Here is a 47,104-nt window from a genome sequence, read left to right as displayed (position 1 = left end):
CTTGCGCGTGCGCTTGGTGGTGTTGCTCAGGCCCAGGCTGCTTTGCTTCATGTGCCTATTGTCTCGGCTTCAAGCATTCGTCGGCACATGACGCAGGGGATTCGTGAAGAGGGTCCCTAGATGTGATTAATACGTTACTTCAACTACTCATCCAAACGCTGCTTTCATTCGAGTCACTAGCTGTTGTGCCTCTACGGCATTTCCCCCAAGCCATGCCAGAGTCAACCGATCACGCAGTTTTTCGATTTCAATGCTCATTTCTGCGGCCAAAGCAGGAAATACCTTTTTCGCCCATTTACTCCCCTGCAGACCAAGCCCGGCGACCTTAGCGCGATCAAACGCCGCATTCAAACCATTTATTAAATTTTCTGCTGCTGCAATATTAGTGGCTGCGAGCAATAATTCTTCAGGCGCAGAGTCTCCAGGCAAGGAAAAAACATGGTTGCCGGGCGCCTCCCCTATATCCGGATCGCGAACACCTATCGCGCGGACCTGCTCATCCCTGAAAGTTTGGACCAACTGATACACATCATGAGTATTTCCCACAGGAACAATGCACGCGTTTCTGAGAAGTGGCTTGTCATATCGTTCCAATATGTCCGTAAGAAAGGCTTTGGCCACAAAATCCTCAACCAGAATCAAATCCTTATTAGTCTTTGCGACGCTAGACAATTCGCGAGCGGCCGCTATATACGGGGCACAAGGAATAACATCAACCCCTATCTTATGTCGAACTATCAAGGCCCGCGCGGCTACAGGAAGTGCTTCAAATAAGTCAGCCGAGTGTGTGGTCAATATTATCTGATGACCCTTGCGACGTGCCAGATTCATTAAATACCAAGCAAGACCTCTCTGAGCATCTGGATGGAGAGTTATTTCAGGCTCCTCAAGTAGGATTAATGAATTTTTGGGCATTGCCTCCAAAGCACGCATTAGACGTATTACTTTTTGCTCTCCAGCCCCCATATGCGGCTCTGCATATCCGTACCTCCCTCGCTTCACCAGCGGCAAATCGTCGCTCCAATTGCCTTTCGCCAAACCAACAGTGTGCATCGTGCCAGAGTCATAAGGAACACTAAGGACCTTTGACATAGAGCTGATTAAATTATTGTCAAAAGGCGCGCTGTTTTTAACCTCAATCTGAGAACGAAAGACATGCAATCGATCCTTTCTTTCGATTCTTGGAGCAAATGTAGATATTCCAAAAAATTGAACCACTCTTTCAGGATTATTTCGACGAGGATAATCCCAACGCGTACGTTCTTTTTTATATGGTATCTGAAAACCCGGAGCATCGTTCCAGAAGCTAAATGCAACTGACGATTGATCACCAAATGCCGGGGATTCATCCTTAAGAGCATTTCGCACCCATTCCCCGATCTTATAATTTCGTCCACCTCCGGGTTTGATATAGGCTGCAGAGCAAAGCTGCAATATTGTGGTTTTACCACTACCATTGGTACCCGCAATCGCTGTAACCGGCCAAGTAAACTCCAAATTCGAAGTCATACCCCGTACGTCACTAATCTGTATCGATTTCAAGAGGTTTCCAAACAATCCATTTCTAGCTGCGGGATTGGCCCACACCTTGGAGATGTCTTCGATCTCTTTAGCAATATCTAAATCCGCAGCCATCCGTCGCCTCCAGTTGTTTTGCTTTCTATTCTTTGCCCCCAAAGATTAGCAGGCATATATGAAAATTGAAACAAATAAGTTGACCGGAGAGCGCAGGCACCTGGTTTCATTCATATTTCTCTCTCAGCCCGCCCTGGACCGCAGCACACCCGCGAGCGCGATAAGTGAAGCCCATCCTCAGTGCAAATCTCGCGGCCCCACACCCACCGTTTCGCACCAGCGGTGGTAGTCCGCCCGCCGATCAACCGTAGTGATCCGCTGCAGCACCGTGTGGTGCGGCCCCAGGTACTCCACGCTGCCCTTCACCACCACATGCACCAGCAGCTCTTCGGTACCCGTCGCCTCCCACCAGTCCACATTGCCGGCGGGCTCGTGGATGTAGTCGCCCGGCCGCACCACGCGGCCATCGTTCAGGCGGCGCTCGCCCGCCAGCGTCAGGGCGTGCACTTCACCCGTGTGGCGGTGCAGGCCCAGCCGCGTGCCGGGCGACAGGCGCATCAGCTCCACCCAACCGGCATCGTCGGGCAAGAACTGGATGGGCAGGGACCACTTGCCTTCGCCTTCGGGTATCCAGTCCACCAGGCCCGCGCGCTCCAGCGCCTGGGCCACGATCACATCGGCAAGGTGATTGTTCGTTGTCGTCATCGTCGTCATGTCGGTGCTCCTGGTTAGCTATTGGTTGATGGCTTGCTTGATTGATTGACCGCTTATTGCTCGGGGTGCTGGTGGCGGTATTCCTGCGTGCGGCCGCCAAAGCCGTACGCGGCGGCGCGCACGTCCTGCACGTAGACGTAGCTTTCGGGGTGCAACGCGCCCAGCAGGCCCTCGAAGGCCGCGAACGCCTCGGCGATGTAGCGCGCCTTTTCGGCCTTGGTGTTGGTCTCGTCCACCACCTTGACGTCGAAGTAGAAGCTCGACTGTTTCAGGTCGGCCAGTGACCGGCCGGCGACGTACCAGTCGGCCGGGTCCACAAAGGTGATGACCACGGCGGTCAGGTCGCGCCGCTTGCCGAGCACGCGGGTGGTCAGGTCCAGCAGGGTTTCTGCAATGCGGGCAGACAGCTCGGGCGTGCGTTGGGCAGACACTTTGACGTTGAGGATGGGCATGGTGGGCTCCTGTTGAATGCATTGGGTTGAACGAGCCTTCACTGTAGAAATTGCGCCCCGCCACGGAAACCGCCCGTGGCGATAATGGCTTTTGCTCCGCACGCAAAGGCGCGCACGATGAAAAAAGAACCTCACTCCTTCCTCCCCGATCCGGCCGACCTGCGGTGGCTGGTGCGGTCGCTCGACCTGCGCTCGTTTTCTGCAGCGGCGCGCGAGATGGATGTGGCGGTGTCGGTGGTGGCGCGCGGTGTGGACCGGCTGGAGGCCGGCTACGGCGTGCGCTTGCTGCGCCGGTCCACACACGGCCTGTCGGCCACGCCCGAGGGCGCAGAACTGGCGCAGGAAGCGCTTGCCTTGCTGGCGCAGCTGGAAGACATCGGGGCATCGCTGTCGGACCAGCGCATTCGCGTGGCGGGCACCCTGCGCCTGGCCTCCAGCCAGGAGATCTGCGAGGCGCTGGTGTTGCCCCACCTGGCGGACCTGCAGGCGCGCTACCCCGCGCTGCGGGTGGAGCTGCTGGCCGATGACCGAGTGGCCGACCTGGTGACGGAGGGCATCGACGTGGCGCTGCGCACCACCGTGGGCCACAGCGATCTGGTGGTGGCGCGCGCGCTGGGCCGGTTTGAGCGGCGCCTGTACGCGGCCCCTGCGTACTTGGAACAGCACGGCACGCCTGCCGAGCCTAGCGAGCTGCAGCAGCACCACACCGTCACGCACACCGCGCAGGGGCCTGCCGTGACCTGGGCCTTCCGCAACCCACAAGGCAAGCCGCTGGAGGTGACCGTGCGCTCGCGCCTGGCCGCCAGCAGTTCGGCCCTGGTGCACAACGCACTGGTGGGCGGCGCGGGCATCGGCATGCTGTCTAGCCCGCTCGCGGCGGCGGATGTGGCGCAGGGCCGGTTGGTGGAGGTGCTGGCGCCTTTTGCGTCCCGCACCGTGCACACGCTGTACGCGGTGTCGTCACCGGGCCGGCGCAATGCGGCCAGGGTGAAGGCGGTGATTGATTTCCTGGTGAAGGCGTCGAAGGACCGGTGGGCGCTGGCGCCTGTGCGTTGAGGATTTGCACGACCGCCCTGGCACGGTCTTTGTGAGCTATCGGGCTCCCCGCTGCCCGGTAGCGCCACCCCGCTCTTTTGCCACGTGCAGAGCAAGCCCATCAATCAAGCGAGCCAGTCCAAATTCAAAGCTGCGCGCTGGGTCGGTGGGGCCGCCATACGCCGCCCCCGCCGCCGAGCCCACCCGCACGGCGAGCGGGAACTGTTCGGGCACCAGCAAACGCTCCAGATGCGTCGCATGCGCGGCCCACCACTGGGCGTCGGACTGGCCGGTTTGCGATGCCGCGCTGGTCGCTTCGGTGGCGCTGTGCGCGCTGCCGCGCACGTAGTCGGACACCACGGCGACCATAAGGTCCATGTCAAGGTCGGTAAGACCCGCGCCCTCGATCGCCCGCAGTTCGCGTTCGTATTTGCGGATGGCATGGGGGCCGAGGGACGGGCGCTGCAAGGCGATCTGCAGTATCCAGGGGTGGCGGCGGTAGTGGTTCCAGGCATCGGTCGCCACGGTACGCAGGCAGGTTTGCCAATCTGCGCCGGGGGGCAGGTCGTCCGGCAGTTGCGCGTAGGCGGCCTCCAGCACCAGCTCCAGCAGCACATCTTTGTTAGGCACGTAGCGGTACAGCGCCATCGGCGCCACCCCCAGCCGCGCGCCAAGGGCCCGCATTGAGAGCGCGGCCAGGCCGCCTTCGTCTGCCAACTCCAGCGCGGCGGTGCCGATCACGGTGGCGGATAGGCTGCGTTTGGGGCCGCGCCGGGCGGCCTCGGCGGCGGGGGGGCTTCCCCACAAGAGGTTGAGGGTGGTTTCCGGATCGGCCTGGCCGGGAAACGAGACGGAGGACAACACGGGGGACGGGGTGCGGACTTCTTTGCGCATTTGTTGACAGTGTACGCTGTTTTTGCAATGATATGCGTACACCGTACACACAAAGGAACTTTCTTGCGGACCTTGACACAGCCTTACATTGACGCCAGCTCCATCGAACGGCTGGGCGAAACCTCGGCCCTGTGGCTTGCAGGAGCCTGGCAAACCACCCGCCACGCCCACGAAGCCCGGCTGCAGCAAGCCTTTACGCGGGCTGGCGAGCGAGCGTATGGCCTGTACCTGCGTCTGTTGTTCAGCCCCTTGTCGCGGGCGATGCGCGCCGCCGGGCTGGCCGTGTACCCGCCCTTGCCGGGCGATCTGGCCGATTCGCGCGAGTGGGGCAGGGACGACGGTAGCGAGCGGCAGCGCTGGTTCTGGAGCTGTGTCATGCGAGAGGATGACGAGGCCGCACTGGGCACGCTGGTGACAGTGCTGCACCATGACCACACGCGCTTTCGGTTGCCGCAACCCGTGCAGTTGTTTACATTGCCCGTCGCACGTGCGGAAGCGGTCGAGAAAGAGTTGGGGCGCATAAACGAGGCCTTCGCCGCAGCGGCGCCGCTGCGGCTTCACCCCATGCTCAGCGCACAGGTGCAGCCATGACCACCGCACTGTCCGCACAAATCAACCGGCTGGTGGCGTTGGGCATTCACGAAAAACTGGAGATACCTGGGGAAGACTTTCGCCAAGCGCTGGGGCAACTAAAAGTCCACCTGCCCCGGTCGCCCAATGCGCCGGATGCGGAAGAACTTGGCGATGCCGACATTGACGCAGGCACGGCCCAGGCGGTGATCGTGATCAACACCCCTGCCCTGCCCGCCCGGCAACTGCTGCCCCTGGTCAACCGCAACGGAAGGGTGCCCATGGAGCGCCTACACCCCCGCCAGCCCGAGGACTTTCACCCAACGAGCGATATCGCATTGCCCGTGGGCGAGGCCTATTTGCTGCTGGGAGTGGACCGTGGCAACGCCACGTTGAACGCCGTGCCCAGCGATGCGCAAAAGCGCTTGGAGGCGCAGCAGCGCTCGCCGTTGACGGTGGAGGAAGGCATTTGCCTGCTGCTGCAGTGGCCGCAGTTTTTGCAGCCCAACCGTTGCTTCATGATGCTGGGCTCGCGCTGTGGTGACCGACGCGTTCCTGCGCTGTGGCTGAGCAACCAGCACCCGCGCCTGGGCTGGTGCTGGGAAGGCAATCCGCACACGTGGCTCGGCTTTGCATCCTGTCAGGGCCGCAGTCCGGGGGTGGCGCTGCGACCTGTTGCCCCTGCATAGCCGGGCGCTAGGTGAGACTGCTGAACGCCCGAGCAGGGAAGCGTTCATGCGTGCGCCACCCAGCCCGCGAAGGCAAATCCCATGTAGAACAACTGCACTTCGCTGAATCCGGCCTCGCGAAGGATCGCTTCGTCCTCCTGCGGCGTCAGCACTGCCAGCTCCACAGCTACCTTGTCCCGCGCCCTGGCCGCATGCTCCGGCGGCACGCCGGACGCGATCTGAAACGCGGCATAACGCGACAGCCACAAGTCGCGCTCCGCTGCCCCGCCTTCGCCGCCAGCGCCCTTCCCATCCGCCACGCTCAGATGTGCCACCACCAACGGCGCCCCGGGCTTGAGCCGCCGCCGAATCTCTGCCGCCATGGGCACGCGCTCCTCGCGCGGCACAAAGTGAAAAGTCAGCAGGCACGTCGCGCCGTCGAACGGCCCGGCCGGTGCGCTCTGCACGTAGCCGTGGTGCAGCGCCACGTGGTCGCCCGCCACGCCCGCGCTCTGCAACCGCTGCGCCGCCAGGTCCAGCATGGGCTGGCTGGGGTCCACGCCGTCGAACCGCCAGCTAGGTTGCGCAAACGCCATGTCTTCCAGTTCCAGCCCGCCGCCTGCACCCACCACCAGCACGCGACCATCGGCGGGCACGCGCTCGGCCAGCAGGATGCGGGACATGCGCAGCAAGCTGTCGTAGCCGGGCACGTTGCGGCGGGGGCCTTCTGCGTAGCGGGCGACGGCGGCGGGGTCGGTAAAGGGGGACGTGGTGGGTTGGGTCATGGTGTGTTGCGTGTGGTGGATACGCGCTTTTGCGTTGAGCTTGTCCAACGGCATTGCCAGGTCAGCGCAGGGTTTCGGCAGGCTCAGCCCCGAACGGTTGGGGTGGGCAACGTATCAAAGAAATCAAGCCAAATTGGCCTCTACCGCTTATCCCTAAAGCGCTAGCAGCTATCAATTCAGTAGTTGTCTGTTCGTGCGCCAGCACTGTTTCTGGTTGCATGCTAGCATCACGCAACTTTTAATGTTGCATGAAACGAGATAGCCGACTTTCCAATGTCCTCCACGCGCTTCTGCACATGGCAGAGATGGAGGGGCCCGCTACATCTGAGGCCATGGCGCAGGCCATGCAGACCAACCCCGTGGTGGTGCGCCGCCTGATGGCGGGGCTGCGGTATGCGGGGTTTGTGTCGTCGGCCAAGGGGCATGGTGGCGGGTGGGTGCTGTCGTGCCCGCTCACCGACATCACGCTGCGCGACATCTACGAGGCGCTGGGCGCGCCCACGCTGCTGGCGGTGGGCAACCGCGTGGAGAGCCCCGGCTGCATCGTGGAGCAGGCGGTGAATCGCGCGCTGACCGATGCCTACCAGGCGGCCGAAGAGGCGCTGCTGGCGCGGCTGGGCGCAGTGACGCTGGCGCAGCTTTCGGCCGAGTTTCATGAACGCATGGTGGCCGGGTGCCACGGTCACAAGGAGATGGAGCATGGCGACAGCGGCAATGACAACAACCCAGACGTATGAGGTGATCGTGATAGGCGGCAGCTTTGCCGGCCTATCGGCCGCAATGCAGCTGGCGCGGGCCCGGCGGCGGGTCTGCGTGGTGGACGCAGGCCAGCCGCGCAACCGGTTTGCGGCAGCGTCGCACGGCTTCTTCGGGCAAGACGGCGAGCCGCCGCTGGCAATGATCGAGCAGGCGCGGCGCAAGCTGGCGGCCTACCCCACGGTGGGTTTTGTGCAGGGCACGGTGGTGTCGGCCACGGCGCAGCAACGCGCCGGGTCACCAGAGAACGGATTTGAAGTGGTGCTGGACGATGGCACGCACATGGAGGCGCACAAGCTGGTGCTGGCGTTTGGCGTGCAGGATGGCTTGCCTGAGATTGCAGGCCTGCGCGAGCGCTGGGGCGCATCGGTTTTGCACTGCCCGTATTGCCATGGCTATGAATTTGCAGGCCAGCGGCTGGGCGTGCTGTACCACTCGGCAGGCTCGGCCATGCACGCGCAGCTGATTGCCGACTGGGGGCCGACCACCCTCTTCCTGAACGGCGATACCACGCTGGAGAGCGCCGAGCGCGAGCGGCTGCTGGCGCTGGGCATCACTGTCGAGCCCGCACCCATCGCCGCGCTGGAAGGCCCGGGCCAGGCGCTGCAGGGTGTGCGCCTGCAGCCCACAGGCGGCGGCGATGCGCGCGTGGTGCCACTGGATGCGCTCTATGTGGCCGCCACCACCCGCCCCGCCAGCCCGCTGGCCGAGCAACTGGGCTGCGCGTTTGACGATGGGCCCATGGGCCCTTACCTCCGCACCGATGCGAACAAGATGACCACCGTGCCCGGCGTGTATGCCGCTGGCGACCTGACGCTGATGCGGCACAACGCCACGCTGGCCTCGGCCGAAGGCGTGCTGGCGGGCGTGGGGGCGCACCAGGCGCTGGTGTTTGGGCAATAAGAGCAGCTAACCAAACTCCTCTGGCGTTGTTGCCGCGTCTTGTCGTACTGCTCGTACTGCCTGCGACGCAGCGCCTAGCCAGAACCGCTTCGCTGATTTTTGTCAGCCGCTCCAAGTAGCGCAGCACTGCCGCGGCACCAGGCCACAAATTAGCAAGATCGGCTAAGTACCGGCGCGCAAGCTGCGGCACACTCTGCGGCCATGAGCCTGGACCAGAGCGCCGATCAGCACTACCGCGATCGCGTGGCCCGCGTGGTCGCCCACATCGTGGCGCACCCGCTGGCAGCGCATCGGCTGGAGGACCTGGCCGCCATTGCCCATTTTTCCCCTTTCCACTTCCACCGCGTCTACAGCAGCATTGCGGGCGAAACCGTGGCCGCCACGGTGCGCCGCGTGCGCTTGGCGTTAGCCACGCGGCTGCTGGAGCAAGGCGGGCAGAGCATCACGCAGGTGGCGCTGGAGGTGGGCTACGACAGCCCGCAGGCCTTCACCCGTGCGTTCAGCCAGTTCACCGGGCAGTCGCCACGGGCGTTCCAGCGGGACATGCACCGCCTCATCCTTGATCCCGGCGCCGCAAACGCGCACGCAAACGTGCATACAAAGGCCGAGCAAACGCTGGCCGTGCAGATCGTCGAGCGCCCGGCGCAGCGCCTGCATGCATTGCGCCACCAGGGGCCGCCATCCACCATTCCCCACACGCAACGGCAGCTGTACCTGCAGTGCGGGCAGCGCGCTGCCCACCGGCTGGGCGCATCGTGCGGAGACCCGCAAGACCTGGGCGGCAGCTTTCGCTACTACGCGGCCGTGGTGCTCCCCGAAGCGCCCTCAGCGGCAGACAACGGGCTGGAACGGCTGGACATCCCGGCAGGCCTGTATGCACGCCACACACTCACCGGCCCCTATACGCGCATCAACGCGGCACTGGCGGCCATCCACACACGCTGGCTCCCGGCCAGCGGCTATGAGCCGGACGACCGCCCCACGCTGGAGCACTACCTCAACTCCCCGCGCAACGCCGCGCAGGCGGACCTGCGCACCGACCTGCTGATTCCCATCCGCCCCACCACCTCCCTATGACCCGTTTTCGCTGGCTCTTTCGTTCCCTTTTGCCCGCAGCGCTGTGCTGCGCCGCCACCCTGGCCCACGCTGCAGGCTTTGCCTTCATCGAGGTGCCTGCAGACAAGGACGGGCCCGCGCTGCGCGGCGCCGTGTGGTCGCCCTGCAGCACGCCGCCGGGCCGCATTGACCTGGCGCCGCTGGTGCTGCAAGGCACGCGTGACTGCCCCGTAGCTGGCCAGGGCCTGCCGCTGGTGGTGGTGTCGCACGGCGCGGGCGGATCGGCCCTGGGGCACCACGACACGGCGGCCACGCTGGCCGATGCGGGCTATGTGGTGGCCGCCATCAGCCACCCGGGTGACAACTTTCAGGATCTGAGCCGCCAGGGCTATCTGTCGGCCTTTGCCTCGCGGCCGGTGGACATGAAGCGGCTGACGAATTACATGCTGGGCGCTTGGCCCCAGCGCGCGCAGCTGGACGCGGGCAAGGTCGGTTTCTTTGGCTTTTCACGCGGCGGCTACACGGGCCTGGTGGCCATCGGCGCCGTGCCGGACTGGACGTCACGGCAAGACCTGTGCTCGCCGCTATCCACCCGGCCCTTGTGCGGCGAGATCCGGCGCAAAGAAATCCCCGCCACGCCCGCGCCGGACCCGCGCATTCGGGCGGCAGTCATCCTCGACCCCTTGAGCGTCTTCGATGCCAAGGGCCTGGGGCACGTCAAAACCCCCGTCCAGCTATGGGCCTCGGCCCTGGGTGGTGATGGCGTCACGCTGCACAGCGTGGAGACGGTGCGCCAGGGCCTGCCCAGCGCACCCGACTGGCATCTGGCGGCCAATGCCGGGCACTTCGCCTTTCTGGCGCCCTGCTCGCCAGCGCTGGCCGAGGCAGCGCCGGACATTTGCCGCGATGCACCGGGGTTTGACCGGGTGGCTTTTCACCAGAAGTTCAACGCGCAGGTGGTGACCTTTTTTCAGCGGCACATCGCGGCAGCCAAAGCGCCTTGAGCGCTGTTCGGAAATCGCCACACCGCGGCACCCTTGGGTTGACGCAGCCCGCAGCGGGCACCTACACTGCCTCATCGCGTCTGATCCCTTGGGTCGGAGCGAACCACAAAGCCCTCCACCACCGTCGAGGGCTTTTTTTCGCCCTTCGTTTGAAAGCTCTCCCTGCTTGCAGAGAGGGCTTTTTGCATTTCTGGAGCCGTTTCTCATGCCCACGTCCTTCACGCAACCCGCCGCTGCAAGCGTTGCCAGCGCCACCCCGCCCCGCATTCACCTGGTCATTGGCCCGGTCGGCGCGGGTAAATCAACCTTTGTGCGTCAACTGGTGCAGCAGCACGGCGCTGTGCCATTGAACCTGGACGACTGGATGGCCACGCTGTTTTCGCCGGACCGGCCCAGCAGCCCAGACACGGCGGACGTGATGGCCTGGTACGTGCCGCGCACGCTGCGCTGCCTTGCGCAGATCTGGAAAACTGCCGAGGCCGTGCTGAATGCGGGTGGCGATGTGGTGCTGGAGGTGGGCCTGATTCAGCAGGCGCAACGCGACGCCTTTTATGAACGCATGGGACCATGGACGGATGCCGTGGTGGTGTACGTGCTGGACGCCCCGCGCGAGCTGCGGCGCGAGCGTGTGTTGCGGCGAAATACTCAGCAGGGCGCAACGTTTTCGATGGTGGTGCCACCGCACATCTTTGAGCTGGCCAGCGACCTGTGGCAGCCGCCTGGCGAGGCGGAATGTGCGCAGCGCAATGTGGTGTGGGTTCCCGTGGCGGAACGCGCACTTTGAATGCATGAGGGCCACCTCCACCGGAAGCGGCACACGCGGCCACGAAGGATGTGGCGCGCACAATGCCGCGTCCCAGCTTGTAGTCCGTAGCCATGCCCACCCGTTCGACGGTTTCCCGCTTCATCTCTGCCCGCGCCCAATGGCTGGCCTGGCTGTGCGCCCTGGGCGCACTGACAGCCCCGGTGTCCCGCATGCTGCCCATCGACCAGATGCCGATGTTGCAATGGCTGGCGGAGCTGGCCGCACATTGGCAATGGCTGTATGCCGCCGTGGGTGTGATGGCCCTGGGTGTGCTGCTGGCGCTGCAGCGCGCGTGGTGGCAGGTGTTGCCAGCGCTGGTGCTGACGACGTGCTTCTTGTGGCAGCCGGCCATCTTGACCCAGGCATCCGCCCGGCGTGCCGATGCGCCTGTGCTGACCCTGGGAACGGCCAACCTGAATCTGGCCACCAGCGATTTCACGCCGCTGGCGCAGTGGCTGGAATCGGCTGACGCGCCCGACGTGCTGGTGCTGGTGGAGTACACCCAGCTGGCCCACGCCGCACTGGCGCACAACCCCGCCATCGCCGCGCGCTACCCGCACCGCCTGACGGCGCCGCAGCCCGACCCGTTTGGGCTGGCAATTGTGTCGCGCTACCCTTTGAATGACGCGCAGGTGCTGCATCCCCGCACCGAACACGACACCCTGCGCCTGCGCGCCACGCTGACATGGAACGACCGGCAAGTGCACTTGAGTGCCTTGCACCCCATGCCCCCGCTAAGCAGCGCTTTCAGCCGCGCGCGCGACCAGGCGCTGCAGGACGAAGCCCGGCACCTCGCCCAGGCCGGCGGACTGGGCCTGATGGCGGGGGACCTGAACACCACGCCCTGGGCACGCGGCCTGTGGGGGGCGGAGCAAGCGCAGATGCGCCGCGCAGGGCCCATATTGCCCACCTGGCCCAACGCTTGGGGCTGGCTGTCCGTACTGCCGCTGGACCATGTGTTGGCCTCGCCGGGGTGGCTAAGGGTGGATGCGAGCACCGGACCGAACCTGGGCTCGGATCACCTGCCGGTGGTGGTGCGGCTGATGGCACAGTAGCCGCCAGTCAGCTGGCGAGCCTGGGCCGACGGATCGTCCACAGCGCCCCTGCCATCAGCCCCACACCGGCCAGCTGCACGGGGCTCAGCGTGCGCCCATACACCGCCCAGTCCACCAGCACCGCCGTGAGCGGGTACACAAACTGCAGCACCGCAATGCGCCCCAGCCCCAGCCGCGCCATGCCGGCAAACAAAACCACATAGGCCAGCCCCGTGTGCAGAACGCCCAGGCCCAGCAACCAGCCCCAGGCTGTACCCAGCGGCGGCCAGCCCAGCACCCAGGGTGCCCACGCCAACGCCACCGTGCCCACCAGGCATTGCCACATGGCCATCGCGTAGGGGCTGATGGTTTTTTGCGTGTTGGCCAGCAGCGTGACGCCCGCGTAGCAGAGCGAGCCGCCCAGGCACAGCAGCACACCGGCAAGGTAGCTGCCACTGCTGGCCTGCGTGCTTGCCCCGGTGGCAGCGGCGCCGTCCAGCAGCCCGGTGGTGAGCACCAAGCCCCCCAACGCGGCCAGCGTGGCGAGCCACTGCGTGCGCGAGACGGCCTCGCGCAAAAAGAGCGCGCCGATCACGATGACCCAGATGGGCTGGATGTGAAACACCACCGTGGCCACGCCAATGGATGTGCGCGGGATGGCGGCAAAGAACATGGCCCAGTTCATCACCATGAGCACGCCCGTGGCGCAAGCCACCCAACGCGCCTTGCCGCTGAGCAACAGCTCGCGCCCCCGCCCTGTAGCCAGGCACCACGCCAGCAGTGCCAGCGCGCCAAAGGCGCAGCGGAACCACACGGTGACCAGCGGGTGCTGGCCCGCCTCTTCCACAAACACGCCGATGGTGCCCAGCAGCACGCCGCCGGCAATGAGCAGCCACTGGCCGTCACGCTCGCGCTGGTGGGTTGGCAGTGGGGTGGCAGCAAGGGATGGCGATGCTGCAGTGCCGGATGGGGAGTGGTTCATGCCGCCAATGCTCCCGTTTTCTGGTCACGCTGTAAAACGGATAAATCGAACAGATATCATTCGATAAACGAATTCAAAGCAAACCGCCCATGAACTACCCTGACTTTCAGATCGACTGGCTGCGCGCCTTCGTGGCCGTGGTGGATGCGGGCTCGCTCTCGGGCGCGGCGCCGCTGGTGCACCGCTCGCAGTCGGCCGTGAGCATGCAGATCAAGAAGCTGGAGACCGCACTGGGCCGCCCTGTGCTGCTGCGCGGGCCGCGCCACCTGGAGGTGACGCCGGCGGGCGCGGAGCTGCTGTCCTACGCGCGCCGCGTGCTGGACCTGCAGGCCGAGGCGCACGCTGCGCTGTTCGGCCCCAAGCTGGCGGGCCGGGTCCGGCTGGGAGTGCCGGACGACTATGCGTCGGCTTACCTCACGCCGGTGCTGCGCAGCTTTGCGCACCGCTACCAGGGGGTGGAGATTGAGCTGACCTGCGAGCAGTCCACCTCGCTGATTCCGCGCATCACGCGCGGCGAACTTGACCTGGCCCTGGTCTCGCAGGACAAGCCGCAGCGTGGACGCTTTCTGTTTGACGAGCCACTGGTGTGGGTGGGCTCGCCGCAGTTCGAGGTGTGGCGTCGCGACCCGCTCCCAATCGCGGTGTACGAGTCAACCAGCATGGCGCGGCAGGCCACCCTGGCCGCGCTGGGCACACGGCGGCGGGCCTACCGCCTCGTGTACCACAGCTCCAGCCTGGCGGGTCAGCTGGCCGCCGTGGAAAGCGGCCTGGCGGTGGCCGTTCTCACGCGCTGCAGCGTTCCGACCCATCTGCAGATCCTGCAGAACCTGCCTGCGGAGTACGACCTGCCGCCGCTCGATGCCATGCACGTGGCCGTGCTGCGCAGCAAGGTGTCGCAGCGCTCGCAGGCCGTGGACGCGATGTACGAGCAGATCGTGCGGACGCTGGGCGGGTGAACGCCCTGCTGCCCGGCGCGCTGCTACGCTTCACTATTGATAGCTACCGGCGCTTTCTGGATAAGCGCTGGAGGCCGATTTACTACTCAGGCGCAATGCCTGCGGCCTTGATGACCCGGCCCCACTTCTGTGTTTCGGCAGCCTGGAATTTGGCGAGTTCATCGGGCGTGGTGGTCCAGGCTTCGGAGCCCGCGTTGTCAAAGAAGCTCTTGGCGGCTGCGCTCTTGGTGGCGGCCGCCAGCAGTTCGTTGAGACGCGCCACCACCGGCGTGGGCGTGCCTGCGGGCACGTAGGCCGCAAACCAGTAGCCCATGTCATAGCCCTTCACGCCCGCTTCGTCCAGCGTGGGCACATCGGGCAATTGCGCGCTGCGCTTTTGCGTGGAGTAGCCCAGCGCACGCAGCTTGCCCGCCTTGACCTGCGGCACGCCGGTGGAGGTGTCGGTGATCATCAAGTCGATCTGCCCGCCCAGCAGGTCGGTGATGGCCAGCGGGTTGCTCTTGTAGGGCACGTGCAGGATGTCCACGCCCGCGAGCTGCTTGAGCATTTCGCCCGCCATGCGGCTGGAGGAGCTGCCGCTGCCAAAGCTGAGCTTGCCGGGGTTCTGCTTGGCAAACGCCAGCAGTTCGCCCACGTTCTTGTACGGAGCATTGGCGTTGACCACCATTACCTGCCCGCCCTTGCCCAGGCCGGTGACGGGTGCGAAGTCCTTCACCGGGTCGTACGAGAGCTTCTTGTACAGATGCTCGTTGGCGGCGTGTGTGGTGTTGGTGGTGATGAGCACGCTGTAGCCATCGGCCGCCGACTTGGCCACGGCCGACGCGGCGATCATGCCGCTGGCGCCTGCCTTGTTGTCGATGACCACGGGCTGCTTGGTGTCGTTGGTGATGGACTGGCCCAGCGCGCGCGCCAACTGGTCGGTGGCGCTGCCTGCGGCAAAGGGCACGACAAAGGTAATGGCCTTGGCCGGGTAGGCACCGGCCGCCTGGGCCAAGGCTGCTGGGGCGTGCAATGCGCCCAGCGCCAGTGCGGCAACAGTGGCGAGCAGAGCGCGGCGGGGGGATGAAGGGGTCATGTTGTCTCCTGGTGTTGGTATGGATGGAAAAACGAAATCAAAGGTCTAGGCCGTGGGGCCGCCAAAGTGCGGCGCCAGGTGGGCAGGCACCGTGACAGGCATGTCCAGCAACAGATAGCTCAGTGCCTTGCCGTGGCTGTCGAGGTTGAGCGCGTCGTTCACGCCGCCGTCGAGCACGTCGTCCAGCACGAGGTTCATGGCCTGCAGCTGGGGCAGCAGGTAGCGCGTGACCTGGCGCGGGCGGCGCTGCGCAAACTGCTGCGCCACGGCGGCCTCGGTGACTTGTTCGACCAGCACATCCCACAGCGCCGGGTGCCAAGCGATGACGCTGATGTTGGAGCGGTTGCCTTTGTCGCCGGTGCGGCTGTGGGCCAAGCGATACAAAGGAACAGTCACAGTATGGTGTGTTGTGGTCATAGTTTGAGTCCTCAATCCACCATCTCAAAACGCACGGCCACGGCCTCGCGCGGCACCAGACACGACACGGTGCCCAGGCGCGGGCGCATGGCGGTGCGCACGCCGCCGCCGCCTGCAGGGCCGCAGGTGTAGAGCGCGGTCACCTCGCGCACCAGGCGCTGGGCGATGGCATGGTCGCGGTGCTGCAGGGCCACGCGCAGGCGCACATCGCGGGGGGCATCGCGGGCTTCATCGTTGCTGCAGGCGGGTGCATCCAGCCAGCGGCTGGTGTCATCGCCAAAGATGCTGGTCACGCCGATCAGGTCGATGCGCAGCGGGCCCAGGCCCTGCAGGCGCTCGCGCAGCACCTCGCCCGCCAGCCGGGCACGGGCTTCGGCGCGCGGGCCGGCGTAGGAGATTTCGCCCTCGGCAAACCAGCCCGATTCAAAACACACGTTGACCTTGAGCGTGGCAGGCCGCGCGTGGCCCTGCACGCCCTTCAGCCGTACCGCGTCGGCACCCACCGTGGTCACGCGGGCGGTGGTGATGTCGGCCACCACATCGGGTGTGAGGTACGCCGCCGGGTCGTGCAGCTCGTACAGCAGCTGTTCCGTTACCGTGCGTTCGGTGATGCAGCCGCCCGTGCCGGGGGGCTTGGTGATGGTGCAGTGGCCGTCGGCGTCGATCTCGGCGATGGGGTAGCCCAGGCGGGCGAGGCCCGGCACGTCCTTGTAGCCAGGGTCGGCAAAGTAGCCGCCTGTGACCTGTGCGCCGCATTCCAGCAGATGCCCGGCCATGGTGGCGCGGGCCAGCCGATCCCAGTCGTCGAATGCCCACGCGTAGTGCGCCAGCGCGGGGCCCAGCACCAGCGAAGGGTCGGCCACACGGCCACAGACCACGATGTCGGCGCCCGCGCGCAGCGCGTCGGCAATGGCCTGCGCGCCAATGTAGGCGTTGGCACTGACGATGGGCTCGGTGGGCATCGCAGCGCCCAGCGCGCCTTGCAGCAGCGCGCGGTGTTCTAGGCCGCTCAGGTCGTCGCCCTGCAGCACGGCGATGCGCGGGCGGGCCAGGCCCAGCTCAGCCGCCAGCGCATGGATGCGGCGCGCGGCGCCGTGGGGGTTGGCCGCGCCAAAGTTGCTGACGATGCGCACGCCGTGCGCAAGACACTGCGCCAGCACGGGGCGCAGCAGGTCCACCAGCAGCGGCTCATATCCAGCATCGGAGTCGGTGCGGCGCGCCAGCTGGGCCAGCGCCAGCGTGCGCTCGGCCAAGGTCTCGAAGATGAGCACCGCAGGCTGGCCGCTGGCGATGAGCGCCTGCACTACGGGCAGGGCCGCGTCGGTGCGGTCGCCCGAGAAGCCGGCGGCGCAGCCCACCAGCAGGTTGTTTTTTTGGTCGTTCGGCATGAATCCGTTGTCTCCTGCAGCCGACTGTAGAAACATCCCTGTATTCTGTGAAATCGATTGTTCTTATGAATCCATCTGAACTACAGATGAATCAAACTCCCTCCGCATGAGCGCCCCCCACCTCTCCAGCCGCCAGCTCGACGCCTTCCTCGCGCTGGCCGAGCAGCGCAGCTTCACACGCGCCGCCACGCTGTGCCATCTGTCGCAGCCCGCGTTCAGCGCCCTCATCCGCGCGCTGGAGGACGACCTGGGGCTGCGCCTGTTCGACCGCAGCACGCGGCATGTGGACCTGACGCCCGAGGGGCAGAACTTCCTGGAGTCGGCCCGCCGCATCCGCGCCGAAATCACCAGCGCCCTGGCCGCAGTGCGTGACACGGCCACATTGCAGCGCGGGCGTGTGGCCGTGGCGCTGCTGCCGTCACTGGCGGCGGGCTGGCTGCCAGGCGTGCTGGCGCAGTACCGCACCGCACACCCAGGCATCGAGATCGACATTGCCGATGTGTTGTCCGAGCCCTGCATCGACCGCGTGGCCAGCGGCCATGCCGACTTTGCGCTGGCCGCCATCCGCGCCGACACGCCCGCGCTGCAGGCCGAGCCGTTTTGCAGCGACGACTTCTACCTGGTGTGCCCGGCCGACCACCCGCTGGCGAGCAAGCGCAAAGCCATCACCGCGCAGGACCTGGCCGCCTGGCCCTTCATCCACCTCGCGCGCACCAGCAGCGTGCGCCAGTACCTGGAGGCCGCTCTGCACCCACAGGCCATGCACACGCTGATGGAGGTGGAGCAGCTCGCCACCGTGATGGGCATGGTGCGCGCCGGGCTGGGCATCAGCGTGGTGCCCGCGCTCACGCTGTTCCACTTTGACCAGCCGGGGCTGGTCACGCGGCCGCTGTCGCTGCCGGGGCTCACGCGGCAGATCTACCTGGTGCGGCGGCGGGACGAGAGCCTGTCGGTTGCGGCGCAGGCGCTGTATGCGCTGGTCATGCAACAGCGGCCGGACTAGTCGAACCAAGGGAATTGCGGACCTACGGCACTGCGATTCAGCCCCACACAGCGGCGCCCGCCTACAAGCACGCGCGCAAGGCCCTCCTATCATGGCCCCGGCCACTGCACCCCCGGGTGACCCAGCCGCATCCCTCAACCCCGTCAACCGTTACAGGCCGCACATGCCCATAGGCTCCCCTTCGAACGAAGCCTTGATTCTTTCCACCGGGGGCGAAATGGCTGAGCTGATTGCCCGGTTCGACTGGGCCAGCACCGACCTGGGGCCGCTGGAGCAATGGCCGCACCACCTGGCCAGCGCTCTGGCCAACATGCTGCGCTGTCCCATGCCAATAGCCACGCTGTGGGGCGAATCGGGCGTGCTGATCTACAACGACCCGTATGCAGATTTTTCAGGCGCACGCCACCCGGGCCTGCTGGGCATGGAGGTTCGCGAGGCCTGGCCCGAGGCAGCCGACCTGAACGACAGGGTGCTCAAGGTCTGCCTGGCCGGCGGCACGTTGCACTACAAGAACCAGGAGCTGACCCTGAACCGCGACGGGGCGTACCGGCCGCTGTGGGTGGACCTTTACTACTCGGCCTTGGTGGATGACCATGGCACGCCCGTGGGGGTGCAGGCGCTTGTGGTGGAGACCACCGACAAGGTGCTGGCCGACCGGCGCCTGCTGATGGAGCGCGAGCGCTTTGCCCAGCTGTTCGAGCAGTCGCCCAGCTTCATGGTGCTACTGCAGGGGCCGCAGCACCGCATCGAGCTGGCCAATCCCAAATACATGGAACTGGTAGGCGACCGCACGATGTTGGGCCGCACCGTGGCCGAAGCGCTTCCCGAAGCCGCCGAGCAAGGTTATGTCGCCATGCTGGACGGCGTGTATACCAGTGGCAGTGCGGCCACCGCGTTCGGGGCGCGGTTCGACATCCGCCAGCAGCCCGACGCGCCGCCGAGCGAGCGCTACCTGGACTTCGTCTACCAGCCCATCCGCGATGCCGTGGGCGCCGTGACCGGGATCTTTGTCGAAGGGTTGGACGTGACTGAGCGCGTGGTGGCGCAGGCGCGGCGCGATGCGCTCATCGAGTTCACCCACCAGCTGCGCGTACTGGACAGCGTGCACGCCATCAGCCAGGCGGCGGCGCGGATCCTGGGCGAAACCCTGAAAGCCTGCCGCGCGGGGTATGGCGCCATCGACCACGATGCGGAAACGCTGACGGTGGAATGCGACTGGACGCACCCTGGCGTGCCCTCGCTGCACGGGCTGCTGCCGCTGCGCAAGTACGGAAGCTTTGTGAGCGACCACAAGCGCGACGAATTCGTGGCCATCGACGATGTGCGTGCCGACCCGCGCACCGCCGCACACGCCCAGCGGCTGGAACTACTGCGCGCCCGCGCGCTGATGAGCGCACCGGTGGTGGAACAGGGTCGCCTGGTGGCCATGCTGTTTGTGGCCAGCGGCGAGGTGCGGCAATGGGCGCAGGAGGAGATCGAGTTCATGCGCGAGATTGCCGGCCGCACCCGCACCGCCACCGAGCGTGTGCGCAGCGAGCTGGCCTTGCGCGAGAACGAGGCGAAGTTGCGCGAGATGAACGAGTCGTTGGAGCGCAAAGTGGACGAACGCACGCGCGAGCTGATGGAGGTGGAGGCCAAGTTCCGCCAGTCGCAGAAGATGGAGGCCATAGGCCAGCTGACCGGCGGCATTGCGCACGACTTCAACAACCTGCTGGCGGGCATGGGTGCGAGCCTGCAGGTGCTGGAAAAGCGCCTGAAGGCGCAGAAGTTTGACAACACCGAGCGCTATATCGGCATGGCCCAGGGTGCGGTGCGGCGCGCTGCATCGCTCACCCAGCGTCTGCTGGCCTTCTCGCGCCGACAGACGCTGGACCCGCGCCCGACCGACGTGAACCGCCTGGTGGGCGGCATCGAAGAGATGGTGCGGCGCACCGTGGGGCCCTCGGTCGAGGTCGAGGTGGTGGGCGCCGGCGGGCTGTGGCTGACGCGGGTGGACCCGTCGCAGCTGGAAAACGCAGTGCTCAACCTGTGCATCAACGCCCGCGATGCGATGGCACCCAACGGCGGCCGCCTGACCATAGAAACCGCCAACAAGTGGCTGGACGACCGCGCCGCCGCCGAGCGCGACCTGCCCGCTGGCCAGTACATATCGCTGTGCGTGACCGACACCGGCGTGGGCATGACGCCCGAGATTATCGCCCGCGCGTTCGACCCCTTCTTCACCACCAAACCCATGGGCCAGGGTACTGGCCTGGGCCTGTCGATGGTGTACGGCTTTGTGCGCCAGTCGGGCGGGCAGGTGCGCATTTATTCGGTGCCCGGCGAAGGCACCACCATGTGCCTGTACCTTCCCCGCTACATGGGCGAGGCAGACCAGACCGAGGCCAACGCCCCGCCCACGTTTGACCACCGGGCCGACGGCGAGGTGGTGCTGCTGATCGAGGACGAGGCCACCATCCGCGGCCTGATTGCGGAGGAGCTGGAAGACCTGGGCTACAACGTGATCTCTGTCGGCGACGGCCCTGCGGGCCTGCACGTGCTGCAGTCCAGCCGCCGCATCGACCTGCTGCTGACCGACGTGGGCCTGCCCGGCGGCCTCAACGGCCGCCAGGTGGCCGACGCGGGCCGCGTGACGCGGCCCGACCTGAAAGTGCTGTTCATCACCGGCTATGCCGAAAACGCTGCCGTGGGCAACGGCCTGCTGGCCTTTGGAATGGAAGTGATCACCAAGCCCTTCGACGTGGCCGCGCTGGCGGCCAAGGTGCAGGAGATGATCGAGCGCTGAGGTGTGGCGCGTGGTGCGGGGACCGTGGTGCGGGTTCACCGCGTTTACTATGCAATTGATAGCTTCCAGCGCTTTCTGGATAAGCGCTGGAGCGACATTTTGCTCAAATTCTTGATCTAGCCCAGCAGCGGAAACTGCCCGCGGTGCACAAAGCTGCCATCCACCACCTGCCCCACCCACAACGCCGTCACGCGACCCGGCACCGACACGCCCTCCCGGTTGCGGTCGCTGCACCACTGGCGCGCGTGCGCGGCCAAATCAAACGTGCCCACCGTGATGTGCGGCGTGTATGGCAGATCAAGGCGCAACTGGTCATGCAGCGGGCCGGTGTACAACGCATCGTGCAGCAGGGACAGCGCGGCATGGCCTTCGTCAGGAACCAGATAGGCATGGGCGCGCGGGCTGTGAGCGTCTGCGCCCAGCATGGCGTAGCGGCAGTGAAACGGAATGGCCGCTGAGCGCGCCGCCACCGCTGCCACATGCGCCAGGTACGTGCCTTCGTCCACGGCGTTGCAAGCAAACACCAGGGTGAAATGCGGGCGCACCAGCGCGTGGCCGGCGGAGTCGTGGGCGGCACGCCAGGCATCGATGGTGCGCAGGTCCGCGTGCGCGCAGTCGGGGTAGGCGATGGTGTACAGGGTCGCGTTCATGGCGGCTGTTAGAGCGGTGTGGCGCGGGGCGTTTGTCTTGCGGGCTGGATGGGGAGTTGGGTCTATTCAGCCGCAAGCCTACCCTCCCTCGGGAGGGTTGCATACGCCATACGACCCGGTCTAGGCTGCGCGGTTGTCCCTGCCTCCGCCCGGATTCGTGTCGACGCGCCGCCCTCCACCTGCCCGCCCTCCACCTGCCCGCCCTCCACCTGCCCGCCCTCCACCTGCCTGCCCTCCATCTGCCTGCCCTCCATCTGTTTGTCATCCATGTCCTCTGTTGCTACCGTCAACACCATGCGGGCCTGGGCCTGCACTGCCTATGGCAGCCCAGCGGTGCTGCAGCTGCGCACCCTGCCCCGCCCCACACCCGGCCCGAACGACGTTTTGATCCGCATGCATGCAGCCAGCGTGTCATCGGCCGACATGCGCGTACGTGCGCAAAAGCTCCCGCGCGGGTTCGGCCTGCTGGGGCGGCTGGCGTTTGGCATCACACGGCCGCGCCAGCCTGTTCTGGGCACGGACGTGGCGGGCGTGGTGGAGGCCGTAGGCCGCGGTGTGACGCGCTTTGCGCCCGGCGATGCGGTGGTGGGCGTAGCGGGCGTGACCATGGGCTGCCATGCGGACTATTGCCTGCTGCCTGCCACACGGCCGCTGGTGCACAAACCCGCACGCCTGTCATTTGCCGACGCGGCCAGCCTGCCTTTTGGTGGCCTGGCGGCGCTGCATTTCTTGAACAAGGCCGAGGTGCTAGTGGGCGAATCGGTGCTGGTGATAGGCGCATCGGGCGCGGTGGGCAACGCACTGGTGCAACTGGCGGTGCACCGCGGCGCGCAGGTGACGGCCGTGTGCAGCGGCGCCAACGCCGCCTGGGTGAAGGCCTTGGGCGCGCATGAAGTGATCGACTACACCCAGCGCGACTTCATCGAGTCATCGCAGCGCTGGGACGTAATTGCCGACACCGTGGGCGCCAGCAGTTTTGCGGCCTGCCTGCCCCGCCTGCACGAGCATGGGCGCTACCTGTGCATCGCAGGCAGCCTGGCGCAAGTGCTGGCCCGCCCACGCGGCACGCGCCGCAGCATTGGCGGCCCCGCCGCCGAACGGCCGCAAGACCTGCAGACGCTGATGGACCTGGCGGAAAGCGGCGCGCTGCGGCCGGTGCTGGACTGCGCCTACGCGTTTGCCGACCTGCCGGCAGCACATGCCTATGTGGAGACCGGGCGCAAGCGCGGTGCGGTCGTGGTGCTGGGGTCACCGGTGTGAAATTCAAAATTCATAGCTGTCAGCGCTTATCCAGAAAGCGCTAGCGCCCAATTTGATTCAAAAATTGATGGGCCACGAGCCGAATGCGTTGGTCCCGAAACGGCGTTCGCCGCTGTTCGATTCGGCACTTTGAATGCCAGAGAAATCCCCGGCACCGAGTTCACCCCGCGTTCGCCTTCTTCTTGCTCTTCTGCAAACGCGCCACCGTCGCGTGGTACGCGTCGGCCACGTCGGGCCGCAACTCGGCAGACACATCAAACCGGCCAGCCAGCAGCGCTGCGTCCGCAGCGCTCCCCAACTGGCCGATGGCCTTGAAGATCTTCTTCATGAAGGCCGCGTCGCCGCCCAGGATGTGCTTTTCAAACCGCAGCAGGTCGATGAGCGGCTCCACCAGCGCGGGCGACTGCGTCTTGCCCACCACGTCGAGCAGCCATTTGTACAGCTCCAGGTGCAGTTGCGAAAAGCTCTCGCGTTGCGCGAAGAAGGCAAGAAACAGGTCGGCAAAGGCAGGGCTGGCCACCTGCTGCAGGATGCGCGCCAGCGTGAAGTGCTCTTGCTTGAACTTGCCCGCATAGAACGCCGGATCGTGCACGTAGCCTTGGGCCAGAAGATCCTCAAACGCCCGGGCCAGCGGTGGTACCAGCCGCTCGCCGTAGGCGCTCAACACCTCCACCAGCTGCTCGCGCACCGAGACGTAGTGCGGCCGCAGGCCCTTTGCCACCATGGCTTCGAACGCGCCGGGTGCCGGATGCGCCAGGGCACCACGCATCATGTCGGCATTGGCATGCCCGTGGACGAGGTTGGAAAAGGCCCTGCCCAGCAGCGCCGGTGAAGTGATGGCGTACAGCTGCGGCCAGTCCTGGGCTTCCATCAGCTGCGCCACGCGCCAGGCCTCGGCGCTCTCGGCGTCCTGCTCGTAGATGGGCTCGGGCAGCTCCAGCTGCAGCGCGGCGCGCTCGGCCGACAAGGCGTTGTCCACATGCAGGCGCTCAAAGCGGCGGCCCGCCAGCGGCGCCAGCGTGGTCAGGGGGTTGTCATCCACCCACAGTCGCGTGAGCGCGGTGCAGGCCGTCAGCGGAGCAAGGTCGGCCACCTGGTTGCCGTTGATGTGCAGTTGGGTCAGCGTGGGGTAGCTCGCAACAAACTCCACGTCGGCAATGCGGTTGTGCGACAGGTACAGGCTGTCCAGCCGGGGCAGGTTCAGCCCGGGCGGGAAGGCCTTGATCTTGTTGTTCCACAGGAACAGCGTTTCGATCTGCAAGCCGTTCAGCGCCTCGAAGTCCTGGAAGTCGCAGTGCGCAATTTGCAGCGACTGCAGATGCGGCAGTGCCCGCAGCGCCTGCAGGTTGGTGAACTTCACGCGCTCCAGGCTCAACCGCCGCAGCGCGGTGATGTGCACCAGGCGCACCAGGTCCACCGGCCGCGCGGTGCGGTTGCTGCGCAGGTCGATCTCCAGTACGTCGTCACAGCCTGCGATCTGGTCCAGGTCGGCATCGGTGAATTTTTCAAGATGCAAGCCATCGGCGTGGTTCAGCACGCGGATGGGGCCGTAAATGCGGTTGGTCCATTTGGGTTTGGCGGCGGTCATCGGGTGAGGCAGCGGCGTGGTGGATGCAGGCATGGGTCGGGGTGGGTGTGGCGGTGCGGAGGAACTCGGGCAGTCATGCCTTGGCGGAAAAGTAGCGCGCGCACAGCTGGCCGATGGCATCGCACAGTCGATCGGTGGCGGGCGGCACGCCGGGCTCCATGGGGAAGTCGATCTCCTCGCGGCGCACCCAGTCGTCACCGTCCAGCTGGGCGAAGCGCACGGTCATCTTTTTCCAGTCAGCAACCTGTGCTTCCAGTTCCACAGCACCGCTACGGCTCAGGTACGACTTGGTGCGCGAAAGGCGCAGGCTGCGGAAGTGCCCGTCGTACTCCAGGTACAGCAGGCCTGGCGGCACGCGCGGGTCCGCGCCGCAAGCCAGTTGCTCGACCACCGCCTTCAGGCAGTCGCGCAGCCACTGCGGGTACTGGCGGGGCTGCCAATCGGTGGGGCCGTCGATCAGGCCCGTGGCGCGTGCCCAAGTGGCGCGCTGGGCGGCGCCGTCGCTCGCAGGCTTTGGTTTGCCGGCTTTTTGGGATGGTGCGCTGGAGCCCAGTGCCGCCACCGCATCGTGCTGGGGCGTGCCGCGAAACAAGCGCACATCCGCCGCCAGCAGCTGACCTCGTGCCGCAAGTGCTTCGGCCAGCACCACCGCAACGTCCAGGTTGCCCGCGCTCACCGCCAGGCGCAGCGGCGTGCGGCCACGCGCATTGGCGGCGGCGGGGTCCAGGCCCCACTCCAGCAGTTGGCGCGTGGCGGCCACCGGATCGCCCTCGCGCCGCCATGCCACCGAGATGCCCGCGCGGCTCTGGTCCAGCCCCTCCACGTCGCCCGCGCAATGCATCAGCGCATTAGTGCCCGCGGGTGTGGTGAACTGCACGTTGGCGCCGCGGTCCTTCAAGAAGCGCAGCAGCGGCACACTGCCCATGGAGGCGGCCATGAGCACCGGGTTGAACATCTCGCGGTGGTCCATGGCCTCGATGTCGGCACCGGCCTGGAGCAGCAGGTCGATGGCCTGAAGGACTGTCTCGGCATGCCCGGCCGGGGCGTCGTCCCGAAAGGGCATGCTGAAGATCTCGCCGCGCATGGCACCCAGCCCCAGGGCGATACACAACGCCGGGTCTTTGGTCTTGCGCGGGTCGCCACCGGCGGCCAGCACCAGCGCCAGTCGCTCCAGTGCGCGGTGTTCCGCGTGGCTCGGAAACTCCGCGCAGCAGACGGCCAGTGGGGTCGAATTGCGGTTCTTGCGCCGGTTGGGGTCGCCACCCTTCTGCAGCAGCAGGCGCAGCAGCGCGAATTGAGCATCCACCCGCCGGGGCACGCTGGTGTCGTCCGGGCGGTCGTAATAGGCCCAGTGCGCGGAGCACGCCCACTGCATCGCGGCATCTTGGGACACGCTGATGCGGTCTGGCTGCACGCCGGAACGGACCAGGCGCTCTATCTCGGCGATGAGCTTGTCGAACCCGATGTCGTATTCAAGGGTGACAGAGGACGATGCAGTGACCATAAAGAATCATTCAATTGAAAGATGACGCAGCGGAGCCGGATCAGGCCTTGGCCGCCACGGCCAGCTCCTGGTGCAGCAGCAGCTCCACCTCGCTGGGCTCGAACTGGTCTTGCAGCAGCGGGATGGCAAAGCGGTATTCGCCGCCCTCGTGCTTGCGCAGCACATAGGCCAGCTGCAGGCGCGCCAGCGACTGGCGCAGCGCCTGCGCATCGCCTTCGATGCCGTGGCTTTGCAGTAGCTGCGCCAGGGTGACGAGGCTGGCCTGCCCGGCCTGGGCCGTGTGGTAGACCACGATGCGGTCGAGCCGGCAGGCGGCTTCGTCGTGGCTGAGGCGCCCCCAGCCGGCCAGGGCGTCCTGCACGGCCTGCGAGGCAAGAGCCTGGTCCAGGTGTCGCTTCTCGATCACGCGCTCGTTGGGCTGAAGCGCCTCCAGGCATTCCTGGCACAGGATGGCGACCAGGTTGGCGCGCTGGCCGCTGGCGTCCACCAGGCGGCCCACCAGTTTTTCGTTGTCAAAGCCCAGGCGCAATTTGCGCAGCGGCTCGGTGGCCAGTTCGCGGCAGGCATCGCGCTCCAGGCCGCCGATGGCCAGCACCTCGCCAAAGTTGCGCAGTGGGCTTTGGTAGTCCAGCACGGCCGTGGCATACAAATCCCAGAAGCCCGCCAGCATAAACCAGCAACGGCCCTCTTCGCTGAGCGCGCGCAGGGTGGACAGCTGCACGTAGCCACTGCCCGACTCGGCGCGGAAGAACAGGTCGGCCTCATCGATGAGCAGCACCAGGCGCTTGCCTTGGTACTGTGCCTGCAGATGGTCCACGATGGCTTCGAGCGGCGTGTCGGCCGCCAGGCCAAACTGCAGCGCCATGCGCGGCGCCAGCCGGTGGTCGCGCAGCGAGACATAGTGGCACACGGTGTGCGGGTGGCCCGCCATGCGGCGCTGCACGGCCTTGAGCAGGCTGCTCTTGCCCAGCTGGCGCCCACCCACCACCAGGTAGTTGGCGGGCTCACGGTTGATGACGCGGGCCAGCAGCTGCGCCCGGCCAAAAAAGGCGCCTTCGCGCGTGACGCCGCCGCGTGTCTGGTAGGGCGAGATGCGGGTGATGCGCAGCTGCGCGGCCAGCAGGCGCAGCAGCACCTGCAGGGCGTCGCCGCCGATCAACCATTCGGTCTGGCTGGCGCTGTCGGCGATCACATGCAGATTGGCGCGGTCTTGCGCGTGGGCCTGCAGCAAGGGCCAGGGCGTGTCCACGCTGTGCTGGCCCAGGATCAGCAGGACGTCGCTGCCGGTCTGCAGGGCACGCAGCTGGCGCAGCACGGTGGCCTCGTCAATGCCCGGCGTGGGCACAAAGACCAGGCAGCGGTCCAGCGATACCGGCAGGTCGGGCGGGAACTGCCATTCAAACACCTCGCCGGGCAGCGCCCAGTCGGTGCTGGGCTGGCAGCGTGCCGACACGCGTTCGGCCAGCGCACGAGCGAGGGCCGGGGCGCGCTCGCTGCCGGTGGCCTGGGCGCACGCCACCGCGCGGCGCCAGTCCACCATGCGGATGTCGGCGGCCAGCAGCGTGGGCTCCAGCCGGCGCAGCCAGCGCAGCAGCCGGTCGATCTGCGGCAGGCGCGCCAACGGCGTGCGGCGCAGGCGCTGCGGGCGCAGCTGGCCCGCGCCGATGAGCGGGTGGCGCACCACCCACACCACGGCGCCCACGGCAAAGATCACGGCACACCACGCGATCAGCGAGCGCATCCAGCCAAAAGGGTCGGCGTCTGGCGCAGGTTGTGCGGGCTCAAAGTCGTCGGTGCTGCCGGCCTGGCAGTTGATGGGCAGGTAGCCCACGGGGATGGGCGGGTTGCCAGGGCGGCACGACCATTGGTTCGTGCCGGGCTGCAGCTCCACCACCACCTGGGTGCCCGACAGCTTGCCCAGCTCGGGGTTATGGGCAATGTCGGCCTGCAGCACGTTGGGGCGCGGCGAGGTGACGCGCAGCTGCGGGTTGGCAATGGCGGGCGCGTACTTGTGGATGTCTGTGGGCCAGGCGTCCAGCTCGTTGCGCGCCTGGATCATGGCCACGCGCCACTGCACCAGCTCGCCCCACACCGGGCCCACGTTCATGGCCGCCAAAAACCGGCCGCGTGTGGCCGGGTTGAGCTGGGGCGTGAACAGGGCGCTGGCCACAAACAGCGTAACCAGCGCAATGACCACGCCGCGCACCACGGGCTTGGACAGCAGCGGGCTCAGTCGGCCGAGCATGATTCCAGCACCATCAAGCCGGCATCGCGCACGGTGGGGCAGCGCCAGTGCAGGCGCGCGGCATCGCCCGTGCCACGCACATGGACGAGGTTGCCCCAGAACAGGCTGCGCAGTTCGTCGTCTTGCAGATAGGGCCGTGCGCGGCCCAGGTCGTCGGCGTGCAGCAGTTGCTGCAGGCGCGCGCGCGTGGCGGGAGCCTGCGCCAGCGGCAGGAACGTTTGCCACAGGCGGGCGCTGCTGGCAAGGTGGGTGCGCAGCGCGCTCCAGGCGGCTTGTCCTTCGTTCAGGCAGGTGTCGGCACCAGGGTGGTCCACCAGCCATTGCAAGCCTTCTTCAAACAGCGCGGGGTGGCCGCCGCTGAGCGCCCGCAAGGCGGCCACCACGGGCTCGGTCCAGGGCTGGTCGGGCCAGCGGTGGCGGGCCAGCTGCATCAAGTCGCCCAATGTGGGATCAGGCCAATGGTGGACCTGCGCGATGTTGAGCAGCGACAGGTCGCCACTGCGGTACTTGAGGTCGGCCAGCGCCTCGCCGCCACACAGCAGCAGATGCAGGCGGCCGCTGTGCATCTCGCTCAGGCTGCGCAGGATGCCCGCCAGGGTTTCGCGCAGCGCGGGCGTGCCCTGCTCGAAGCGGCTGACGAGGCAAAAGATGCGCTCGCCCGCCAGCAGGCGGCGCTCCAGAGCGGATTCGAATTCGTAGTCCGACGCCACTTCGCCCAGACCGCACTGGCGGCCGATGGCGGCGAAGTATTCGGCCGGCACCGTGCTCACGCTGTAGGGCGGCTGGATGTGCAGCACCGAGCCTTCGCCGTACTGCGCGCGGGCGCGCTGCAGCAGCTCGTGCCGAAATGGCGGCTGCCCCCAATGCGCGGGCGAAAGCAGCAGCGAGATGGGGTACGGCACGGCCTGCGCAAGCTGGGCAAACACCTTGTCCTGAAATACGGCAAAGGGCTGCGCGCCGGTGGATTCGGCCTGCAGCGGAAACTCGGGCGCAAAGCCTGCGGCGCTGAGCAGGCGGTTGGTTTCGCTTTCGGTCAAGCGCAGGTAGCGGGTGCAGGCCACCAGCTTGTCGCGCGAGCGCGCATTGGGCACGGAGATGCCGTTGCGCCAGTTGTTGACGGCCTCGCGGCTGAGGCCGATCTCCGTGGCCACGCCGGAGGCGCTGGCGCGGATGCGGCGCATGTAGATGGACAAAAGGTCGGCAAAGGAATCGGTGGCGGCCATGGGGGACGGAGCTGTGGGCAAACGGGCACCCACGAAAGGGTGCCCTGAAAAAAACGCGGCGGATGGCTGGCGGGGATTGTCATCGGTGCCAGCCACCCGCCCCAAAGGGCTACAACAGCGGCCGCATGATCGGCTGCAACATAGGCCAGGCCTTGGTGCAGGCCAGACCGCACGCCGTCAGCACCGGGCTGTACAGCACCGTCGCCCCCACCACCGACATCAGCCAGCCGGGCTCTTCGGTGTCTTCGCGGTCTTCGCCGGCTTCGCCCTTTCCTCCCTCCCCCTTTGTTGTCTTGTCAGTTGCGGCTGCATCATCATCTCCCGCATCGCCCGTCATCTCCTGTACCAGCATCACGCCTACCACCAGCAGCGCGACGCCCAGCAGTGCCAGGTAGCCGTATTGCAGCGCGGGCTGCGTAAGCGGGTAAAAGTAGCCCGCCAGCAGCACGGCCGGCGCAAGGAAGAACACGTGCATCATGAGCCGGTACCAGGGAATGCCTTGCGCAGGCTTTTCCAGCGCGCCCATGACCATGCGGTAGGTCAACGCCCCCAGCACAAAAATAATCCCGCCCCACCATTCGATCTGCGTCAGCATGTTGTTGTTTTCCTGAAATGTGATGACCTTGGTATTTGTTACTGGGGCGCCATCACCGTGACGGGGCCCTGCTCACCGGGGTCGTCGTCCCCGTCATCCCCGTCGTCGCCGTGCAGCTCCTTGTATTCGGTGAGGATGTAGTACAGCGGCAGCGCCACGGCCAGCACCAGCCCCAGGCCCATCCACAGCCAGAAGCCCTTGAACAGCAGCACGGTGACCACGGTGAACACCACCGCGTGCACCAGGCCCTTGAACCCTGCGCGCAGCAGCAGCACCGCGATGAGCCCCTGGACGGGCGATTTGCCGCTTTTGCCCATGGCGCGGGCCATTTCCACAAAGGCCTCGGCGGCCTCCTGCGCCTCGCGCTTTCGCTTTTCCTCCTGCTGGCGCAGCTTGGCCACGGCCAGCGGCTTGGCGGGGTCTTTGGAGCAGGCGTAGCGGTCGTCTTCTTCGCCTTCGTCGTCATCTTCACCGGGGGTTGCAACCGGCTCCACCACCGTGCGCCACTGCGGGTTCGCATCCATAAAGTCTTTGCGCGACACCCACTGGCCCTGGTCGAAATGCATGCGTTCGGTTTCGCCAACCTGGTCATAGAACACCTCCAGCACCGCCGCACGCAGGCCGTGGCTGAATAGGCCTTCGATCTGGCGCAGGGGCAGATCGTCGCTGGTGCCAGTGTCGAACTGCAGCACCAAGTGCGTGGGCTCGGCGGACACGGAGGTGTTGAACCACTCCGCATTCCACAGCGCATCGAGGCTGGTGGCGCCCAGCTTGTCGGCCCAGCGCTGGGCCTGCTCTGTGTTGTCTGCGCACAGGTACTGGTAGGCCAACTGCGCGGTCTTGAGCTTGATCGCGTCCTGAAAGAACAGCTGGAGGGTAAGGGTGTTTTGCGACATGGGAAGCGCGGCAAGTAGCGTTGTGATGCAGAGGAATTGTGGGCGGCGGGGCGGGGCTTGTCCCTCGCGGGCTTGTCCATGGCCGGGGCGCTGCGGTGGACAAAACGTCCACCCGCAGCCTCCGCCGCACAAGTCGCCAGGGTGCGCGATTGTCACAAAACGTTCATGCATACTCGGCGCTCCGAGCGTGAGCCCGCTCACACATGCACACACAGGAGGAAACCCACCATGCGATTCGATACCCGTTTTTGCGCGCTGCTGTCCGGCGCCACCCTGATGCTGGGGCCCGTGGCCGCCCAGACCGAGCGCCCTGCCCCGGCCCGCGCTACCGCTGCCAACGCCGCTGCAGCAGCCCCCAGCTTTGCCAACAGCCCCCGCGAAAAAATGGTGGTGGCCATGCCCAAGACCTACGCCAAGGCCGAGACCATGCTGCTGTGGGGTGACTACTTCAACCACCTGGCACGCTGCGGCAACATCGACCTGCACAACATCCAGGGCGAATCGCTGGAGAAAAGCACCAACATTGATACGCTGGGCGAAAAGGACCTGATCGAAGGCATCCAGAGCGGCAAGGTGCAGCTGGCCCAGGTAAACCCCGGCCTGGTACCCCAACTGGTCAACGCCGGCCAGCCCGCGCCGTTTGCCGTGCCGGGCAACAAGGCCACGGGCAAGCGCAATTCTTACCATCTGATCCTGATTTCGCGCGTGGACAGCCCGTTCACTAAGCCGCAAGACCTGGTGGGTAAGAAGATTGCGCACACCACCCCCACGTCCAACTCGGGCAACCTGGCACCGCGCGCGCTGTTCCCGGCGCTGGGCCTGAACCCCGACAAGAACTATGAGGTGGTGTTCTCCAACGGCCACGAGCGATCGGTGACCGGCGTGATGCACGGCTTCTACCCCGCCGCTGCTGTGGCGAGCGACCTGTACCAGCGCATGGTGCTCAAGGGCGATGTGAAGGGCTCCAGCATCCGCACGCTGTGGGAGAGCCCACCGTTCATGACCGAGACCTGGACCATGGGCAAGGACGTATCGGCCGACCTGCAAAACCGTGTGAAGCGCTGCTCATACAGCTACAACTTCTCGCCCAAGCTGCGCCAGCTGCTGCCGGGCAACGACACCTTCCTGCCCATCCAGTTCGAGCGCGACTTCGCCACGGTGATGGAGGTCTACACCAAGACGCAGGCGGCCAACAAGGCCAACTGACCCGACACGCGTGGTAAGTTGCCGCCGGGGGGCGCGGTGCCCCCGGGAGAAACTGCCCCGTGATTGCGCTGGCCGCGGCCCTTGGCCGCTACGTGCTGCGGCACTTCCTGTCGTTCGTGCTCATCTGCTGCGTGCTGCTGCTGGCGCAGTGGGGCTGGGCGCAGTGGCGCGCATGGCAGGCGCTGCAGACAGAAGCCGCACAGCTGCAGGCGGCCCAGGGCGCCGTATCCCAACACATTGACGCCGAGGCCGCCGCCAGCCGCCAGCGCACCGCCCAGCTCGCCCAAGCCCCGCTGGCCGTGCTGACCGAGCGGCTGCAGGCGCTGGATGCGCGCCTGCAGTCCAAGCAGCAAGAGCGCGCAAGCCTCACCGGCCTGGGCAACCTGGGCGCGCTGGGCCAGCCCGGCACCCCGTTTGTGCAGGTCCACCTGCAGGGCCTGCGGCTGGACGTGGACATCGCCCTGCTGCAGCAGGAGCGTGCCTATGTGCAGGAATTGCGCTGGCGCCTGCAAGCCACGCAAAGCGCCGAGCACCAGCGCGCCGAGCTAGAGCGCCTGCGCCAGGATCACCAGCGCCTGTATGCGCAGTGGCAGGCCGTGCAGGCCGAACGCCAGGCGCTGCTGCAGGCCCACCCCATCCAGTGCCGCCTGCCGCTGGAGTCCCCCGAGCGCACGGCCTGCGAGGCGCTTCGCCAGCAGCAGGCCGCGCTGCTGGCCGCCAACCAGCGCGCTGCCGCCGACTACACCGCGCAGCAGGCCCGGCTGTCGGCCGCCGGCCCGGCCCCCGCGCCGCTGGGCGCGTTCGAGCCCCACATCGCCCCACTGCAGGCCGTGGCGGCGCCGCTACAGGCGCGCCAGGCCCAGCTGCTGGCCGAGCGCGGGCAGCACTGGCTGAGCCGCATGGCCACCCCCGTGCAGCAGGTGCTGCCGGTGGCGCTGTGGATTCTGGCGGGCATCGTGCTCGCGCCGCTGGGCATCAAGGCCCTGCTGTACTTTGGCGTGGCGCCCCTGGCCCAGCGCTGCGCGCCAGTGCGGCTGCTGCCGGGTAGCCTGGGCGCGGTGGCGCTGGCGTCGGGCCCCTCGGGTGTGTCTTGCGCGGTGCCGCTGCAGCCCGACCAGGAGCTGCTGGTCCACCCCGAGTTTCTGCAAAGCACCGCCGTGCAGGGCGACAAGGACACCTGCTGGCTGTTCAGCCGACAGTACCCCTTCACCAGCCTCGCGGCGGGCCTGGTGGCTCTGACCCGGGTGCGCACGCCCGCCACGGCCCACTACGTGGTGTCGGCCACGCAAGACCCGCACAGCGAAATTGCCGTGCTGCACCTGCCCGAGGGCGCCGCGCTGGTGATGCAGCCGCACAACCTGGTGGGTATGCTGCAGCAGCGGGGCGCGCCCCTGCGCATAACCCCTCACTGGCGCCTGGGCAGCCTGCATGCCTGGCTCACGCTGCAGCTGCGCTACCTGGCCTTCCATGGGCCGGCGCAGCTCATCGTGCAGGGCTGCCGCGGCGTCAGGGTGGAGCAGGCGCAGGAGGGACGCAGTATCCAGCAGGCGGCCACCATTGGCTTCAACCCCAACCTGGCCTACACCACACGGCGTAGCGATACGTTTGGCGCCTACCTTCTGGGCAAGCAGGGATTGTTCAACGACCACTTTGCGGCTGCCGCCGATGCGGATGAGAGCAAGGGAGATTGCGCCGCACCGGGCTTTTACGTGTACGAGGAAATGCCCCACACCCAGCTGCGCGGCGGGCGCGCCCGGCGCGGGCTGGAGGGCGTGCTGGATTCGGTGCTGAAGGTGTTCGGCATTTGACGGTGGCGCGCCACCCGTCACGGTCGCGCGTAACCAACAATCGTCAGCATCACGCCGGCGCCATCGCCACCCTGCGCCGCAACACCAGCCAGCCAAACAGCGGTGCCATCATGTACATGCTGACCGAATACACCGCCGCAGGCAGCGCGAGCTGGAAGTTGCCCAGCACCGACAGCGCAATGAAGATGGCCAGCGTGGAGTTGTGGATGCCGATCTCAAAGCCGATGGCGGTGGACATGGGCTTGTCCAGGCCCAACGCACGCGGCACGAAGTAGCCCACGCCCAGGCTCAGCGCATTGAACAACAGCACGGCCGGGCCGATGTCTGCAAACGATGCAGACAGGGCCGCCCATTCTTTCGCAATCGCGATCAGCGCGAAGGCGGCCAGCACCACGGCACTGAAGACCTTCATGGGCTTATCCGTGCGCGCGCTGAACGACGGCGCGCGGCGGTGTACCCACATACCCAGCACCACCGGCACGAGCACGATGATGATCACCTCCAGCACTTTGCCAAACTGCAGCGGCACCACCTGGCCGGTGCGCGCAAACGTGCCGATGGCCCAGTTGGTGATGAGCGGCAGGCTCACGATGGACAGCAACGTATTGATGGCCGTGAGCGAGATGTTCATCGCCACGTTGCCGCCAAACAGGTGGCTGAACAGGTTGGCCGACACGCCGCCCGGCGATGCGGCCAGCAGCATCAGCCCCACGGCGTAGATGGGCGGCACACCCAGCAGCACGATGAGGCCGTAGCAGGCCGCTGGCAGCACCAGCACCTGCAGCACCAGGGCCAGTACCACCGCGCGCGGGTGCTGCAGCAGGCGCGTGAAGTCGGCCACGGTGAGCGACAGGCCCAGGCCGAACATGACGAGGCCCAGCGCGACGAACAGCAGCGTGGGCAGGATGGACACAAAACTCATATGAGCACGCGGTCCGCGGTGGCCGCGCTCCGTTCAGGATCTAGACGTGGGAAATACGGCGGCAGCCGGCGGGCGCCGCCGCGGCTGACGGAGTTGGCATGAATCCACTTGGGCCGTTCACGCTGAGCTTGTCGAAGCGCTGCGCGAGGCTTCTACAAGCTCAGCCCAACCGGCCATCTCAGGTTCCGCGATGCCAACTCAAACAAAGGCTCTGCGGCTCTGCAGTGCTTCAGGCAGCCGCTTGCCCGGTGCGCAGACGCACCGGCCCGCTGCGCTGCTCGATGGCGGCCTGCACCTCTTTGCGCAGCCCCATCAGAAAACCCAGCTCGGCCACCACAAACAGCGGCCCCACGATGAGGCCCACCAGGTCGTCCACAAACGCGGGCTTGCGGCCTTCGTAGTAGTGGCCGATGAACTGGATCACCCAGCCCACCACAAACAGCCCCACGCCCGCTGCCAGCCACAGTGCTGTGCCCTGCAGCGCCAGCCACTGCCCTCCCACCAGCATGGCCGACAGCAGCACAGCCATCACCACGCCATAGCGAAAGTCCAGCCGGAAGTAGAAGAAGCAGCTGACCAGCGCACCCGCAAGCGCCGGGCTTACGGGCAGGTCGCCCACCAGCCAGCTCGGGCGCGACAACAGGATGACCACTGCAAACATGATCATGGGCACGCCCACAAAATGGGTGTGGATGTTGCGCGGGTCGCGGTGGTAGGCGGCGTACTGCGCCAGGTGGTCGATCAGGGTTTTCATGGGTGTCTCCGTATCTTGTTTTGAGCAGCATCAATGGTCACCCTGCGGCGGGGCCAGGGTCTGTCGTGCACATGACAAAAGCCCCGCCTGCGCCGCACCGCCCTCCCGCTTTTATAGTGTCCCGCTCCGCCCGCCTGCGCCACCCACCGCATGACCGCACCGTCCGCCTATTTGCCCGTGCTCCAGTCTGGCCGCTGGTTTGCCCACCTGCCGCCTGCGTTTTCCGACGCGTTGATCGACATGGGCCAGCTGCGCCAGCTGCAGACGGGCGAGGTGCTGTTTTTGCGCGGGGACGCGCCCTGCGGGCTGTATGCGGTACTGCGCGGCGCGGTGGCTATCTCAGGCACCGGCGGGCGGGCCGACGAGGCGCGCTCTGCACTGCTGATCCGGCTGGAGCCGCCGCACTGGTTTGGCGAGATCTCGGTGTTTGACAACTCGGCCCGCACGCATGACGCGCACGCCACCGAGGCCACCACGCTGATGCACGTTCCGCACGAGCGGCTGCAGCACTGGCTGAAGGACCACCCCGAACACTGGCACACGCTGGCGCTGCTGCTGACGGACAAGCTGCGCTCGGCCTTCGTGGCCGTGGAAGAGCTGGCGCTGCTGCCCGCACCGCTGCGCCTGGCGCGGCGCCTGGTGATGATGGCCGAGGGCTACGGCCAGTGGAACGCCGAGGGCCAGTCGCGCCGGGTGATCGGCATCTCGCAGGAGCAGCTGTCGCTGATGCTGGCCATCTCGCGCCAGACCACCAACCAGATCCTGAAAGACCTGGAATCTCGCCACCTGGTGCGCGTGCAGCGCGGCGAGGTGGAGATTCTGGACCTGGAAGCCCTGCGGGCATCATGCTATTGAATAGATAGCTGCTTGCGCTTTATGGATAAGCGCTAGAGGCGTATTTTATAGAAATAGTAAGCACACATTTCATTTCCGGGCACAATTACCGCCATGCAACTGAACTACATCGCCAACGCCTCGGTGCCTTCGTCCTCGGGCCGCACGATCCCTGTGATCGACCCGTCCGACGGCAAGCCCTTCGACGAGATCCAGCGCAGCAACGCCGACGACATCGACGCGGCGGTGCATGCGGCCCGCCAGTGCTACAACGCGGTGTGGCAGAAGTTGGCCCCGGTGGAGCGCGGTCGCCTGCTGCAAAAGCTCTCGGCCAAGATCCTGGAGCATGCGGACGAGCTGACGGCACTGGAGCAGCGCGACTGCGGCAAGCCCACCAAGCAGGCGCGGGCCGATGCGATTGCGCTGGCGCGCTACTTCGAGTTCTACGCCGGTGCCTGCGACAAGTTCCATGGCGAGACCATTCCCTATCCCGACGGCTACAGCGTGCTCACCTGGCGCGAGCCCCATGGTGTGACGGGCCATGTGATTCCCTGGAACTACCCCATGCAGATCTTTGGCCGCAGCGTGGGCGGCGCGCTGGCGGCAGGCAATGTGTGCGTGGTCAAACCCGCGGAAGACGCCTGCCTGTCGCTGATCCGCGTGGCGCAGCTCGCGGCCGAGGTGGGCTTCCCCTCTGGCGCGCTCAACATCGTCACCGGCTACGGCCATGAGGTGGGCGACGCATTGGCGCGCCACCCCGGCATCGACCACATCAGCTTCACCGGCAGCCCCAAGATCGGCACGCTGATCCAACAGGTGGCCGCCGAGCGCCACTGCCCCGTGACGCTGGAGCTGGGCGGCAAGAGCCCGCAGATCATCTTTGCCGATGCGGACCTCGATGCCGCCATCCCCGTGGTCATCAACGCCATCGTGCAGAACGCCGGGCAGACCTGCTCGGCCGGCTCGCGCGTGCTGATCGACTCGCTGATTTATGAACCTCTGCTGGAGCGCCTGGGCAAGGCGTTTGAAAAGTTGCGCGTCGGCCCCGCCGCCATGGACCTGGACGTGGGCCCGCTCATCCGCCAGACGCAGCAGCAGCGCGTGTGGGATTTTCTGTCGGACGCGCAGGTGGCAGGCATCCCCATGGTGGCGCAGGGCGTGGTGGTGGACGAAGCGCCCGAGACCGGCTATTACCAGGCCCCCACCCTGCTGCGCGATGTGCCGGTGCAGCACCGGCTGGCGCAGGAAGAGGTCTTTGGCCCCGTGCTGTCGGCCATGGCCTTCCAGGACGAAGACCACGCGGTGGAGCTGGCCAACGCCACGCAGTTCGGCCTGGTGGCGGGTATCTGGACGCGCGATGGCGCGCGCCAGTTCCGCATGGCCAAGCGCGTGCACAGCGGGCAGGTGTTCATCAACAACTATGGCGCTGCGGGCGGTGTGGAGCTGCCCTTTGGCGGCGTCAAGTCCAGCGGCTACGGACGTGAAAAGGGTTTTGAGGCGCTGTACGGCTTCACCACCTTGAAGACGGTGGCCATCAAGTACGGTTGATTGCGCAACAAGGTGTCGCACCTGCGCACGACGGCGCGGGTGAGCCCCGCTAACCTCTGCCCCTTCCGTACGACGCCTTTTCTTTGCCATGCCCCTGAGCCCCCCCGCCCCCCGCACCCTGAAGCATGTCCGCCGGGTGAACTACCAGGGCTTTGAACGCGACGATGGCCTGTGGGACATCGAGGGTGAGCTGCACGACAGCAAGGCCTATGACGCCACCTCGTTTCGCGACCCTACCAAACAGCGCCTGGCGGGTGAAGCCATCCACCATATGTGGCTGCGCGTGACCGTGAACCGCCAGCTGGTGGTGCAGGCCATTGATGTGTCCATGGACTCGCACCCGCTCAAGGGCTGCACCGAGGCCCAGGCCGCGCTGCAGCGCATGGTGGGCTGCAGCATGGCACGCGGCTGGCGCCAAGCCATCCAGAAGCACCTGGGCGGCGTGGAAAGCTGCACGCACCTGCGCGAGCTGCTGTTCAACTTGGCCACGGCGGCGTTCCAGTCGGTGCCTGCGGTGTTCTCGTCCTCACACCCCGACGAGCCACCGCGGCACCTGGGCCAGTGCACGGGGTGGGACTTCAACGGCGCCGGTGTCAAAGAGTTCTTTCCACAGTTCTATGGTCGTGAGCCCAAGGCACTGGCGCCCGCAGTCCACACTTCAGAAAATTCAGCCAAATTTGGCTCTAGCGCTTGATGGTCATGCGCTGGTAGCTATCATTTTTGAAATATCACCACAACCCATCGGAGACACCCATGCGTGTGCAGAACAAATCCATCATCGTCACCGGCGCTGGCAACGGCATCGGCGAAGGCATCGCCAAGCGCCTGGCCGCAGAAGGCGGCAAGGTCATCGTCAACGACATCAATGAAGCCGGTGGCCAGCGCGTGGTGGCTGAGATCACGGCAGCCGGTGGGACGGCGGCTTTCTTCAAGGCCGATGTGACGAAGTCCGCCGAGGTGAAGGCGATGGTCGACGAAGCCGTGCGTCTGTACGGCCGCCTGGACGTGGTGGTGAACAACGCTGGCTGGACGCACCGCAACCGCCCCATGCTCGAGGTGAGCGAGGACGAGTTCGACAAGGTCTATGCCATCAACATGAAGAGCATCTACCTGAGCGCCATCCACGCCGTGCCCGCGCTGCGCCAGGCGGGTGGCGGCAGCATCATTAACATCGCCTCCACCGCCGGCCTGCGTCCGCGCCCAGGCCTGACCTGGTACAACGGCTCCAAGGGCGCCGTCATCATCACCAGCAAATCGATGGCCGCCGAGCTGGGCCCCGACAACATCCGCGTGAACTGCATCAACCCCGTGTTCAACCCCGACACGGGCTTGGCCGCCGAGTTTGCGGGCGGCCCGGTGGACGAGGCGCGCCGTGCCAAGTTTCTGGCCACCATCCCGCTGGGGCGCTTCTCAACCGCGCTGGACGTGGCCAATGCGGCGTTGTACCTCGCCAGCGACGAAGCGTCGTTCATCAGCGGCGTGTGCATCGAGGTGGATGGCGGACGCTGCGTGTAAACAAGAGTCCAAGCGCGCTCGCAAGCCACTATCACTTGCGTTTGCGCGCGCGCCCAATCCGCACCAAGGCAGTGCGGATTGATTTGACGGTCTTGAAACCGCTGCCTATAGTGCCGCCGATGTTTGCGAGCCAATCCCCCGCCACAGTCGCCAGCGCCACCGCGCCGCTGCGCCGTGCCGCGCGTTCGCAGGCCACACTCCAGGCCGGTGACCGCGCTCTCTGCACCCTCGCTGCAGATTCCTGAGCCCGGCGACACCCCCTCCCCTCCGCATTCTTTTCGCGCACCTCCTGTCGCCGGGCCCCACGCCCAGCGCCAGCTTGCGCCTTGGCCACTGCCAGGGCGCGGACGTCAGGAGTGTCCATGCCCCCGTTTCCTTCGGGCGAGATTTCGCTCGCCCCGTGCGCACCCGCGCACCCACTTGCTACCCCTGCGCTCGCGCGCGAGGGTTCTATCGATCAGGCCGTGGCCCGCGCAGCCGCCGCCGACATCACCCGCCAGTTCATCCGTGCCAAGCAGCCCTGCGCCGACGGCTACCGCTGGTACCTGCGCCGCCAGGAAGGCGCCAGCAACTACCAGGCGCTGCTGGACGACCTGGTGCGCGAGGGCCGCGTGGACGACGCCTGCTGGATGCTGGACCAGTTCGGCCCCACCAACGATGTGCTGGACGTGGACCACCTGGAGGCCGACGCGCTGGTGTTTGCCGGCAGCGTGCGCTGCCGGGGCCATGCAGACGTAGAGGGTGTACTGCGCACGGGCCGCAGCCTGAGCGTGCTGGGCGGCCTGCGGGTAGGCGGTGCACTGCGTGTGGGTGAAGACCTGCGCGTAGCGGGCGCGGTGCGCTGCGACGGCAGCGCGCGGCTGCAGGGCGACACGCGCGTGGGCTGGTCGCTGACCGTGGCGCAGCGGATGCAATGCACGGGCAGCCTGCGCGTGGGCGGCGAGCTGGACTGCGGGGCTGCCGCCCACGTCGGTGGCCACTGCCGGGTGACCCAGGATCTGCGGGTGATGGGCGACCTGGGTTGCGACGGCGGCATCAAGGTGGGTGGCCACCTGCAAACCGATGCTGCCGTGCAGGCTGCCCGGGGCGTGTGGGTAACGGGCGACGTGGACTGCAAAGGCCACCTGCAGGTGGGCTGGGGGGTGCGGGCCGGTGGACATATCCACGCCGGTGGCGCCATCCGCGCGGGCGAAAGCCTGTGGGCTGGCGACACGATTGCCGCGGGCGAGACCTACGGCGTGTATGCGGGCCTGGGTGTGCCCCTGCCCGACTGGCCAAACAGTGCCCAGGTCTGTGCCCGCGAACAGCCTGCGCGCCTGCTGAGCGGTTACTGGGCCGAGAGTCACGGGAGCACGCCATGACGGCCAGCACCTTTTGCCTGCACCTGCCCGGCCATGCCGCTGCCACCAAGACGGAGGCCAACCCAGGCCTGCTGAACCGCTGGGCCCGGCAGTTGACCGAGCTGCGCATCGACGTGGATCTGTCGGGCCGCGACATCCAGCGCGAGTTCGATTCACTGCACGACCGCATCCGCACCAACCACCGCACGCGCGACGCGATGCAGCCGTTGCCCTTGCATCTGCACGGGCTGGTGCTTCGCATGCGCGAGGCCGATGGCGAGGTGTTTGTGTACGCCATCGACCCGCTGCGCAACCGCATCGTGGCCTACACCGTGTTCAACCGGCTGGTCGAGGTGGACCGGCGCACCGACCGCCACCTGCGCGCGCCCCACACCAAGGTGGCGCACGGCTACCGGCGCATGGGCATTGCCACCGCCATCTACCGCTGGTGGCTGGACTCGGGCCGCAGCCTCATGACGGGTGCGCGGCAGTCCGCCGGCGCGCACGGCCTGTGGATGGCCCTGGCGCGCGACTATGCGCTGGCCGCCGTGCGCATCAATGCAAACAAGCGTGTGCAGCAACTGCCAATGCCCCCGCCGCCGGGATTTTTTGACGCGCTGGACACGCGGCTGGTGCTGGTAGGGCGCGATTGCCGCTTGGCAGACTTCACGCAGCCTCTAGCCCCGATTTCGAGCCCGTAAGCAACCTTCAGGGTCATTGCCAGAGAGGTCCACTGGCTCGCGCCAAACCTGACACACTGCGCGCTCCAGGAGACACACATGTTGATACAACTGACCTATGCCAGCCGCACCTCCCGTGTGCTCGGCCCTGCGGACATCAAGGACATCTTGAGTGCCTCGCAGCGCAACAATGCCCGCGCGGGCATTACCGGCGCGCTGTGCCTGAACAACGGTATCTTCCTGCAGCAGCTGGAAGGCGACCGTGCTGCGGTCAATGCGCTGTACCACCGCCTGCTCAAGGACACGCGCCACAAAGACACGGCCGTGCTGGACTTTGGCGAGATCCCGCACCGCCGCTTCACCAGTTGGTCCATGGGGCTTCTGGGCTCAATGGATGCCAATCGGCAGCTGTTCCTCAAATACTCCAGCGCCCCGGATTTCGACCCGTTCAGCATGAGCACCTCGACGCTGCGCAGCTTCTTCGAGGAGATCCTGCAGAACGTGCGCTGGCTGGAGTGAGAAAATGCGGGCCATGTGCCCTCCCGCCCTACTGAACGAGCCCACCCATGTCTGAACGCGTGATTCCGCTGGTCGATGAGCGCCTGGCCTCGCTGGCGGCCAAGGTGCCAGCGCAGCTGGTGAGTCCCACAGGGCTGCTCACCGATGCCCGGGGCCGCCCGCTGCGCGACCTGCGCATCAGCGTGACGGACCGCTGCAACTTCCGCTGCAACTACTGCATGCCCAAGGAAGTGTTTGACAAGGACTACCCCTACCTGCCGCACGGGGCGCTCCTGAGCTTTGAGGAAATCACGCGGCTGGCGCGGCTCTTTCTGGCGCATGGCGTGCGCAAAATCCGCCTGACGGGCGGCGAGCCCCTGCTGCGCAAGAACCTCGAAGACCTGGTTGCGCAACTGGCCCAGCTGCGCACGGTGGACGGCGTGGCGCCCGACCTCACCCTCACCACCAATGGCTCATTGCTCGCACGCAAGGCCAAGGCCCTGAAGGACGCGGGCCTGAACCGCGTGACGGTGAGCCTGGACGGCCTGGACGACGCAATCTTTCGCCGCATGAACGATGTGGATTTTCCCGTGGCCGATGTGCTGGCCGGCATCGAGGCCGCGCATGCGGCGGGCCTGTCGCACATCAAGGTCAACATGGTGGTCAAGCGCGGCACCAACGACCACGAGATCTTGCCCATGGCGCGGCACTTTCGCGGCACCGGCACCACGCTGCGTTTCATCGAATACATGGACGTCGGCGCCACCAACGGCTGGCGCATGGACGAGGTGCTGCCGTCTGCCGAACTCATCGAACGCCTGCGTGCCGAACTGCCGCTGGTGCAACTGGACCCGAGCAGCCCTGGCGAAACCGCCGAGCGCTGGGGTTATGCCGATGCGCAAGGCCAGCACGACCCCGCCCTGGGCGAGGTGGGCGTGATCAGCAGCGTGACCCAGGCCTTCTGCCACGACTGCAACCGCGCGCGGCTTTCCACCGAAGGCAAGCTGTACCTGTGCCTGTTCGCGTCCGAAGGCTACGACCTGCGCACACTGTTGCGCGGCGGCGCCAGCGATGAAGCTATCGCCTCGGCCATTGCGCCCATCTGGCAGCAGCGCGGCGACCGGTACTCCGAACTGCGCAGCAGCCTTCCTGCGGATACAGCGCCGGGCGGTGCTCGCCGGGTGGAAATGAGCTACATCGGCGGATGAAGATTCGCTGCCCCCCCTGCGCGACTTCGTCGCCCGGTGCTGGTCGCCAGAAGCGGCAGCTCTTCGGGCCGTCCAAGGCTGCGCATGCGGCCCTGAAGCCGAGGCTGCTTCACTGCCCAGGTCTCGGCCGCTCCACCGCCTATCACTTTCCAAGACATGATTGACACCCAAGACATCACCGGCCTGGTCCTCGCGGGTGGCCGCGGCTCCCGCATGGGCGGGGTGGACAAAGGCCTGCAGAACTTTCGCGGCCTGCCGCTGGCGCTGCACACGCTGATGCGGCTGCAGCTGCAGACCGGCAACGTGATGCTCAACGCCAACCGCAACCTGGCTGCCTACGAGGCCTTTGGCGCACCCGTGTGGCCCGATGTGCTCGCCGACTACGCGGGCCCGCTGGCGGGCTTCCTCACCGGGCTGGAACGCTGCGAAACCCCCTGGCTGCTGACGGTGCCCTGCGACACGCCGCTGTTCCCGCTGGACCTGGCACAGCGCCTGGCCGCCGCCGCGGATGCCGAAGACGCCGACATCGCCATGGCCGCCGCGCCCGAGGACGATGGCACGAGCCACACCACCGTGCGTACCCAGCCCGTGTTCTGCCTGCTGCGCTTGGGCCTGCTCGAAAGCCTGGTCGCTTTCACCCAGGCTGGTGGCCGCAAGATCGACGCGTGGACGGCACAGCACCGCTGCGCCATCGTGCCGTTTGACCAGCCCGGCGACGACCCCAAGGCCTTTTTCAACGCCAACACGCTGGCCGAGCTGCACGCGCTGGAAAGCGCGAACGCACCGCAGGCCTGATCTCACACCGCTGCGATGAACGCGCACACGCCTGCGGTCCCCCGTTCAGTGATGATCCGCCCTTTAACAGCATCGGACGCTGCGGCCTACAAAGCGCTGCGCGACGAGGCGTTGCGCACCGCGCCAGATGCATTCACCTCCGACTACGAATCCTCGGTGGGCCGCGATGCCCGCGAGTATGTGGAGCGTTTTGGCACGCCGGAGTCGGGTCAGTTCTTCCTCGGTGCCTTCGGTGCCGCAGACGAACTCGTCGGCTGCCTGGGCTGTGAGCGCGATCAGCGCACCAAGCAGCAGCACCTTGCCACGCTGGTGGGCATGATGGTGGCGCCGCAGGCCCAGCGCCAGGGCATCGGCCGGCAACTACTGGCGGCCTGCGTCGAGGCCGCCGGGCGTGTGCCCGGACTTGTGCAGCTGGTGCTCACGGTGACCGCGTCCAACGCCCACGTCGTGCGCCTGTACGAGCAGGCAGGCTTCCGCGCCTGGGGCCTGCTGCCCCACGCCATCGTGGTGGACGGCGTAGGCTACGACAAGCTGCACATGGTGCGCGTGCTGCACGACTGATTGAAAGTTACTGAGACCCATGAAAACCATCGCCCAGATTGCCGCCGAACTGCAGGGCTACGACCCGCAGGCCCTGAGCGCGGCCGATGTGAACGCCTTCCTGCATCGGCTGGTGGAGCCCCTCACCGCCACCGAGACGTTGCCCCTCTTCAACGCCCTGGGCCGCGTGCTGGCCGAGGACGTGGTCTCGCCCATCAGCGTGCCCCCGCACGACAACTCGGCCATGGACGGCTACGCCTTTGCCGGCGCGCAGCTGATGCCGGGCCAGCCCCTCACGCTGCGGGTGGTGGGCACGGCGCTGGCGGGCAAGGCCTGGGCCGGCACCGTGGGCCCAGGCGAATGCGTGAAGATCATGACCGGCGCCATCATGCCCGCGGGCCTGGACACCGTGGTGCCGCAGGAATTCACCACGGCCGGTGCCGAGGGGCACATCACCATCGCGGCCGATGTGCTCAAGACCGGCGACAACCGCCGCTTCAAGGGCGAAGACCTGATGCAAGGCAGCGTGGCGCTGGCGCGCGGCGCACTGCTGACACCCGCCGCCCTGGGCCTGGTCGCCAGCCTGGGCCTGCCCACGGTGACGGTGTTCCGCCGCCTGCGCGTGGCCTACTTCTCTACCGGCGACGAAATCCTGAGCCTGGGCGAGCCGCCGCGCGAAGGCGCGGTGTACGACAGCAACCGCTACACCGTGTTTGGCCTTCTCACCCGCCTGGGTGTGGAAGTGATCGACCTGGGCGTGGTGCGCGACGACCCCGCACAGCTCGAAGCCGCCTTTCGCACCGCCGCCCGGCGGGCCGACGCCATCATCACCAGCGGCGGCGTGAGCGTGGGCGAGGCCGACCACACCCGCACCATGATGAAAAAGCTGGGCGACGTGGCCTTCTGGCGCATCGCCATGCGCCCGGGCCGCCCCATGGCCGTGGGGCGCATTGCCGCCACAGAAAAAAATCGAGCCAAATCGGCCTCCAGCGCTTATCCATCAAGCGCTGGCAGCTATCAAAATGATATTGAAGCCCCTTCCGGGGGCGCCGTGTTGTTCGGTCTGCCCGGCAACCCTGTGGCGGTGATGGTGACCTTCCTCGCCTTTGTGCGCCCCGCCCTGCTGCGCATGATGGGCAGCACCCACACGGCCCCGCCCCTGCTGCGCGCCACCAGCACCGAAGCGATGCGCAAGAAGTCCGGCCGCACCGAATACCAGCGCGGCCTGGTCACCACCGCTGCCGACGGCACGCTGCACGTGCGCACCACCGGCAACCAGGGCTCCGGCGTGCTCAGCTCCATGGTGCAGGCCAACGGCCTGATCGTGCTGCACCACGGGCAAGGCAATGTGGCCGTGGGCGACCCCGTGGACGTGATGGTGTTTGACGGCGTGATCTGACACCCCCATGCGCCCCCGCCCGGCGCCTACCCGGCGGTGCCTGGCTAAGCTGAAATTTTGTGAGATGTGAGTGCTATGACCTACACCGCCCAACACCTGGCCCAGCCCCCCACCCGCGAGGAGGTGGATCAAACCTCCGGCGCCACTGTCGTCGAGTTCGGCACCCCCTGGTGCGGCCACTGCCAGCGCGCCCAACCACTGATCGAAGCCGCGCTGAAAGACCGCCCCGAGATCGCCCATGTCAAAGTCGAAGACGGCCCCGGCCAGCGCCTGGGGCGCAGCTTTGGGGTGAAGCTGTGGCCTACGCTGGTGTTCTTGAAAGATGGGAAGGAGGTGGCGCGTCTGGTGCGGCCGCAGGGTGGGCAGGAAGTTCAGGACGCGGTGCGGGCTATCACGACAAAAGCGGACGATTAACTTAGAAATGACCGGCGGCCAGTACGCGGGCGAATGCCAAGTTAGCCATCACGGCGCTCGATAGCCTTGCGGGCTCCCTCAGGCAGCGCCGCATATAGTTCAGAGATCCTCTTGGGCTCTGAGATTCGATTGTCCACAATGATGTTCAAGAGTCCGAACAGTGCCTGAACGATCTGCGGGTCATCTTCCAGCGACAACTCTCCGGGATGCACTGCGTTGTTGCCAGTGACTCTCACCACGTCCAAGGCCTGCTGGATCTGAACGGGGAGGCCGTTCCTGACGAGACCAGCGATGTCGTCGTTGATGTTCTTTCCTGCCCCTCCGAGATGGATGCAAAGCTTCTGGAGCCCAAGACGAAGAAGCGCGGCTGCCCCTCTTGGCGAGGAATTGGCGATGTCTCGGGCTTCCAAGTAGTCCGTCTTGACGTTCTCAGGCATGTCTACATGCGCGGTGGGCGCACTCCCAATGCCTGTGGGGTACAGAGCATGAGCTGTCCCTTCATCGACGAACCAGACCATCCGGCCTTTGCAATGATGGCAGTTGGCGATGTGAACGTCAGTCGTCTGCATCGATCGACCGCCACCCGACACCAGAATGCTTCGCTGCGTGTCGTACCACCAAAACTGAGCGTACACACCGCAATGTGGGCACGTGAAGCTGCTGCCTTTGAACTGAGGGGGAACGTATGCCATGGTTCTTTTGGGCTAACGTTTGACATGAGGGGCGGCCGAGGGCGATAGCCCTTGGACGTCCCTCTCGATGGAAGGGTTAGGCGTCGCCTGTTCGAATAGCGCCAAGCGTCTCATTGCTCTCTTGAAAATAGAA

General features: G+C 66.4%; 46 protein-coding genes. 27 read left to right on the top strand and 19 right to left on the bottom strand.

Features of this window, described 5'->3' with window-relative positions; genetic code table 11:
• Positions 1–147 precede the first annotated feature (147 nt).
• The 3 genes from ACK4HJ_RS20610 to ACK4HJ_RS20600 all read right to left on the bottom strand — a co-directional run bounded on the left by ACK4HJ_RS20610 (position 148) and on the right by ACK4HJ_RS20600 (position 2,741).
• Entirely contained in the window at positions 148–1,635 is a 1,488-nt protein-coding gene (locus ACK4HJ_RS20610; protein ID WP_409835037.1) for an ATP-dependent nuclease, read from the bottom strand.
• 177 nt (positions 1,636–1,812) lie between these two features.
• Positions 1,813–2,289 carry a cupin domain-containing protein gene (locus tag ACK4HJ_RS20605; protein WP_409835035.1) on the bottom strand — a complete coding sequence of 159 codons (477 nt, stop codon included), beginning with the start codon at positions 2,287–2,289 and terminating at the stop codon, positions 1,813–1,815.
• Between the two features lie 53 nt (positions 2,290–2,342).
• Positions 2,343–2,741 (bottom strand): tautomerase family protein, encoded by a 399-nt coding sequence (locus tag ACK4HJ_RS20600; RefSeq protein WP_094290820.1) that lies wholly within the window; start codon positions 2,739–2,741, stop codon positions 2,343–2,345.
• A 117-nt stretch (positions 2,742–2,858) separates the two neighbouring features.
• Between ACK4HJ_RS20600 and ACK4HJ_RS20595 the strand changes: the two genes are divergently transcribed.
• A complete protein-coding gene (locus ACK4HJ_RS20595) occupies positions 2,859–3,797 on the top strand; it encodes a LysR family transcriptional regulator (protein ID WP_409835033.1) in 939 nt (312 codons plus the stop codon).
• Between the two features lie 36 nt (positions 3,798–3,833).
• Here the strand turns inward: ACK4HJ_RS20595 and ACK4HJ_RS20590 are convergent, their stop codons facing one another.
• Positions 3,834–4,670: a TetR/AcrR family transcriptional regulator gene (locus ACK4HJ_RS20590; protein WP_409835031.1), complete on the bottom strand. Its 837-nt coding sequence runs from the start codon at positions 4,668–4,670 to the stop codon at positions 3,834–3,836.
• A gap of 63 nt (positions 4,671–4,733) precedes the next feature.
• Between ACK4HJ_RS20590 and ACK4HJ_RS20585 the strand changes: the two genes are divergently transcribed.
• Together ACK4HJ_RS20585 and ACK4HJ_RS20580 are read left to right on the top strand one after the other, a co-directional pair.
• Positions 4,734–5,261 carry a DUF6022 family protein gene (locus tag ACK4HJ_RS20585; protein WP_409835029.1) on the top strand — a complete coding sequence of 176 codons (528 nt, stop codon included), beginning with the start codon at positions 4,734–4,736 and terminating at the stop codon, positions 5,259–5,261.
• On the top strand, positions 5,258–5,929 hold the full coding sequence (locus ACK4HJ_RS20580; RefSeq protein ID WP_409835027.1) for a DUF5701 family protein: 672 nt from the start codon (positions 5,258–5,260) through the stop codon (positions 5,927–5,929). The genes ACK4HJ_RS20585 and ACK4HJ_RS20580 overlap by 4 nt, the downstream gene beginning before the upstream one ends.
• 44 nt (positions 5,930–5,973) lie before the next feature.
• Here the strand turns inward: ACK4HJ_RS20580 and ACK4HJ_RS20575 are convergent, their stop codons facing one another.
• Positions 5,974–6,693 (bottom strand): class I SAM-dependent methyltransferase, encoded by a 720-nt coding sequence (locus tag ACK4HJ_RS20575; RefSeq protein ID WP_409835025.1) that lies wholly within the window; start codon positions 6,691–6,693, stop codon positions 5,974–5,976.
• Positions 6,694–6,941: 248 nt separating this feature from the next.
• Between ACK4HJ_RS20575 and ACK4HJ_RS20570 the strand changes: the two genes are divergently transcribed.
• The 6 genes from ACK4HJ_RS20570 to ACK4HJ_RS20545 all read left to right on the top strand — a co-directional run bounded on the left by ACK4HJ_RS20570 (position 6,942) and on the right by ACK4HJ_RS20545 (position 12,272).
• Positions 6,942–7,430: an Rrf2 family transcriptional regulator gene (locus tag ACK4HJ_RS20570; RefSeq protein WP_409835023.1), complete on the top strand. Its 489-nt coding sequence runs from the start codon at positions 6,942–6,944 to the stop codon at positions 7,428–7,430.
• Positions 7,408–8,352 carry an NAD(P)/FAD-dependent oxidoreductase gene (locus ACK4HJ_RS20565; protein ID WP_409835021.1) on the top strand — a complete coding sequence of 315 codons (945 nt, stop codon included), beginning with the start codon at positions 7,408–7,410 and terminating at the stop codon, positions 8,350–8,352. The genes ACK4HJ_RS20570 and ACK4HJ_RS20565 overlap by 23 nt, the downstream gene beginning before the upstream one ends.
• Before the next feature lie 201 nt (positions 8,353–8,553).
• A complete protein-coding gene (locus ACK4HJ_RS20560; protein ID WP_409835019.1) occupies positions 8,554–9,429 on the top strand; it encodes a GyrI-like domain-containing protein in 876 nt (291 codons plus the stop codon).
• Positions 9,426–10,412 (top strand): alpha/beta hydrolase family protein, encoded by a 987-nt coding sequence (locus tag ACK4HJ_RS20555; RefSeq protein WP_409835018.1) that lies wholly within the window; start codon positions 9,426–9,428, stop codon positions 10,410–10,412. The genes ACK4HJ_RS20560 and ACK4HJ_RS20555 overlap by 4 nt, the downstream gene beginning before the upstream one ends.
• 205 nt (positions 10,413–10,617) lie before the next feature.
• Entirely contained in the window at positions 10,618–11,196 is a 579-nt protein-coding gene (locus tag ACK4HJ_RS20550; protein WP_409835016.1) for an AAA family ATPase, read from the top strand.
• Positions 11,197–11,288: 92 nt separating this feature from the next.
• Positions 11,289–12,272 carry an endonuclease/exonuclease/phosphatase family protein gene (locus tag ACK4HJ_RS20545; RefSeq protein ID WP_409835015.1) on the top strand — a complete coding sequence of 328 codons (984 nt, stop codon included), beginning with the start codon at positions 11,289–11,291 and terminating at the stop codon, positions 12,270–12,272.
• Positions 12,273–12,279: 7 nt separating this feature from the next.
• Here ACK4HJ_RS20545 and ACK4HJ_RS20540 read toward each other — a convergent pair whose 3' ends face one another.
• Positions 12,280–13,233 (bottom strand): DMT family transporter, encoded by a 954-nt coding sequence (locus ACK4HJ_RS20540; RefSeq protein ID WP_409835013.1) that lies wholly within the window; start codon positions 13,231–13,233, stop codon positions 12,280–12,282.
• Between the two features lie 89 nt (positions 13,234–13,322).
• Here ACK4HJ_RS20540 and ACK4HJ_RS20535 point away from each other — a divergent pair, with 89 nt between their 5' ends.
• Positions 13,323–14,189 carry a LysR family transcriptional regulator gene (locus ACK4HJ_RS20535; protein WP_409835011.1) on the top strand — a complete coding sequence of 289 codons (867 nt, stop codon included), beginning with the start codon at positions 13,323–13,325 and terminating at the stop codon, positions 14,187–14,189.
• 82 nt (positions 14,190–14,271) lie between these two features.
• Here the strand turns inward: ACK4HJ_RS20535 and ACK4HJ_RS20530 are convergent, their stop codons facing one another.
• Genes ACK4HJ_RS20530 through ACK4HJ_RS20520 form a run of 3 tightly spaced genes read right to left on the bottom strand, consistent with a single transcriptional unit; the run spans position 14,272 to position 17,069 of the window.
• On the bottom strand, positions 14,272–15,264 hold the full coding sequence (locus tag ACK4HJ_RS20530; RefSeq protein WP_409835010.1) for a Bug family tripartite tricarboxylate transporter substrate binding protein: 993 nt from the start codon (positions 15,262–15,264) through the stop codon (positions 14,272–14,274).
• Between the two features lie 45 nt (positions 15,265–15,309).
• Positions 15,310–15,681 (bottom strand): hypothetical protein, encoded by a 372-nt coding sequence (locus ACK4HJ_RS20525; RefSeq protein ID WP_409835008.1) that lies wholly within the window; start codon positions 15,679–15,681, stop codon positions 15,310–15,312.
• 11 nt (positions 15,682–15,692) lie between these two features.
• Positions 15,693–17,069 (bottom strand): acyclic terpene utilization AtuA family protein, encoded by a 1,377-nt coding sequence (locus ACK4HJ_RS20520; protein ID WP_409835007.1) that lies wholly within the window; start codon positions 17,067–17,069, stop codon positions 15,693–15,695.
• A gap of 106 nt (positions 17,070–17,175) precedes the next feature.
• On the opposite strand from ACK4HJ_RS20520, the gene ACK4HJ_RS20515 reads away from it, so the two are divergent.
• Both ACK4HJ_RS20515 and ACK4HJ_RS20510 read left to right on the top strand, forming a co-directional pair.
• On the top strand, positions 17,176–18,072 hold the full coding sequence (locus ACK4HJ_RS20515; protein WP_409835005.1) for a LysR family transcriptional regulator: 897 nt from the start codon (positions 17,176–17,178) through the stop codon (positions 18,070–18,072).
• A 163-nt stretch (positions 18,073–18,235) separates the two neighbouring features.
• Positions 18,236–20,857, top strand: coding sequence for an ATP-binding protein (locus tag ACK4HJ_RS20510; RefSeq protein WP_409835003.1), 2,622 nt, complete (start codon positions 18,236–18,238; stop codon positions 20,855–20,857).
• A 116-nt stretch (positions 20,858–20,973) separates the two neighbouring features.
• Here ACK4HJ_RS20510 and ACK4HJ_RS20505 read toward each other — a convergent pair whose 3' ends face one another.
• The gene (locus tag ACK4HJ_RS20505) at positions 20,974–21,507 is read right to left on the bottom strand and encodes a 2'-5' RNA ligase family protein (RefSeq protein ID WP_409835001.1); all 534 of its coding nucleotides are present in this window, start codon (positions 21,505–21,507) and stop codon (positions 20,974–20,976) included.
• A 267-nt stretch (positions 21,508–21,774) separates the two neighbouring features.
• Here ACK4HJ_RS20505 and ACK4HJ_RS20500 point away from each other — a divergent pair, with 267 nt between their 5' ends.
• Entirely contained in the window at positions 21,775–22,767 is a 993-nt protein-coding gene (locus ACK4HJ_RS20500; protein WP_409834999.1) for an NAD(P)-dependent alcohol dehydrogenase, read from the top strand.
• A gap of 160 nt (positions 22,768–22,927) precedes the next feature.
• Here ACK4HJ_RS20500 and ACK4HJ_RS20495 read toward each other — a convergent pair whose 3' ends face one another.
• The 6 genes from ACK4HJ_RS20495 to ACK4HJ_RS20470 form a co-directional block, all read right to left on the bottom strand.
• The gene (locus ACK4HJ_RS20495; protein WP_409834997.1) at positions 22,928–24,388 is read right to left on the bottom strand and encodes a leucine-rich repeat domain-containing protein; all 1,461 of its coding nucleotides are present in this window, start codon (positions 24,386–24,388) and stop codon (positions 22,928–22,930) included.
• Between the two features lie 40 nt (positions 24,389–24,428).
• Entirely contained in the window at positions 24,429–25,859 is a 1,431-nt protein-coding gene (locus ACK4HJ_RS20490; protein ID WP_409834995.1) for an ankyrin repeat domain-containing protein, read from the bottom strand.
• A 40-nt stretch (positions 25,860–25,899) separates the two neighbouring features.
• Positions 25,900–28,104: an ATP-binding protein gene (locus tag ACK4HJ_RS20485; protein WP_409834993.1), complete on the bottom strand. Its 2,205-nt coding sequence runs from the start codon at positions 28,102–28,104 to the stop codon at positions 25,900–25,902.
• On the bottom strand, positions 28,089–29,327 hold the full coding sequence (locus tag ACK4HJ_RS20480) for a hypothetical protein (protein ID WP_409834991.1): 1,239 nt from the start codon (positions 29,325–29,327) through the stop codon (positions 28,089–28,091). Before ACK4HJ_RS20480 ends, ACK4HJ_RS20485 begins: the two co-directional genes overlap by 16 nt.
• A 109-nt stretch (positions 29,328–29,436) precedes the next feature.
• On the bottom strand, positions 29,437–29,922 hold the full coding sequence (locus ACK4HJ_RS20475) for a hypothetical protein (protein ID WP_409834990.1): 486 nt from the start codon (positions 29,920–29,922) through the stop codon (positions 29,437–29,439).
• A gap of 38 nt (positions 29,923–29,960) precedes the next feature.
• Positions 29,961–30,818: a hypothetical protein gene (locus ACK4HJ_RS20470; protein ID WP_409834988.1), complete on the bottom strand. Its 858-nt coding sequence runs from the start codon at positions 30,816–30,818 to the stop codon at positions 29,961–29,963.
• 228 nt (positions 30,819–31,046) lie between these two features.
• Between ACK4HJ_RS20470 and ACK4HJ_RS20465 the strand changes: the two genes are divergently transcribed.
• Together ACK4HJ_RS20465 and ACK4HJ_RS20460 are read left to right on the top strand one after the other, a co-directional pair.
• Positions 31,047–32,024, top strand: coding sequence for a PhnD/SsuA/transferrin family substrate-binding protein (locus ACK4HJ_RS20465; protein WP_409834986.1), 978 nt, complete (start codon positions 31,047–31,049; stop codon positions 32,022–32,024).
• 59 nt (positions 32,025–32,083) lie between these two features.
• Complete coding sequence (locus ACK4HJ_RS20460; protein ID WP_409834983.1) at positions 32,084–33,832, top strand: hypothetical protein; 1,749 nt, start codon at positions 32,084–32,086, stop codon at positions 33,830–33,832.
• Between the two features lie 49 nt (positions 33,833–33,881).
• Here the strand turns inward: ACK4HJ_RS20460 and ACK4HJ_RS20455 are convergent, their stop codons facing one another.
• Together ACK4HJ_RS20455 and ACK4HJ_RS20450 are read right to left on the bottom strand one after the other, a co-directional pair.
• Complete coding sequence (locus ACK4HJ_RS20455; RefSeq protein ID WP_409834981.1) at positions 33,882–34,754, bottom strand: bile acid:sodium symporter family protein; 873 nt, start codon at positions 34,752–34,754, stop codon at positions 33,882–33,884.
• Positions 34,755–34,983: 229 nt separating this feature from the next.
• A complete protein-coding gene (locus ACK4HJ_RS20450) occupies positions 34,984–35,508 on the bottom strand; it encodes a DUF962 domain-containing protein (RefSeq protein ID WP_409834980.1) in 525 nt (174 codons plus the stop codon).
• Between the two features lie 150 nt (positions 35,509–35,658).
• Here ACK4HJ_RS20450 and ACK4HJ_RS20445 point away from each other — a divergent pair, with 150 nt between their 5' ends.
• The 12 genes from ACK4HJ_RS20445 to ACK4HJ_RS20390 all read left to right on the top strand — a co-directional run bounded on the left by ACK4HJ_RS20445 (position 35,659) and on the right by ACK4HJ_RS20390 (position 46,279).
• The gene (locus ACK4HJ_RS20445; protein ID WP_409834978.1) at positions 35,659–36,363 is read left to right on the top strand and encodes a Crp/Fnr family transcriptional regulator; all 705 of its coding nucleotides are present in this window, start codon (positions 35,659–35,661) and stop codon (positions 36,361–36,363) included.
• A 93-nt stretch (positions 36,364–36,456) separates the two neighbouring features.
• Positions 36,457–37,890 (top strand): aldehyde dehydrogenase family protein, encoded by a 1,434-nt coding sequence (locus ACK4HJ_RS20440; RefSeq protein ID WP_409834976.1) that lies wholly within the window; start codon positions 36,457–36,459, stop codon positions 37,888–37,890.
• A gap of 88 nt (positions 37,891–37,978) precedes the next feature.
• Entirely contained in the window at positions 37,979–38,584 is a 606-nt protein-coding gene (locus ACK4HJ_RS20435) for a DUF2889 domain-containing protein (protein WP_409834974.1), read from the top strand.
• A gap of 59 nt (positions 38,585–38,643) precedes the next feature.
• Positions 38,644–39,405 (top strand): SDR family oxidoreductase, encoded by a 762-nt coding sequence (locus ACK4HJ_RS20430; RefSeq protein WP_409834972.1) that lies wholly within the window; start codon positions 38,644–38,646, stop codon positions 39,403–39,405.
• 362 nt (positions 39,406–39,767) lie between these two features.
• Entirely contained in the window at positions 39,768–40,766 is a 999-nt protein-coding gene (locus tag ACK4HJ_RS20425) for a hypothetical protein (RefSeq protein WP_409834970.1), read from the top strand.
• Entirely contained in the window at positions 40,763–41,446 is a 684-nt protein-coding gene (locus tag ACK4HJ_RS20420) for a hypothetical protein (RefSeq protein WP_409834968.1), read from the top strand. The genes ACK4HJ_RS20425 and ACK4HJ_RS20420 overlap by 4 nt, the downstream gene beginning before the upstream one ends.
• Before the next feature lie 78 nt (positions 41,447–41,524).
• Complete coding sequence (locus ACK4HJ_RS20415) at positions 41,525–41,944, top strand: BLUF domain-containing protein (protein ID WP_409834967.1); 420 nt, start codon at positions 41,525–41,527, stop codon at positions 41,942–41,944.
• Positions 41,945–41,991: 47 nt separating this feature from the next.
• A complete protein-coding gene (gene moaA, locus ACK4HJ_RS20410) occupies positions 41,992–43,131 on the top strand; it encodes a GTP 3',8-cyclase MoaA (RefSeq protein WP_409834965.1) in 1,140 nt (379 codons plus the stop codon).
• A 156-nt stretch (positions 43,132–43,287) separates the two neighbouring features.
• Positions 43,288–43,926: a molybdenum cofactor guanylyltransferase MobA gene (gene mobA / locus ACK4HJ_RS20405; RefSeq protein WP_409834963.1), complete on the top strand. Its 639-nt coding sequence runs from the start codon at positions 43,288–43,290 to the stop codon at positions 43,924–43,926.
• Positions 43,927–43,941: 15 nt separating this feature from the next.
• Entirely contained in the window at positions 43,942–44,487 is a 546-nt protein-coding gene (locus ACK4HJ_RS20400) for an N-acetyltransferase family protein (protein WP_409834962.1), read from the top strand.
• 19 nt (positions 44,488–44,506) lie between these two features.
• The gene (gene glp / locus ACK4HJ_RS20395; protein WP_409834961.1) at positions 44,507–45,865 is read left to right on the top strand and encodes a gephyrin-like molybdotransferase Glp; all 1,359 of its coding nucleotides are present in this window, start codon (positions 44,507–44,509) and stop codon (positions 45,863–45,865) included.
• Positions 45,866–45,940: 75 nt separating this feature from the next.
• Positions 45,941–46,279 carry a thioredoxin family protein gene (locus ACK4HJ_RS20390; protein ID WP_409834960.1) on the top strand — a complete coding sequence of 113 codons (339 nt, stop codon included), beginning with the start codon at positions 45,941–45,943 and terminating at the stop codon, positions 46,277–46,279.
• A gap of 41 nt (positions 46,280–46,320) precedes the next feature.
• Here ACK4HJ_RS20390 and ACK4HJ_RS20385 read toward each other — a convergent pair whose 3' ends face one another.
• On the bottom strand, positions 46,321–46,971 hold the full coding sequence (locus tag ACK4HJ_RS20385) for a DUF4145 domain-containing protein (protein ID WP_409834958.1): 651 nt from the start codon (positions 46,969–46,971) through the stop codon (positions 46,321–46,323).
• Positions 46,972–47,104 lie beyond the last annotated feature (133 nt).

The sequence above is a fragment of the Acidovorax sp. genome, from assembly GCF_046294525.1.
Taxonomy (GTDB): domain Bacteria; phylum Pseudomonadota; class Gammaproteobacteria; order Burkholderiales; family Burkholderiaceae_C; genus Acidovorax.
This window is presented reverse-complemented; position numbering and strand designations above follow the sequence as displayed.

Coding starts and splice junctions, on each gene's coding strand:
- ACK4HJ_RS20610 (WP_409835037.1), bottom strand. CDS start 1,635: ATGGCTGCGGATTTAGATATTGCTAAAGAGATCGAAGACATCTCCAAG.
- ACK4HJ_RS20605 (WP_409835035.1), bottom strand. CDS start 2,289: ATGACGACGATGACGACAACGAACAATCACCTTGCCGATGTGATCGTG.
- ACK4HJ_RS20600 (WP_094290820.1), bottom strand. CDS start 2,741: ATGCCCATCCTCAACGTCAAAGTGTCTGCCCAACGCACGCCCGAGCTG.
- ACK4HJ_RS20595 (WP_409835033.1), top strand. CDS start 2,859: ATGAAAAAAGAACCTCACTCCTTCCTCCCCGATCCGGCCGACCTGCGG.
- ACK4HJ_RS20590 (WP_409835031.1), bottom strand. CDS start 4,670: ATGCGCAAAGAAGTCCGCACCCCGTCCCCCGTGTTGTCCTCCGTCTCG.
- ACK4HJ_RS20580 (WP_409835027.1), top strand. CDS start 5,258: ATGACCACCGCACTGTCCGCACAAATCAACCGGCTGGTGGCGTTGGGC.
- ACK4HJ_RS20575 (WP_409835025.1), bottom strand. CDS start 6,693: ATGACCCAACCCACCACGTCCCCCTTTACCGACCCCGCCGCCGTCGCC.
- ACK4HJ_RS20570 (WP_409835023.1), top strand. CDS start 6,942: ATGAAACGAGATAGCCGACTTTCCAATGTCCTCCACGCGCTTCTGCAC.
- ACK4HJ_RS20565 (WP_409835021.1), top strand. CDS start 7,408: ATGACAACAACCCAGACGTATGAGGTGATCGTGATAGGCGGCAGCTTT.
- ACK4HJ_RS20560 (WP_409835019.1), top strand. CDS start 8,554: ATGAGCCTGGACCAGAGCGCCGATCAGCACTACCGCGATCGCGTGGCC.
- ACK4HJ_RS20555 (WP_409835018.1), top strand. CDS start 9,426: ATGACCCGTTTTCGCTGGCTCTTTCGTTCCCTTTTGCCCGCAGCGCTG.
- ACK4HJ_RS20550 (WP_409835016.1), top strand. CDS start 10,618: ATGCCCACGTCCTTCACGCAACCCGCCGCTGCAAGCGTTGCCAGCGCC.
- ACK4HJ_RS20545 (WP_409835015.1), top strand. CDS start 11,289: ATGCCCACCCGTTCGACGGTTTCCCGCTTCATCTCTGCCCGCGCCCAA.
- ACK4HJ_RS20540 (WP_409835013.1), bottom strand. CDS start 13,233: ATGAACCACTCCCCATCCGGCACTGCAGCATCGCCATCCCTTGCTGCC.
- ACK4HJ_RS20535 (WP_409835011.1), top strand. CDS start 13,323: ATGAACTACCCTGACTTTCAGATCGACTGGCTGCGCGCCTTCGTGGCC.
- ACK4HJ_RS20530 (WP_409835010.1), bottom strand. CDS start 15,264: ATGACCCCTTCATCCCCCCGCCGCGCTCTGCTCGCCACTGTTGCCGCA.
- ACK4HJ_RS20525 (WP_409835008.1), bottom strand. CDS start 15,681: ATGACCACAACACACCATACTGTGACTGTTCCTTTGTATCGCTTGGCC.
- ACK4HJ_RS20520 (WP_409835007.1), bottom strand. CDS start 17,069: ATGCCGAACGACCAAAAAAACAACCTGCTGGTGGGCTGCGCCGCCGGC.
- ACK4HJ_RS20515 (WP_409835005.1), top strand. CDS start 17,176: ATGAGCGCCCCCCACCTCTCCAGCCGCCAGCTCGACGCCTTCCTCGCG.
- ACK4HJ_RS20510 (WP_409835003.1), top strand. CDS start 18,236: ATGCCCATAGGCTCCCCTTCGAACGAAGCCTTGATTCTTTCCACCGGG.
- ACK4HJ_RS20505 (WP_409835001.1), bottom strand. CDS start 21,507: ATGAACGCGACCCTGTACACCATCGCCTACCCCGACTGCGCGCACGCG.
- ACK4HJ_RS20500 (WP_409834999.1), top strand. CDS start 21,775: ATGTCCTCTGTTGCTACCGTCAACACCATGCGGGCCTGGGCCTGCACT.
- ACK4HJ_RS20495 (WP_409834997.1), bottom strand. CDS start 24,388: ATGCCTGCATCCACCACGCCGCTGCCTCACCCGATGACCGCCGCCAAA.
- ACK4HJ_RS20490 (WP_409834995.1), bottom strand. CDS start 25,859: ATGGTCACTGCATCGTCCTCTGTCACCCTTGAATACGACATCGGGTTC.
- ACK4HJ_RS20485 (WP_409834993.1), bottom strand. CDS start 28,104: ATGCTCGGCCGACTGAGCCCGCTGCTGTCCAAGCCCGTGGTGCGCGGC.
- ACK4HJ_RS20480 (WP_409834991.1), bottom strand. CDS start 29,327: ATGGCCGCCACCGATTCCTTTGCCGACCTTTTGTCCATCTACATGCGC.
- ACK4HJ_RS20475 (WP_409834990.1), bottom strand. CDS start 29,922: ATGCTGACGCAGATCGAATGGTGGGGCGGGATTATTTTTGTGCTGGGG.
- ACK4HJ_RS20470 (WP_409834988.1), bottom strand. CDS start 30,818: ATGTCGCAAAACACCCTTACCCTCCAGCTGTTCTTTCAGGACGCGATC.
- ACK4HJ_RS20465 (WP_409834986.1), top strand. CDS start 31,047: ATGCGATTCGATACCCGTTTTTGCGCGCTGCTGTCCGGCGCCACCCTG.
- ACK4HJ_RS20455 (WP_409834981.1), bottom strand. CDS start 34,754: ATGAGTTTTGTGTCCATCCTGCCCACGCTGCTGTTCGTCGCGCTGGGC.
- ACK4HJ_RS20450 (WP_409834980.1), bottom strand. CDS start 35,508: ATGAAAACCCTGATCGACCACCTGGCGCAGTACGCCGCCTACCACCGC.
- ACK4HJ_RS20445 (WP_409834978.1), top strand. CDS start 35,659: ATGACCGCACCGTCCGCCTATTTGCCCGTGCTCCAGTCTGGCCGCTGG.
- ACK4HJ_RS20440 (WP_409834976.1), top strand. CDS start 36,457: ATGCAACTGAACTACATCGCCAACGCCTCGGTGCCTTCGTCCTCGGGC.
- ACK4HJ_RS20435 (WP_409834974.1), top strand. CDS start 37,979: ATGCCCCTGAGCCCCCCCGCCCCCCGCACCCTGAAGCATGTCCGCCGG.
- ACK4HJ_RS20430 (WP_409834972.1), top strand. CDS start 38,644: ATGCGTGTGCAGAACAAATCCATCATCGTCACCGGCGCTGGCAACGGC.
- ACK4HJ_RS20425 (WP_409834970.1), top strand. CDS start 39,768: ATGCCCCCGTTTCCTTCGGGCGAGATTTCGCTCGCCCCGTGCGCACCC.
- ACK4HJ_RS20420 (WP_409834968.1), top strand. CDS start 40,763: ATGACGGCCAGCACCTTTTGCCTGCACCTGCCCGGCCATGCCGCTGCC.
- ACK4HJ_RS20415 (WP_409834967.1), top strand. CDS start 41,525: ATGTTGATACAACTGACCTATGCCAGCCGCACCTCCCGTGTGCTCGGC.
- moaA (WP_409834965.1), top strand. CDS start 41,992: ATGTCTGAACGCGTGATTCCGCTGGTCGATGAGCGCCTGGCCTCGCTG.
- mobA (WP_409834963.1), top strand. CDS start 43,288: ATGATTGACACCCAAGACATCACCGGCCTGGTCCTCGCGGGTGGCCGC.
- ACK4HJ_RS20400 (WP_409834962.1), top strand. CDS start 43,942: ATGAACGCGCACACGCCTGCGGTCCCCCGTTCAGTGATGATCCGCCCT.
- glp (WP_409834961.1), top strand. CDS start 44,507: ATGAAAACCATCGCCCAGATTGCCGCCGAACTGCAGGGCTACGACCCG.
- ACK4HJ_RS20390 (WP_409834960.1), top strand. CDS start 45,941: ATGACCTACACCGCCCAACACCTGGCCCAGCCCCCCACCCGCGAGGAG.
- ACK4HJ_RS20385 (WP_409834958.1), bottom strand. CDS start 46,971: ATGGCATACGTTCCCCCTCAGTTCAAAGGCAGCAGCTTCACGTGCCCA.